Source organism: Paraburkholderia sp. BL27I4N3, assembly GCF_003386115.1.
Taxonomy (GTDB): Bacteria; Pseudomonadota; Gammaproteobacteria; order Burkholderiales; family Burkholderiaceae; genus Paraburkholderia.
In genome coordinates this window covers 1-57,671 of record NZ_QREJ01000001.1, presented here as the reverse complement: position 1 = coordinate 57,671, position 57,671 = coordinate 1, and the positions used below count along the sequence as shown (strand labels likewise).

Sequence of the window (57,671 nt, the reverse complement as noted above, 5' to 3'; positions counted from 1 at the left end):
GACATGTGACCTATCGTGCTTCCGCCGTAGACGGTGCAACGAAAAATCCACTGGCCGGATAAAACAGGGGCCTACACGAGACTCACCCACTCTGGAGTCCGTGAAAATGACCCACTCGCAACACACCGCCAATGTCCTTCAATCCTCGCCGTCCCGCATCGACGCTGATGCCGCAGCCTCCATTCGTCCATTGGAATGCATTGAACTCTTCGCCGGATGCGGCTCAATGGCCCTGGGCCTGCAGCAGGCAGGCATCATTCACCAGTTGATGGTCGACGTCGACACATACGCATCCCGGACGCTATCCGCAAATCGGACCACGTTCGGCAAATCGGACCGCCTGTTAATTTCGCAGGCCGATGTGCGTCATATCGACTGGCACGCATACGCCGGTGTCGACCTCATCGCGGGCGGCCCTCCCTCCCAGCCGTTTTCCGGTGGTGGCCTGGGCGCCGGTCAGCATGACCGCCGGGACCTGTGGCCGGAGGCCATTCGCGCCGTGTCGGAGGCACTGCCGCGAGCGTTTGTGTTCGAGAGCGCACCGGGCCTGCTGCGTCCCTCGTTCAGCCAGTACCTCGACGATCTGGTCGCACGCCTGGAGCGACCCTGTGGCGTTAGAGAGGATGTGCAGTACAAGGTCACCGTCGTGCCGCTGAACGCAGCCGACTACGGCGTCGCCCAGAACCTCCGGCGCGTACTCATCGCCGGCATACGGCAAGACTGCGGCAGCCTGCTGGAATTCGGCCCGAACACACAGTCATGAGCGACTCGTATGGGACAAGTCGGTTTCCGGCGAGTACTGGGAGCGGCATGGATTATTGCGGCCCGAAGCCTCGCTTGTGCCGAAGGAGGAGACATCTATTCACAAACGGCTGCTTAAGGGCAACACTCGCCCCGCCGGAGCGGCGTGGCGCACCTGCCGCGACGCCTTGGCTAACGACGGAACGGTGGCACTCACCGACCGCCTTGAGGATTCTGCAGGTCGCCGGACCGCGCGTCAGTATCCTGGTCATACGGGCAGCCAACTGGATTTGCCATCGAAGGCCCTCAAAGCCGGCGTGCACGGCGTTCCCGGCGGCGAGAACATGTTCGTTGATGACAATGGCGCTTACTGGCAATTCACCGTGCGTGACGCTGCGCGACTACAAGGCCTACCGGACAATTTCGTCGTGGAAGGTTCGTGGTCGCAGGGAATGCGCCAACTCGGTAACGCATTGCCTGTGCCCATCGCCAAGGTGGCGGGACGCTGGCTCACCGATTGCCTCAATCCCGCATCCTAAAAATAAAGATGGTCCGCGCAGGCGGACCATCTCAATCAACGTTACTGGACGCGCTGCGCGTCGCGTACCGGGAGCGCAGGGGGAATGTCCTGGAGCTAGTGGAGTGTCCCTTCTTCACGCAAACTCGCCTCGACGCATTCGAGCATGTGTGTCGGCAGCATCACCGACACACTCAAGTCCCTGACGGGTGGTTGCCCGAGAAGCGCCGGCACCGTGGCAATGGCGCACACTTTGGTGATAATGCCCGACACACCCAGGATGACCTCCTCGCGGTCAACGTCGGAGACGGACTGAACCAGCTTCTCGACCGGTGCAATCATCTCCCACGGGAGGTGTGCGGCAGAAACGGCCGCCGTCTCCTCTCCCGCGTCGCCCATCGCCACCTGCATGGGCGCCATACGCAAAGAGGCGAGGAACTCAGGAACCGGTGGTTCGAACAGCGGAAGCAGAAACCGGTGCTGGAACATGCCAAGCTGCTGGGTGAACACCACGTAGTTGCCGGCCTTATCGCCCGTAAAAGCGGCCACGTTAAGGTCCCGCGAAGCTGACTCTTTGAGCATGGCGGCAAACATGGGCGCGGAAACGTCTCCGCACAAAAACCATCCTTCCAGCCCCGCCCCTTTCCGCTGCCGCCCAGCCATAGCTTCCGTAACGTCCTCCGGCCGCATCACGCGCGCGGGGGTCAGCAGCGCATCTCCACATCTTGTCGGTTTCTCAATCATTGTTCGTGTCCTATGTAGACGCGCCGGAATGGCGCATTACGTATAGGCACCGCAATGAAAGAATACGATTCGCACGCGCGCAACCACCAAAGACTGACGACCCGCGCGCGCACAAGCGTTAACCGAGTTCAGTGCAAGGCGCGGATCGCACGCTCCGCATCAGCGTACGACGCAGACACCGCCGTTCTGCGTGCATGGAAGAAAGTTACCCCCGACTCGCTCGAAGGGTATGCAATCTCGTACCCGAGCCGCTTCAGCGCGCGGTCGACCCTGCGGGTATGGAGCACGCATGAATTTCTGTGAGCCGCAGGCGGTGCATATGGATGGTCGTAATTGTCGAGCATTCCCTGCTTGCAGACCTCAATCGCCTGCGTGGCGAATGTATCTGTCGCTGGCTGGTTGCTCAGATGTCGAAGAAGGTTCACCGGCCCCCCAAGCTTCTGCAGGAGCGGAATGACGAACGTGTGCGTCTCCTCACGACTCAGCGCCACCGGCACGGCGCCCTGACGATTCCAGGTGTCAATCGCCTGCCACACCTCCGGCTCCGTTGGGTCCGCCAGCCAGTTCAGCAACGCATCCTCGATGTAGAGCGCAAACAGAAGCATCGGCATCTGCGGACCGCCAATGACGAACGCATCGAATGTCGCGCGACGGGCATTCGCATACTGGCTTGGGTCGAATTCGACCATCTGTTCAAGGACGGGCCCCTTGAGTCGCGGGCTGGTCCCGCTATATTCGCTCGCGGAGGCAATAAGACCCAACCGGATAGAAGAGTCCTGAGCCGGTTGATAAATATTTGCGCCGTTTTCCATATTAAAAAATCTCCTTTTTTATAAACCCCATACTGGGGACAAAAGAAGATTAATGCTGAATATCGTATAAATCAACGTATAAATTTAATATCGCAACTTCTATATTATACGTTTAAATGTTTATTCAAATTTAAAAATGACATTAGCCCAGATAACCACGCATCGGCACTCCTCCCGGCGGCCCCATGCCGCAATCACGAATACCTCACGGACAACTTACCTGAGCCTCATGGACGTATCGCATCTCCATTAATTCAAAGCACGGCGACGACTTCTTTAATCTAAATAATTAAATCTTAAGAAAATCCTCAAAATCGGATAAAACGCGTTTCTCCACTTGTTTCCTGCAACCACCAATGGAAACAAAATGGAGCAACAAAACAGCACCCTCAACGTCATCGAACTTTTCGCGGGCGTAGGCGGATTCCGTCTCGGCCTCGAATCCGTCCCCGGGCAGCCTTTCCGCGTCACCCTCAGCAACCAGTTCGAACCGTCAAACAAGATTCAGCACGCCAGTCTCGTCTACCACGCACACTGGCCGCACGGGGAACATCTGAATCAGGACATCAACGAGGTATTGGCCTCGCCGGCCGGTCAACGGGCGATACGCGACGCCGCGCCTGATGTGCTTGTTGCCGGCTTCCCATGCCAAGACTACTCTGTCGCCAAACCAACTTCCCAGTCAAAAGGTATCGAGGGCAAGAAAGGCGTCTTGTGGTGGTCGATCGCGGAACTCTTGCAGCAGCGCATCACGGACGGCGCGCCGGTTAAATACCTTGTCCTCGAAAACGTAGACCGCCTGCTGTCGTCGCCAGCATCCGCCAAGGGGAGAGACTTCGCTATCGTGCTGTCTACGTTAAATCGGCTGGGATACGCGGTTGAGTGGCGCGTGATCAACGCCGCCGACTATGGGTTTCCTCAGAAACGCAAGCGCGTGTTCATCGTTGCATATCACAACACGACAGGTCTCTATACAAGCAATGTCGCGACTCACTTCGTGGTCCCTAGTGGGTGGGTCTCAACGGGCGTACTGGGCCGGGCCCTTCCCGCCGTACCTCGCGCCCCGGCGCAGGCAGCACGAGAGTGCTTCAAGGTATCGGCGGACCCGTTCATGGCGCAATCAACGTTCCAGCCGCTGCCGAATGGCAAATCACCATTCGCAAACGCGGGCTTCATGTTCGACGGATACGTATATAGCGCTTCCGTGGATGCCGCAATATTCAGCGACTACACCCAGTTCACCGGGACCCCTGATGCCCTGACGCTGGGAGATGTTGTCAATCTAACGACCGATGTACACGACAACTTTTATATCAGCAACGATGCCGAAGAAGCCTGGCGAATGGCCAAGGGGGCAAAGTGTCTTCCCCGTCAGAAAGATGGATTCAAATACAACTACACCGAAGGTGCGATGGCATTTCCTGACCCGCTCGACAAACCGGCGCGCACCATCATCACTTCGGAAGGCGGAGCATCTGCGTCTCGCACCCGACATGCTGTCCGTGCCACGGATGGACGATTACGCCGACTGGTTCCCGAAGAACTTGAAGGGTTGAATGGGTTTCCGCGTGGGTTCACCCAACACCCCGAGGTCTCGGACTCAATGCGGGCGTTTCTGATGGGCAACGCGCTGGTCACCGGCCTAGTCACGCGCATCGCTACCGCACTTCACGATGCCCACCAACAGGAGACGCGGTCGTCGCTGCATCGCATGGAATTCCACGACTATCATGCGTTCATTGGCGAATACAGCTAGGAGACCAGATTCCGGCGGTCGACTGTTTCTACAGGATACGAAGATGCCGGATACGCCCGACGTTCGGCGACCGCTCCCGGATTAGGTTCGCGATGTACTCCGGCAACAGGGCACGCGGGATCGACGCAGGCACGTCAACCACCATCTGGGATGGAACGTGAACAATGTACTCGTCAAGTGCGGATTTGAGGCTGTGTTCGTAACTGACGCGGTATTCCACGGATCGCCTTGTATGCGGGTATGAAAGGATGGACTGCGATTTTACCCTTCGGGCACCGATGCTACGCTGCCGCCCTTTTGCCGGACGGCACCCGATACAGCCTCTTGGACTGGATCGACAAGCGTCGGGGGCGGTTTTGCGGCAGGTCGCCACACCCTCCACCGACGATGGCAGCGATCCGGGAGCCGCCATTTCCCGAACGGGCGGAACCCGCCACCCTGCTAGCCCTTTTGCACCGCACCATCGACCGTACGCATTGGCTTGCGTTGGCCGTAACCCGCATAACACTACAAACCGCAGTAGCTATCGATTGGCGGACAATTGCCGGCGGACCATCGTGTAAGCGACTACCTAGATTGAATGGGCGCGCCCGTTCCTCACCTTGAAGGTGAGGCAACTTTAAGGCCCATCCGTCCGCATTAGTCAAACGCTAATAAGCCGACCACCGCTTCATTCGCCACCGGCGCCATCCGAGAGTCGGGCCAGCAGTGCCGCGTCCCGCGCTCGCACTGCTGTCGCCGGAGATGACCGACTGGCGGACACTTTTTTGTCCTTGCCCTGCCGTACGAGCGGGCGCCTTTTTGCGGCAGGTTGCAAAGTTTGCGACGCAGCGATCCCGCCCACAGACTGGGAAACTGATATGGGGCCAGTCTGTCCGCATTCGGTCATGTTGTCTACGGGTTCCCTGAGTGCCTGATCCAACCAGGCGAAGAACAAGTCTGGGTGCCAGTAGGCCCGCCGGCCAAGGTGGACTGGGGCGGGCATGCGGCCACCGCGCACATAGTAGTCAATGGTGCGGACGGAAACCGCGAGAATCTGCGCAGCTTGCTCCTTAGTGATGGGGGAGAACGGGGTCGTCAACATGGTGGCTCGCGATAAACGTAATCTACCGTATGGCGACCGGTTTTATCCCTCTCCGCACGACCGGCAGGCGGCCCCCGATCGCCCCCGGCCACACATGGCCTCACATCAACACTACCTGCGTCGCTCAACGCCCGGTTCAGGCCCGGACGCGACAATTTCTGCGCCAATTCTGCGCCACTGAAACCCTAGATGACGCTGCGCATCGTTGCGTGCAGTTGCGCGAAATATGCGCTAACCCATTGATTTAAAAACATTCATGATGTATTCTGCTTCGACCACGTGTAGCCTTGGGCGGCGTTCGGGACGTAGAGGCCGGAGGTTCGAATCCTCTCACCCCGACCAGATTCGCCTTGTTAGTTCAAGGCTCAAGAAACCGCCCAGCTTGCTCGGCGGTTTTTTGTTTTCTTGGGTCACGCGCGGCGTATTCAGCGTGTTATCTCCCTCACGCACCCCGCACCGCCATCGTCGCCCTGTCTTTTGCCGCCAGTACGAACAGTGCGCGCAAGCCCCTCTGCTATATTCTCTTCATCCCTTCCCTATCCTTCACGACGCGTGGAACAACTTCCCTTATGGGCGCAGATTGGCGCCGTCTTTCTGCTGCTTATCTGCTCGAGCTTCTTTTCGATTTCCGAAACGGCGATGATGGCGATCAATCGCCATCGCCTGAAACATCTGGCCAATCAGAACGCGCTCGGCGCAAAGACCACTCAAGGTCTCCTCGCGCAAACGGATCAGCTTTTGAGCGTGGTGCTGATCGGCAACAATCTGTTCAACACCATCATTCCGGTGCTCACCACCTCGATCGCCTTGCACACGTTCGGCCGGAACAACCTCGTGCTGTCGATCGCGACCGGCATCGTCGCGTTTCTGATCATCGTGTTCGCGGAAATCACGCCGAAGATCGTCGGCGCGACGTTCCCTGAAAAAGTCGCGCTGCCGGCCAGCCTGCTGATCGCGCCGATGATGCGCGTCGCCAAACCGCTAGTCTGGTTCGTCAATCTTTTTGCAAACGGCATTCTGCGCGTGCTGCATATCAATACAAAGGGCGCGCACGACCAGCGCCTGTCGACCGAAGAGCTGCGCACCATCGTGCTGGAGTCCGGCAGCTTCATGCCGACCAAGCACCGCAGCATTTTGCTGAACCTGTTCGATCTGGAAAACATCTCCGTCGACGACGTGATGATCCCGCGCCGCCGCATCGAGGCGCTGGATTTCGACGCGCCGTTCGAGCACATCCTGCATCAACTGGAAACCTGCTATCACAACAAACTGATCGTCTATCAAGGCGACATCGATCGCGTGCTCGGTGTGCTGCACGTACGCAAGACACTGGCGGCGCTGCACAACCAGGAGCTGGAGCGCGAGACGCTGCGCGAGTTGCTGGCCGAGCCGTACTTCGTGCCGAGCGGGACGCCCGTGTTCCAGCAATTGCAATTCTTCCAGGAGAGCCGCCACCGCACAGCGTTGGTCGTCAACGAATACGGCGAGTTGCAGGGCCTCGTCACACCGGAAGACATCATCGAGGAACTGATCGGCGAGTTCACTACCTCGATTCCGCGCGGCGCCAACTCGCGCGGCGGCTGGAACGAGAACGGCGAATGCATCGTGGCCGGCAGCATGCCGCTGCGCGAGTTGAACCGCTGGCTGCATCTCACGCTGCCTACCGACGGGCCGAAAACGCTCAATGGTCTAATCCTCGAAATTCTCGAAGACATTCCCGACGGCGACGTGTGCGTGCAGATCGGCGAAGTCAAACTCGAAGTGATGCGCAGCGACGATCAGGCGATTCGTACGGTCAAGCTGTTCAGACCGCCGACGCGCGTGAAAGCCGGCAAGGTATTGCGCGGCTAGGGATTTGCGCAACGCGCAAGTTAGTCGACGTAACTGCGCAACTTCGCAACGCGGCGTGCGACCGCTTGGCACGTCCAGCAACAGCGCGACACGGTTAGGCACCGCAGCCAGGCACAGCAGGCAGCGGCAGAACACGCGCCGAGCACAGCGGCCAAACCGGCACCAGCATCGCACACCGATGCAGCGCGCGCCATTAGCCGAATGGCCGAATAGCGGCGCCCGCCACCTTGCCGGAAGATGAAGCCGTCGTGTTCTACAGGCGGTTCATCACCGGTCTCTCATGCAAGCCTCTTTCCAGCCCACGGCGGCATCGCCGCGCCCCATCGCAAACGCCCACGAAAGCGCCGTCAAAGCGAAACTGAAACCATTCGCACCCGACGTCGGTACAGCAAATCCCGCTGATATCGACAACGCTCCCGCCGTGCGTCTCTTGACCGACACATTGCAGGAAGCAACCCGCCGAAACGCGTCGGACCTTCATATTGAGCCGGCGGAACACGGCTGGCGCGTGCGCTTGCGAATCGACGGCGTGCTGCACGAAATCCCGCCGCCGCCCGCTCATCTGCGCGACGCATTCATCACTCGGGTGAAAGTGCTGGCGCGCATGGATATCGCCGAGCGTCGCGTGCCGCAAGACGGCCGGTTGCGCATTGCCACTTCGCCCGGACGCGTTGAAGACTACCGCGTCAACTCGCTGCCCACGCTATTCGGAGAAAAGCTCGTGCTGCGCAGGCTCGACGCGCTGCCCGCCGATCTTTCACTCGACTCGCTCGGCCTCGACCCGCATCAACGCGAAACCGTGGACGCCGCGATTCGCGCGCCGCACGGCCTCATGCTTGTCACCGGCCCCACCGGCAGCGGCAAGACATTGTCGCTGTACTGTTTCCTGAATCTGCTCAACGGCGAGGCCCGCAATCTCTGTTCAGTGGAAGACCCTGCGGAGATCCAGTTGGCAGGCATCAATCAGGTCAGTGTGCGCGAAAAAGCCGGGCTCACTTTCGCGGTCGCACTGCGTGCATTCCTTCGCCAGGATCCCGACGTGATCATGGTCGGCGAGATTCGCGACGAAGAGACCGCCGACGTCGCCGTAAAAGCCGCGCAAACGGGCCACCTCGTCCTGTCGACCCTGCATACGAACGACGCCCCGGCAGCCATCGCGCGTCTGATCGATATCGGCGTCGAGCCGTATAACCTCGCCGCCGCGTTGCGGATGGTCACCGCGCAACGGCTGGTGCGGCGGCTCTGCATCGCGTGCCGCGTGCCGGCGCCGCAGTCGGTCGCGGCGCTCCGGGCAGCAGGTTTCAGCGAGCAGCAACTCGATGGCTGGCAGCCCTACGCCACCGCCGGGTGCCCCGCGTGTCACGGCATCGGCTATCGCGGCCGCGTCGGCATTCATCAGGTGATGCCCGTATCCGATGCGATGCGCGAACTGATCGTCGCGAGCGCCGGCACGCATGAACTCGCGCGGCTGGCGCAAACCGAACAGGTGGGCACCTTGCGCGACGCCGCGTTGAGACGTGTGCGCGACGGCACCACCAGCCTCGCCGAAGCGCTCGCCGCCACCGAGTCCGCATGAGCACGGCGACGACCCAAGGGCTTCCGGCCTCCGACATGCGTTTCAAATGGCGCGGCGTCGATGCCGACGGCGTGCGGAAAAACGGCGCGCTCATCGCACCGGACGCAGCCATCGCTCGCTCAATACTCAAGCGCGACAATCTGTTCATCCTCGAACTGACGGCGCTCGGACCGGCACCGCGTCCCACCACGCGCGCCGCCGACATCACGCTATTCACGCGCCAGCTCGCCAGCCTGCTGCGCGCGGGTCTCCCACTCGCGCCCGCGCTGGACCTGCTCGCGCAAGCCCAGACTTCGCGCCGCCACGGCATGCCGCGCATTGTCGGCGCGCTTGCGCGCAACATCATCGGCGGCCTGCGTTTTTCCGCGGCGTTGCAGCGGCATCCCGCGCAATTCAACGCGCTGTACTGCCAACTCGTCGAAGTCGGCGAGGCCGCCGGCGCACTCGCGGCGGTCCTCGCCCGCATCGCCGACGACCGCGAACGCGCCGCCGCGCAGCGCGCCAAAGTGCGCGCGGCATTGACCTATCCCGTCGCGATCCTCGTGCTGGCGATGGCAATCACCGCAGCATTGCTCGTGTGGGTCGTGCCGACCTTCAACCAGATCTTCGACGGCTTCGGCGCCAGGCTGCCCGCGCCCACGCAGTTCGTGCTGGCATTGTCGTCCGGTGTGGCGCGATGGAGCATACCGGCATTCGCCATGATCTTCGCGTTCGGATCAGCAACGACGTTTCTGCTGCAACGTTCCGAAGCCGCGCGCATCCGCTTTGCGCGCATATCGCTGACAATTCCGGTCGCCGGTCCGCTGTTGCGCACGTTGTGCGCGGCGCGCTGGAGCCGCGCGCTCGGCACCTTGTTATCAGCCGGCACACCGCTGGCCGACGCGTTCGATTCGCTGACTCACGCCACCGGCAACGCATTCTTCGACCGCGCCACCGTGGAAATCGCCGCGCGTCTGCGGCGCGGCGAGCGGCTCGCCGCTGCGATGCGCGCGGCACGCTGCTTTCCGCCCGAAGTCGTTCAGCCCATCTCGGTTGCCGAGGAGTCCGGAGCACTCGACGCCATGCTGATCGACGTGGCGTCGCTGGCCGATCGTCAGGTAGACGAAAAGATCGGCACGCTGTCGAGTCTATGCGAGCCACTCGTCATCGTCGTGCTCGGCACGCTGGTCGGCGGCCTCGTGATCGCGATGTATCTTCCCATTATTCAACTCGGCAACGTGGTGTAGGATCGCAGCCGAATCCATCCTTAATCTATGCGGGCCACTCTTCCATTCGTGCCAGACACTTCTTCCAGCCTGCTGTCGGGCTTGCTGCCCGACCATTTCGCGACCGGCCTCGGCCAGGTGTTCGGCAGCTTGCCCACAGCACTGCAGATGACGTTCGCCATTGTGTTCGGCCTCGTGATCGGCAGCTTCCTGAACGTCGTCGTGCATCGGCTGCCGATCATGCTCGACCGCGCCTGGCGCGCTGAAGTCAGCGAGGCCGCCGATCAACCACGGCAAGAAGACGGCTTGCCCGCACGCTACAACCTGTGGGTGCCGCGCAGCGCCTGTCCTCACTGCGGCCACGTGTTGAGCGCATGGGAGAACCTGCCGGTACTGAGCTATCTATTGCTACGCGGCCGCTGCTCCGCATGCAAGGCGCACGTGAGCCTGCGCTATCCGCTGCTCGAAATCGCCAGTGCGGCGTTCGCGGCGGGCGCACTCGCATTGTTCGGCCCAACCGTCACGGCGCTCGCCGCCTTTGGTCTTTGCGCCACGTTGCTCGCCATGAGCGCGATCGACATCGACACGCATCTGCTGCCCGACTCCCTGACGCTGCCGTTGTTGTGGGCGGGCATCATCGTCAACTTCAACGGTATGTTTACGAACTTGCACGATGCGGTGCTGGGCGCGATCTTCGGCTATCTGGTGCTGTGGGTCGTGCACTGGCTATTTCTCCTTATCCGCGGCGTCGAAGGTATGGGTTATGGCGATTTCAAACTGCTGGCGGCGCTCGGCGCGTGGCTCGGCTGGGCGGCGCTGCCGCAGATCGTGCTGATCGCGGCGGTGAGCGGCGCGGTCGTCGGCCTGCTGGCAACATGGCGCGGCCGCATGCGCTTCGAGGAGCCGCTGCCCTTCGGGCCGTTCCTTGCGGCGGGCGGCGCGCTGACGCTGTTTCTCGGCACACCGCTTTATCTGGCTTTGGGAGGCTGAAGCATGTTTGCTGTGGGATTGACCGGTGGCATCGGCAGCGGCAAATCGACTGTCGCCGATCTCTTTGCGGCGCACGGCGTGCCGCTCGTCGACACCGACCTGATCGCGCACCGCATCACCGCGCGGCATGGCATCGCCATGCCGCCAATCGCCGCCGAGTTCGGCGAGGAGTTCGTCGCACCTGACGGCTCACTCGACCGCGCCGCCATGCGCGCACTCGTATTCAGCGACGACAGCGCGCGCAAACGCCTCGAAGGCATCACGCATCCATTGATTCGCGCTGAAACCGAACGCGAGCAGCGTGAGGCTCAAGGGCCTTATGTGATCGTCGTGGTGCCGCTGCTGGTCGAATCCGGCAAGTGGAAGGCGCGTGTGAATCGCGTGCTGACGGTGGACTGCAGCATCGAAACGCAGATTTCGCGTGTGATGAGCCGCAATAATTTCAGTCGCGAACAGGTGCTGGCGATCATCGCTCGTCAGGCCACACGCGAAGCGCGCCTCGCCGCGGCCGACGACATAATCGACAACGACAACGCGCCGCTGGACTCGCTCGAGTCGCAAGTCGACGCGCTGCATCGCGTGTATCTGTCGCTCGCCCGCGCATGACGCGGACGTGACAACTCGGGAAATCCCGGTTGAACTTCGCAGCGATGCGCGTGCCAAAAGTGCGTTGAAAACCGCCCGAAACACGTGAAAAAAGTTGCAAATGCGTGCTGAAAAAGTGCGTGATTGCTAGGGTAGTCTCACGGCATTAGAATGTTCTGCATTCCCGTCACCGACCACGCCCGAGGCGAGCCCGCTTGATCCTTTACGAGTATCCCTTCAACGAGCGAATCCGGACGCTATTGCGCCTCGAAGATCTGTTCGAGCGCTTCACGTTCTTTCTGACTCAGGAAGACGCCAGGGAACATCACGTCGCACTGACAACGTTGTTCGAAATCTCAGAGGTTGCGGGCCGCGCGGATCTGAAGTCGGATCTGATGAAAGAACTCGAACGCCAACGGCAAACGCTGGCACCGTTTCGCGGCAATCCGGGAATCGAACAGAATGCGCTTGAAGCCGTACTCGGCGAGATCGAGCAAACACTCGCGGGGCTTTCGCAGATGCAGGGCAAGACCGGCCAACATCTTGCAGACAACGAGTGGCTAGCCAGTATCCGCAGCCGCGCGATCATTCCGGGCGGCACCTGCAAGTTCGATCTGCCGTCCTATTACGCCTGGCAGCAGATTCATCCCGATCAGCGCCGCCAGGACATCGCCAAGTGGGTGACGCCGCTGCTGCCGCTGCGCGACGCGGCCATCATCGTCTTGCGGCTCGCGCGCGAGTCCGGCCAGGCGTCCAAGGTCATGGCCATGCAGGGCAGCTATCAGCAGATGCTGTCCGGCCGTTCGTATCAATTGATGCAAGTGCGGGTGGCACCGGAATTGCGCGTGATCCCCGAAGCCAGCGCGAACAAGTACATGCTGTGGGTGCGCTTCACCGTGCAGGACGGCGATTTGCGTCCGCGTGCAGTGGATGTCGACGTTCCCTTCCAGCTTACGCTTTGCAGCCTGTAGGTCACGCTCGCAAGCCTGTCATGTTCACCTGTTAAATCAGAAACGGTGGGGCACGCCTTTAAAGCGGCGAGAAATGCCCCTATATTCGTTACTTGTTCCGTTTGCGATTGATTGCCTGACCGTATGCCTACTGTCGTCAAATGCCCCACATGCGGAAAGGACGTCCGCTGGACACCTGAAAACCGCTTCCGCCCCTTCTGCTCCGATCGCTGCAAGCAGATCGACCTCGGCGCCTGGGCCGCTGAGAAGTACAAGATCGGCGGGAACGAGCAGGAAGCGTCGTCGGACGAGACGCCCGGCGGGGATTACACCCCGCATTGAGCGCGGCCCGCCGGCCGGGCCATGCCGATCGGCGCTGCGATAGAGCGGCGCCTTACGTCGCGCGCCGTTTTCTTTCCGCTTCAGCTCTTTTCGGCTGCGAGCCATTCCAGCACGGGAATGGTCGCCGGCAACAGCGGCTCGACGTCCGCGGGCAGCGTCTGCCAGACAAAAGCCTGACCTTCGCGGCCGTGCGGCTCGCCGGACCACTGCGTCACCTTGCAGAAAAAGAGCCGCACATACGCGTGCGGGTAATCGTGTTCGAGCGTATGCCAAAGATGGCTTGCCTCGACCGTGATACCCAACTCCTCGTGCAACTCGCGAGCGAGCGCGGCTTCGACTGATTCGCCCGCTTCCAGCTTGCCGCCCGGAAATTCCCAGTAGCCTTCGTACGGCTTGCCGGCCGGGCGCTGCGCCAGCAGATAGCGCCCATCGGGCTGGACCAGCACGCCAACCGCGACTTGCGTCACCTTGCGGCCGGCGGCGTTCTTCTCGACGTCGTCGCTCATGCGCTCACTCATGCCGACGTCTTGCGGCCGGACCAGTCGCGCGCGAACTGCCACGCGACACGTCCCGAACGCGATCCGCGCTCGAGCGCCCACACCAGCGCATCGCCGCGCGCCGCTTCGACTTCGGCGTCGTCGCAACCGAAATGGCGCAGCCAGTGGCTGATGATCGACAGGTAGTCATCCTGCTTGAACGGATAGAAGCTGACCCACAAACCGAAACGCTCAGACAGGGAGATCTTTTCTTCGACCAGCTCACCGGGGTGAATCTCGCCGTCGGACGTGTGCTTGTACGTCTCGTTGTCGCTCATGTATTCGGGCAACAGATGGCGCCGGTTCGACGTCGCATAAATCAGCACGTTGTCCGATTGCGCGGCGATCGAGCCGTCGAGCGCGACCTTCAGCGCCTTGTAGCCCGACTCGCCGTCTTCGAACGAGAGGTCGTCGCAGAACACCACGAAGCGCTCCGGCCGCTGCGCGATCAGGTCGACGATATCGCCGAGGTCGTGCAGATCGTCCTTATCCACTTCGATCAGACGTAGCCCGTCTTTCGCGTACGCGTTCAGACACGCCTTGATCAGCGACGACTTGCCGGTGCCGCGCGCGCCTGTCAGCAACACGTTGTTGGCCGGCTGCTTATGGACGAATTGACGCGTGTTCTGCTCGATCAGGCCTTTCTGGCGATCGATGTTCTGCAGGTCGTCGAGCGTGATCGCCGAGATGGCCGGCACCGGCTGCAGGTAGCCGCGCCCCTGGCGCTTGCGCCAGCGGAAGGCCACTGCCGCCGACCAGTCGATATCGGGCGAAGCGGGCGGAAGCATCGCTTCGAGGCGGACGAGCACGGCTTCGGCCCGGGTCAGAAACTGTTCGAGTTTATCCATGGCTGGGAAATAAGCGGCCTTCAGGCCGCGTAATGAACCTGGTTACGAACGATAGTCGGCGTTGATGCTCACGTAGTCGTGCGACAGATCGCAAGTCCAGATCGTGGCTTGCGCATCGCCGCGGCCCAGTACGACACGTATGCCGATCTCGCTCTTTTTCATGACGCGCTGGCCGTCTTCTTCGCGGTAGGCCGGATTGCGGCCGCCAGCAGTGGCGACCAGCACGTCGTCCAGATACAGATCGATCTTGCCGACGTCGAGATCGTCCACGCCGGCATAGCCGATGGCCGCAAGAATGCGGCCGAGATTTGGATCCGATGCATAGAAGGCCGTTTTCACGAGCGGCGAGTGGCCGATCGCATAGGCGATCTGGCGGCATTCGCCGACGCTCGAGCCGCCTTCCACTTGCACGGTCATGAATTTGGTCGCGCCTTCGCCGTCGCGCACGATCAGCTGCGCGAGGGTCTGGGCGACTTCGGTCACCGCGTCGCGCAGCGCTGCATAAGCGGGCGAATCGGTGGACGTGATCGCCGGCAGGCTCGATTTGCCCGACGCGATCAGAATGAACGAATCGTTGGTCGACGTATCGCCATCGATCGTGATGCAGTTGAACGAGCGGTCCGCCACGTGCTTGACCAGCGCGTCGAGCACCGGCTGCGCGACGGCGGCGTCGAATGCGAGGAAGCCGAGCATGGTCGCCATGTTCGGCTTGATCATGCCGGCGCCCTTGCTGATGCCGGTCAGCGTGACCGTGTGGCCCTCGATCGTCACCTGGCGCGACGTGGCCTTGGGCAGCGTGTCCGTGGTCATGATCGCCTGCGCGGCGTCGTACCAGTTCGCTTCCTTGCGGTTCGCCAGCGCAGCCGGCAAACCCGCTTTCAAACGATCGACCGGCAGCGGTTCCAGAATCACGCCCGTCGAAAACGGCAGCACCTGTTCCGGCGTAATGTCCGCCAGACGCGCGAGTTCGGCACAGGTTTCGCGCGCCGCCACGAGGCCCGGCTCACCCGTGCCCGCATTCGCGTTGCCGGTGTTGATCACCAGCGCGCGAATCGGCTTGCCGCCGGCGCGCACGCGTTCCAGATTCTCACGGCACACCGTGACGGGCGCCGCGCAAAAACGGTTCTGCGTGAACACTCCGCCCACCGTGGCGCCTTCGCCCACGGAAATGACGAGCACGTCCTTGCGGTTCGGCTTGCGGATGTTCGCCTCCGCCCAGCCGAGCGAAACGCCGGCGACGGGATGGAGTTGAGCGGGATCGATCGAGGGGAAATTGACAGCCATGGTCGCGACCTGTCGAAGAAAATGCCGGCAGGCGCCGGCATCGGGGAAACGGAACTGGTGGTCCGGGCTTGTTGCCGGACCACCGCGAAATCAAGGCAACCTACCGCCTGAAACGACGCGGCGCGCCTCTCAGCGCGCCGCCTTCGGCATTACACGATCTTGCCGTGGCACTGCTTGTACTTCTTGCCGCTGCCGCACGGGCACGGGTCGTTACGGCCGACCTTCGGCACGTTGTCCGCGCTCATGTTCGCTGCTGCCGTATGCGACGAACCGTGGCTCATGGCATCGCCGATCATGGCGGCGGTGGCTGCTTCCGCGGCAACAGGCGCTGCGGCGGCCGCTTCGGCGAATTCAGCGTGGCGGAACTCGACGTTTTCGAGGTGGCCGCCCTGCTCTTCGAGCTGTTCGGCAGCCTGTTCCAACTGTTCCGGCGACTGGATCTGCACGTTCATCACCACGCGGGTGACTTCGAGCTTCACGGCGTCGAGCATGGCGGCGAATAGTTCGAACGCCTCACGCTTGTATTCCTGCTTCGGATTCTTCTGCGCATAGCCACGCAGATGGATGCCCTGACGCAAGTGATCGAGCGCGGCCAGATGTTCGCGCCAGCTGCGATCCAGCGTTTGCAGCATGATCGAGCGCTCGAATGCGCTGAACGATTCGCGGCCGACCAGTTCGACCTTCGCTTCGTAGGCTTCGTCTGCGGCGGCTTCGACCGCTTCGAGAATCTCGTCCGCGCTGATGGAGTTCGACTCGTTGATCATTTCCTGGATCGCGAGGTCGAGCTGCCATTCGTTGCGCAGCACTTCTTCCAGTTCGGGCACGTCCCACTGCTCTTCGATGCTGCCCGCCGGCACGAACTGATGAACGATATCGGCGATCACGCTCTGACGCATCGCGCCGATCGTTTCGGTGATGTCGTTCGCTTCGAGCAATTCATTGCGCTGCTGGTAAATCACCTTGCGCTGATCGTTCGACACATCGTCGTATTCGAGCAATTGCTTGCGAACGTCGAAGTTGCGCGCTTCCACCTTGCGCTGCGCCGATTCGATCGAGCGAGAGACGATGCCTGCCTCGATCGCTTCACCTTCGGGCATCTTCAGGCGGTCCATGATCGCGCGCACGCGATCGCCAGCGAAAATGCGCAGCAGCGGATCTTCCAGCGACAAATAGAAGCGCGACGAACCCGGATCGCCCTGACGGCCGGCACGGCCGCGCAGCTGATTGTCGATCCGGCGCGATTCGTGGCGCTCGGTGCCGATAATGTGCAGACCGCCCGCGGCCTTCACCTGATCGTGCAGCGCTTGCCATTCGTCATGCAGCTTCTGGATGCGGCGCTGCTTGTCGTCTTCAGCCAGCGTTTCGTCCAGCTCGAGGAACGATGCCTGCTTTTCCGCGTTGCCGCCGAGCACGATGTCCGTACCGCGACCGGCCATGTTAGTGGCGATCGTGATGCGCTTCGGGCGGCCGGCTTCGGCGACGATCTCGGCTTCACGCGCGTGCTGCTTGGCGTTCAGCACTTCGTGCGGCAGACCGGCCTGCTTCAGCAGATGCGACAGCAACTCGGAGTTTTCGATGGACGTCGTGCCGACCAGCACCGGCTGACCCCGTTCGTAGCAATCGCGAATGTCGCGGATTACCGCGTCGTAGCGTTCCTTGGCCGTCTTGTAGATCTGATCCTGCTTGTCGATCCGCTTGGGCGGACGGTTGGTCGGGATCACGACCGTTTCGAGACCATAGATCTCGTTGAATTCGAATGCTTCCGTATCCGCCGTGCCGGTCATGCCGGACAGCTTCGCGTACATGCGGAAGTAGTTCTGGAACGTGATCGACGCGAGCGTCTGGTTCTCGCTCTGGATCTTGACGTGTTCCTTCGCCTCGACAGCCTGGTGCAGCCCGTCCGACCAGCGGCGGCCCGACATCAGACGGCCGGTGAATTCGTCCACGATCACCACTTCGCCGTTCTGCACCACGTAGTGCTGGTCCTTGAAGAACAGCGTGTGTGCGCGCAGCGCGGCGTACACGTGGTGCATCAGCGTGATGTTCTGCGGCGCGTACAGGCTTTCGCCGTCGCCGATCAGGCCCCACTCGGCGAGCAGACGCTCGGCCTTTTCGTGGCCCGATTCCGTCAGGAACACCTGGCGGCCTTTTTCATCCAGCGTATAGTCGCCCGGCTTTTCGACGCCGGTGCCGTCCGCTTTCTCTTCGCCGATCTGGCGCTCGAGCAGCGGCGGCAGTGCGTTCATGCGCACGTACAGGTCGGTGTGATCTTCTGCCTGGCCGGAGATGATCAGCGGCGTACGGGCTTCGTCGATCAGGATCGAGTCGACCTCGTCGACCACCGCGAAATTCAGGGCTCGCTGCACGCGCGCGTCGGTCTCGTAGACCATGTTGTCGCGCAGGTAGTCGAAGCCGAATTCGTTGTTGGTGCCGTACGTGATGTCCGCCGCGTAGGCTTCCTGCTTCGCGCCGTGATCCATCTGCGACAGATTGATGCCGACCGACAGACCGAGAAAGTTGTACAGGCGCGCCATCCATTCGGCGTCGCGCTGGGCGAGGTAGTCGTTGACCGTGACCACGTGCACGCCGCGGCCGGACAGCGCGTTCAGGTACACCGGCAGCGTGGCGACGAGCGTCTTGCCCTCACCGGTGCGCATTTCGCCGATCTTGCCGTAGTGCAGAACCATGCCGCCGATCAGCTGCACGTCGAAGTGGCGCATTTTCAGCACCCGCTTGCTGGCCTCGCGGCACACCGCGAAGGCTTCCGGCAGGAGCTTGTCGAGCGATTCGCCGCTCGCGACGCGCTGGCGGAATTCACCCGTTTTGGCGCGCAGTTGATCGTCCGTCAATTGCTCGATCTGCGGTTCGAGCGCATTGATCGCCGTGACGGTCTTTTGATATTGCTTGACTAGCCGCTGGTTGCGGCTGCCAAAAATCTTCTGTAGAAAACCGGTGGTCATCGGATCGGTGTCTGCGTCGCGGCTTCGGCTGGGTCGCGGTGTGCAGTTCGTGCACGCGCGCTCCGGGGTCGGAAGGGCCTCGGCGGCTTAGTCCAAGAGTGAATTCGAATCGCGCATTTTAGCACGCGGCCCCGCCCACGCTTATGTCAGCAGCGAGACGGCGGCAGGGCATCGGAAGCCCGCCGCAGCGCGCTCTGGCAGTCCGCATTGAGGCGGGACCGCGTGCGTCCTGCGCGGTACAATCGCGGCGTGAACGCGCATAGGGTGCGGACACGCCGTGACCCATCGAACATGAGCCGTTTTCCTTCCTTTTCAAGGCCGCCGCCCCAGCAGTTCAAGGCGCGCCGCCCGCAGCCGGTCGCCGAGGTGCTCAATCGCACGGACGCGTTCGCGGCCCTGCGCGCGGGCGTCGAGCAGATTGCGGCGTTGGAGAAGGATCTGCGCGCGCTGCTGCCGGACTATCTGGCGACGAGCGTCGAACCCAGCTTTATCAAGGAAGGCGTGCTCGCCCTGTTCGCCGGCCATAACGCGCTGGCGGCGCGGCTGCGGCATCTGGAGCCGCGGCTGCTGGCGGATCTGCAGCAGCGCGGCTGGCCGGTGAATTCGCTGCGGATTCGCGTGCGCCCGCAGGCTGTGAAGGAACCGCCGCCGGTCAAACAGGCGCGCATGACGCCGGCCGGCGCTGATGCGCTCCACGCGCTGAGCGAGTCGCTGGCGCCTTCGCCGCTGCAGGAAGCCTTGGCGAAAATGGCGGCGCGGCATCGGAGAAATCGCTAGGCAAAAGAAAAGCGGCCCGACTGGGCCGCTTACTTTTCATGCGCTGACTTCGGAAATTTCACCCGGAGGCGTCAGGCAAAAGCCGTCTGCGTCTCGTAGGCAAAACCGCGCGGCGCCTTCTGTGTGTCCTCGAACGTCACGATTTCGTACGAATCTTCGTGTGCCAGCAGTTCGCGCAGGAGCGCGTTGTTCAGGCCGTGGCCCGATTTGTATGCGTCATACGCCGCCAGCAACGGATGGCCAACCACATACAGGTCGCCGATCGCGTCGAGCATCTTGTGCTTTACGAACTCGTCGTCGTAGCGCAGGCCGTCGTTATTCAGAATACGGTACTCGTCCAGCACGATCGCGTTGTCCATGCTGCCGCCACGCGCCAGACCCAGTTCGCGCATCATTTCCACTTCATGCGCAAAACCGAAGGTGCGGGCGCGCGCGATTTCGCGCACGTACGACGTATTGGCAAAATCCACTTCCAGCGCCTGGCCGGTTTTATCCACAGCCGGGTGACGGAAATCGATCGTGAACTTGAGCTTGAAACCAAAGTACGGGTCGAGACGCGCGAATTTATCGCCGTCACGAATTTCGACCGGCTTGGTGACCTTGATGAATTTCTTCGCCGCGTTCTGTTCTTCAATACCCGCCGACTGAATCAGAAACACGAATGAACCGGCACTGCCGTCCATGATCGGAATTTCTTCGGCGGTGACGTCGATATAAAGATTGTCGATGCCGAGGCCGGCGCAGGCGGACATCAGATGCTCGATGGTCGAGACGCGCGCGCCGTCCTTCTGCAACACGGAAGCCATACGCGTATCGCCAATCGCCATCGCCGACGCGGGAATGTCCACTGGCGTGGCCAGATCCACGCGCGAAAACACGATGCCCGTGTCCGGCGCGGCCGGACGGAGCGTCAGTTCGACTTTGCGGCCCGAGTGCAGGCCGATGCCGACTGTCTTGACGATTTGTTTGATAGTGCGCTGCTTCAGCATGGTGATCTTCTATTCGATTGAAAATCCCAATCGGGACTTTTTATTCCATAGCGCGAATTATACTCCAATACCCTAAGGAGCGTCTTTCCGCGGAACGTATCAATCTGTTTCGCTGCATTACCCTTGTGCGCCCGTCAGGGAAAGCGTGACGGGCCGATGCCCCGGAACGGAGGCGTTTCCGGTCATCGGCCCGCGTAACGGCCTGTCACAAAAGCGTCTTATCGACCGTTGCCCAAGCACAACGCGCCAACCGCGCGTGCCTGTGGCGAAGGCCACGACGCCAGCGTGCCTAGCTCAACGTAGCGAGAATACTCCCTGCATCGCTGACTTCGAATTTGCCGGCAGCCTCGACGTTCAACGTCTTGACCACGCCGTCGTCGACTACCATCGCGTAGCGCTGGGAACGGATTCCCATGCCGCGCGCCGACAAATCCTGCTCGAGACCGAGCGCTCGCGTGAAAGCCGCACTGCCGTCCGCCATCATGCGCACCTTGCCCGAGGCGTGCTGATCGCGTCCCCACGCGCCCATTACGAACGCGTCGTTGACGGACACGCACCAGATCTCGTCGATGCCAAGAGCGCGCAACTGCTCGGCGTGCTCGACATAACCCGGTACATGTTTGGCCGAACAGGTTGGCGTGAACGCGCCGGGCAATCCAAAGATCACCACACGCTTGCCCGCCGTCTGCTCGCGCACGTCGAAGCTGTTAGGCCCGATCGTGCAGCCCGCCCGCTCGTCTTCGATCAACTCGAAGAGCGTCGCGTCGGGCAGCTTGTCACCTGCCTGAATCATGCTCAGTCCTTTGCATCGATGCGAAGCACGCTCGCACGTCGTCGTGTCGCAGTGAAAAATCCGGCGTGGGCACCAACCACTGCATGCTCCGCCGTCCGGCGACAGTCGCCCAATCCGCTTCGCGAATCCGAAGAGGGCAGTTGTCCTTGTCGCGAATCCTCAACGATACGCGACTTGTTCGCCGTTCACCCGCCACGCTCGTGCATTCGTCCGCCAGCACTGCACTGCTGTCCAAGCAGCGCCGCAACGAAAGCCTGCCCGTGCGCTCAGTCCGCCTGCTTGCGCAGGAATGCCGGAATGTCGTACGTGTCGACGCCCTTTTCCTGCAGCGCCTGCACATGCGAAGCGGCCGTATCGCGCGACGTGCGCCACACTGCCGGCGTGTCCAGCGCGCCGTAATCGGCGGTGCTGGCGTGCGACGACTGCGGTGCGTAAGCCGCGTGTGCACTGATCGGCTGGTTGTCGGTGCCGGTGCGCAGCAGCGTCATCGGTGCCGATTGCTGCTTCTTGGCCGCACGGCCCAGACCCGTTGCCACGACCGTCACGCGCAGCGCGTCGCCCATTGCATCGTCGTACACCGCGCCGAAAATCACGGTCGCGTCTTCTGCCGCGTAGCTCTTGATCGTGTTCATCACTTCGCGCGTTTCCGACAGACGCAGCGAACGGCTCGACGTGATGTTCACCAGCACGCCACGCGCGCCCGACAGATCCACGCCTTCCAGCAGCGGGCTGGCCACAGCCTGCTCAGCAGCAAGGCGCGCGCGATCGACGCCGGCAACCGTCGCCGTGCCCATCATCGCCTTGCCCTGCTCGCCCATCACCGTCTTCACGTCTTCGAAGTCGACGTTCACCAGACCGTCGACGTTGATGATTTCCGCGATGCCGGCAACTGCGTTGTTCAGAACGTCGTCTGCGCACTGGAAGCACTTGTCCATCTCGGCGTCATCGCCCATCACCTCGAACAGCTTGTCGTTCAGAACGACGATCAGCGAGTCGACGTGATCCTCCAGTTGCTGCGAACCGGCTTCTGCCACGCGCATCCGCTTGCCGCCTTCGAATTCGAACGGCTTGCTGACCACGCCAACGGTCAAGATACCCATTTCTTTAGCGATCTGCGCGACCACGGGTGCTGCGCCCGTGCCCGTGCCGCCGCCCATGCCGGCCGTGATGAAGACCATGTGCGCGCCGCGCAGTGCGTCGGCGATGCGCTCACGTGCTTCTTCCGCTGCGGCGCGGCCCATTTCCGGCTTGGCGCCGGCGCCCAGACCCGTGTTGCCGAGCTGGATCACCGCGGTGGCGCGCGAACGCGACAAAGCCTGCGCGTCCGTGTTCATCACGATGAAGTCGACGCCTTGCACGCCTTTGTTGATCATGTGCTGAACAGCATTGCCGCCAGCGCCACCTACTCCGACCACCTTGATGATGGTGCCGTTCGTTTCGGTTTCCAGCATTTGGAAATCCATGATGCCTCCGTCAAGATAAAAATTTACAGCCACTTCGGCCGTTATTCGGCAGGAGATCGGGCAACCCCCTGTCGCGCGCCGGCCGCCGGCACCAGCGCGTATTTTGAAAACCCGTTCGACAACCCGTTCTGTGCAGCGGTGCTACGAATGCTTTAGAAATTGCCGAGGAACCAGTCCTTCATGCGCGTGAACACCTGTCCCATCGAGCCCGACTGCACCGCGACCTTGCGGCCGCGCATGCGCTGCGAGCGTCCTTCGACGAGCAGGCCCATCGCCGTCGAGTAGCGCGGATTGCGCACTACATCAGCGAGACCGCCCGCGTATTCCGGCACGCCGATACGCACCGGCTTCAGGAAAATGTCCTCGCCCAGTTCAACCATGCCGAGCATCATCGACGCGCCGCCGGTCAGCACCACGCCGGAGCTCAGCAGTTCCTCGTAACCCGACTCGCGCACCACCTGCTGCACGAGCGAAAACAGTTCCTCGACACGCGGCTCGACCACCGCCGCCAGCGCCTGGCGCGACAGCGTGCGCGGACCGCGCTCGCCGAGACCCGGCACTTCGATCATTTCGTCCGGATCGGCCAAAGCCTGCTTGGCGATGCCGTAATCCACCTTGATGTCTTCCGCGTCCGGCGTCGGCGTGCGCAGCGCCATCGCGATGTCGCTCGTGATCTGGTCGCCGGCGATCGGAATCACAGCCGTATGACGGATCGCGCCTTCGCTGAAAATCGCAATATCAGTCGTGCCGCCGCCGATATCGACCAGCACCACGCCGAGTTCTTTTTCGTCTTCCGTCAGCACCGCCAGCGACGACGCCAGCGGCTGCAAGATCAGATCGTTCACTTCGAGCCCGCAGCGGCGCACGCACTTGACGATGTTCTGCGCCGCGCTCACCGCACCGGTGACGATATGCACCTTCACTTCCAGGCGAATGCCGCTCATGCCGATCGGCTCGCGCACATCTTCCTGACCGTCGATGATGAATTCCTGCGTCAGGATATGCAGCACTTGCTGATCGGTCGGGATGTTGATCGCCTTCGCCGTTTCGATCACGCGCGCCACATCCGTCTGCGTGACTTCCTTCTCCTTGATCGCCACCATGCCGCTGGAATTGAAGCTGCGGATATGGCTGCCGGCAATCCCGGTAAATACGTTGGTGATCTTGCAGTCGGCCATCAGTTCGGCTTCTTCGAGCGCGCGCTGAATGGACTGCACGGTGGCCTCGATATTCACCACCACGCCTTTCTTGAGCCCCTTTGATTCGCTCTGGCCGAGGCCGATCACCTCGTAGTGACCTTCGCCCTTCAACTCGGCGACGATGGCCACGACCTTCGACGTCCCAATGTCGAGGGCGACCAGCAGATCTTTATAGTCTTTACTCATAGCGTGCTCATTGCGTGTGATGTCCGTTTACTTCTTGCCCTTGTCGGGTTCGGTGATAAAGCGCATCCCTGCCGCGCGAATCGCGAAACCGTTCGGATAGCGCAAGTCCGCATACTCGATATCCTTTCCCCAACGTTGCGTCACCGCGCTCCACGCCGCGCTCAGACGTTTGCTCCGATCGAGCAGCGTGTCCTGATTGCGTTCGCGCCCAAGTTCCACCTGCGTGCCGTTCGAGAGCTTCACTGTCCACGCGTAGCGGGGCGACAGCGTCACTTCTTCAGGCGTCGCGCCCAACGGCGCAAACCATTTCTGGAAGTCGTGATACCGCGCGACCACCTCTTTTGCCGTACCGTCCGGACCGTCGAAGGCGGGCAGATCTTCTTCGAGCTCGCCCTGGTTCGCGGTGAACAGCTCGCCGTCGACGCTCACCAGCTGATCGCTGCCCCACGTTCCCAGCGGTTTGTACTCTTCCAGCGTGACAGCCAGTGCATTCGGCCAGACGCGCCGCACGCTCGCATGACGCACCCACGGCATCTGCTCGAACGCCTGACGCGCCACGTCGAGATCCACCGTAAAAAAGTTGCCCTTCAAGCGGCCAACCACACCCGCGCGCACCGTCGGCGAATTGATGTGCTCGGTATCGCCGTCGATCTGGATTTCGCGCAGCGCGAAATTCGGGCGCTGGATCAGCCAGTAACCGCCTGCCGCCAGCAGCACGAGCACCAGCAACACATGCAATGTGTTGGCGGCAAAATTGAGCTGGCGAACGTTGTTCCACATGGTGTTGCTTTCGGGTCGCCCCGGTTAGTCCTGCAGCGTCAGCGCCAACACGCCGACAACCAGTTCCTGATAGCTAATGCCTACCGCACGCGCCGCTTTCGGCGGCAGCGAGTGATCGGTCATGCCAGGCGCCGTGTTCACTTCGAGGAAATACGGGTTGCCGTCGGCGTCGAGCATGAAATCCGCGCGGCCCCAGTCGGTGCAGCCGAGCACGTCGAAGGCACGGCGCGCCAGCACTTTCAGGCGCGCTTCCTCGTCTGCCGCCAGACCGCACGGGATCAGATACTGCGTGTCGTTCGCGATGTACTTCGCGTGATAGTCGTAGAACTCGCCGGCCGGCACGATGCGAATCACCGGCAAATCCAGATTGCCGGCTATGCACGCGGTGTATTCGCCGCCGCCTTCAATACTCTTTTCGACCACGACGATCTTGTCGTACTTGACCGCTTCGATCAGCGCGGCGGGCAGCGCGTCGGCGCTCTTCACCTTGATCACCGCGACGCTCGAACCTTCGCTCGCCGGCTTCACGAAGAGCGGCAAACCGAGCTTCGCGACGATGTCTTTCGAGCGCGCTTCGTAGTCGTCGCCGCGCAGCACCGCTTCGAACGGCGGCGTCGGAATGCCGAGTTGCTGCCACACGAGCTTGGTGCGGAACTTGTCCAGACCGAGCGCCGAGCCGAGCACGCCACTGCCGGTGTACTTGATGCCGTAAAAGTCGAGCGCGCCCTGAATCTGGCCGTTCTCGCCGTAACCTCCATGCAGCGCGTTGAACGCGCGCACAAAACCTTCTTCCTTCAATGCGGCGAGCGGACGCTCGGCCGGATCGAACGGATGCGCGTCCACGCCGGCGTCGCGCAGACCTTGCAGCACGAGGCGGCCGGAATTGAGCGAGACCTCGCGCTCGGCGGAATTACCACCGAGCAGTACTGCCACTTTGCCGAATTGTTTGGGGTCGATACTGCTCATCTCACACCTTCGTTTCCTGCGCGAGGCGACCCGGCACACCGCCGATCGAACCCGCGCCCATCGTGATCACCACATCGCCGTCGCGCACCACTGCTGAGAGCGCGTCCGGCACTTCATCCACCGTATCGACAAATACCGGCTCGACCTTGCCCGCCACCCGCAGCGCACGCGCCAACGCGCGGCCGTCCGCGGCGACGATCGGCGACTCGCCGGCCGAATAGACTTCGGTCAGCACAAGCGCGTCGACGGTGGACAGCACTTTCACAAAATCCTCGAAGCAATCACGCGTGCGCGTGAAGCGGTGCGGCTGGAACGCCAGTACCAGACGGCGGCCCGGAAATGCGCCGCGCGCCGCCGCCACAGTGGCCGCCATTTCGACCGGGTGATGACCGTAGTCATCCACCAGCGTGTACGCGCCACTCGCTTTCCCTTCGCTGACGACAGGCACTTCGCCGTAACGCTGGAAGCGTCGGCCCACGCCGTTGAAATCCGCCAGCGCTCGCTGGATATCGGCATCTTTCACTTCAAGTTCAGTCGCAATTGCAATCGCGGCCAAAGCATTCTGTACGTTGTGCTCGCCCGGCAGGTTCAAGACGATGTCGATCGGTGCCGCGTCTTCGCGCATGGCCGTGAAATGCATCTTGCCGTCATGCGCTTTTACGTTGACCGCACGCACCTGCGCGTCCGGCGCGAAGCCGTAGCGAATGATCGGCTTCGACACGAACGGCAGGATCTCCTTCACATTCGGATCGTCCACACACAACACCGCGATACCGTAAAACGGCAGCCGGTGCGTGAATTCAATGAACGCTTGCTTGAGCCGCGCGAAGTCGTGGCCGTAGGTGTCCATGTGATCCGCGTCGATGTTCGTGATGACTTCGATCACCGGAAACAGATTCAGGAACGATGCATCCGACTCGTCGGCTTCCGCGACGATGAAGTCACCCGTGCCGAGGCGCGCATTCGCGCCCGCGCTAATCAGCCGGCCGCCGATCACGAAAGTCGGATCGAGACCGCCCGCCGCCAGCACGCTCGCCACCAGCGAGGTGGTCGTGGTCTTGCCGTGCGTACCGGCAATCGCGATGCCCTGCTTCAGGCGCATCAGTTCCGCGAGCATCACCGCGCGCGGCACGATCGGAATGCGGCGATGACGCGCGGCCAGCACTTCCGGGTTGTCGCTGCGCACCGCGGTGGAAACGACCACCGCGTTCGCGCCTTCGATGTTCTCCGCCGCGTGGCCGATCGCGATCCGCGCGCCGAGTGCGGCGAGGCGATCGGTGATCGCGTTGCTCGTGAGATCCGAGCCGCTCACCTGATAGCCGAGGTTGACCAGCACCTCCGCGATGCCGCTCATGCCGACACCACCGATGCCGACAAAGTGAATGTGTTTGACGATGTGTTTCATTGCTTTCCTTCTGGGCTCGCGCCCGAAATCGAACCCGCCACGGTCGCGCAAATCTGCGCGACCTGTTCCGTGGCGTCGGGTTTCGCGAGCGAGCGCGAACGCTCCGCCATCTCCGCGAGGGTTGCTCGCGTCTGGCTGCGCAACCAGTCAGCGAGGGTTTCCGCCGACAGATCGCGTTGCTGCACGACCAGCGCCGCGCCGTTGTCGGCGAGGAACGCTGCATTAGTGGTTTGGTGATCGTCTACTGCATACGGGAACGGCACGAAGAACGCCGCCACGCCTACTGCTGAAATCTCGGATACCGTCATTGCGCCGGACCGGCAAATCACCAGGTCCGCTTTCGCGTAGGCGCTCGTCATGTCGTCGATGAACGGCACGAGTTCGACGTCGGCGCCTGCTTGCAGACCTGCTGCCGCGTAGTTCTCGCGCAGCGCTTCGATATGCTTCGCGCCCGCCTGATGCACGATGCGCGGCCGTTCGTTCGGCGCGAGCAAGGCCACCGCGCGCGGCACGACTTCATTCAACGCCGCGGCGCCCAGACTGCCGCCCACGACGAGCACATTCAACGGACCGCTGCGTTGCGCGTAGCGTGCTTTGGGTGCAATCGCGCGCGCAAGTTCCTCACGAATCGGATTTCCCGTCCATTCGCCGTGCGGCAGTGCATTCGGAAACGCAACCAGCACACGTTTAGCGACTTTCGCGAGCACCTTGTTCGCGAGACCGGCAATCGAATTCTGTTCATGCAGCACCAGCGGACGGCCGCTCAACGCGGTCATCAAACCGGCCGGAAACGTGATGTAACCGCCCATGCCGAGCACGACATCCGGCTTCACGCGACGCAGCACGGAGAGACTTTGCGTGCAGGCACGCAGCAGATTCAGCGGCAGCATCAGCTTGGGTTTCAGACCCTTGCCGCGCACGCCGCCGAAGCGCACGTATTCCATCGGGATGCCGTGCTTCGGCACCAGCGTCGCTTCCATGCCCGCGGGATTGCCGAGCCATACGACCTTCCAGCCCCACGCCTGCATCAGATGCGCGACCGCGAGCCCCGGGAACACGTGTCCCCCGGTGCCGCCGGCCATCACCATCAGCGTGCGTTGCGGCAGAGCGGTCATACCTTCCCTCCGCGCATGAGCACCCGGTTCTCGTAGTCCACACGCATCAACACGGCAACAGCAACGCAGTTCAGCACAATGCCCGAACCGCCATAACTGACTAGCGGCAACGTGAGACCCTTCGTCGGCAGCAAGCCGAGGTTCACGCCCATGTTGATGAAGGTCTGCGCGCCAAACCAGATGCCGATACCTTTCGCGACCAGGCCCGCGAACGTGCGGTCGAGTGCGAGCGCCTGACGGCCGATCTCGAACGAGCGGCGCACGATCCAGTAGAACATCAGGATCACGACCAGCACGCCGACAAAACCCAGTTCCTCGCCGATCACCGCGAGGATGAAGTCGGTATGCGCTTCCGGCAGATAGTTGAGTTTCTCGACGCTGCCGCCGAGACCCACGCCGAACCACTCGCCGCGACCGAACGCGATCAGCGAGTGCGTCAATTGATAAGCCTTGCCCTGCGCGTAACGGTCGTCCCACGGATCGAGGTACGCGAAAATCCGTTCACGACGCCACGGCGACGCCCACACCAGCAAACTGAACGTGCCAACCGCGGTTGCCACCAGGCCGCCGAACAGCTTGCCGTTCACGCCGCCGAGAAACAGCACGCCCATTGCGATCGCCGCGATCACCATGAACGCGCCCATGTCCGGTTCGAGCAGCAGCAACGCGCCGACGAGACCCACGGCGACCGCCATCGGCAAAAAGCCTTTGGCGAAGCTGTGCATGTATTCCTGTTTGCGCACCGTGTAGTTCGCGGCGTAAATCGTCACCGCGAGCTTCATGATTTCCGACGGCTGCATGTTCGTGATGCCGAGCGGAATCCAGCGGCGCGCGCCGTTCACGCCCTTGCCGACGTGCGGGATCAGCACGATCACCAGCGCGAACAGCGAGATCAGAAACAGCTTTGGCGCGTACTTGTCCCATGTCGCGATCGGAATGCGGAACGACACGATGCCGATCACCGAGCCCATCACCACGAAGATGATCTGGCGCACGAGGAACGCGTAATCGCGGTACGACGCGTACTTCGGCGAATCGGGCATGGCGATCGACGCCGAATACACCATCACCACGCCGAGACCGAGCAGCGCGACGACCACCCACAGCAGCGAGTGATCGTAGTCGAGCATGCGCGAGCGCAGCGGACGCACGCCGTTGACGGCGCTCGCGAGACCACTGCCGCCCGTGCGGCCGCCGACGCGAGCCGCGCCGCCCGAACCACCCGCATCGCCGCCAGCGGCCTGGCGCGAACCGAAACGTTCCGACCAGCTCATATCATCGTCCCCCGTTCGGCCGCGATGTCTTCTACCGTGCTGCGGAATACCGCCGCGCGGTGCGCGTAACCCTTGAACATGTCGAAGCTCGCGCAAGCCGGCGAGAGCAGTACGGCATCGCCCGGCTCAGCGAGCGCGGTCGCGGCGCGCGTCGCTTCTTCGAGCGTCGCGTGATCCGTCATGGCGATACCGGTTTCTTCCAGCGCCGCGCGAATCTGCGGCGCGTCGCGGCCGATCAGCATCACGGCGCGGCACCAGCGCGTGACCGGCGCGGCAAGCGGTTCGAAATCCTGACCCTTGCCGTCGCCGCCGGCGATCAACACGATGCGCTGGGCGAGCCCGTCGAGCGCGGCAACCGTCGCGCCGACGTTGGTGCCCTTGCTGTCGTCCACATAGTCGACACCGTCGATCGACGCGATTAATTCCACGCGATGCGGCTCGCCGCGATATTCGCGCAGACCGTGCAACAGCGGCGCGCCCGGCAGGCCGACCGCGCGTGCGAGTGCATAGGCGGCGAGCGCGTTGGCGGCGTTGTGCAGGCCACGAATGCGCAAGGCGTCCGCGGGCATCAGGCGTTTGAGCGCGATGTTCGGCGGCGTGACCACTTCGTTCTTGCGACGGCGCTTCGGCACCGGTTCGTCGCTCGCGTCGCGATCGTGCGCCTCTACGAGCCAGATCATGCCGTTGTCGCGCAGCAGACCGTAGTCGCCGTCGTTCTTCGGCTCGGTGACGCCGAACGTGACCATCTCGGCTTCGCTATCTTCCGCGGGCGCGAGCTTCATGACACGCGAGTCGTCGCGATTCAGCACGCGCACAGTCTGCGCACCGAAGATGCGGCCCTTCGCGGCGGCGTATGCGTCCAAACCGCCATGCCAGTCCAGATGATCCTGCGTGATGTTCAACACGACCGCCGCATCCGGCGAGAACGTGTGCGCCGTTTCCAACTGGAAGCTCGACAGTTCCAGCACCCACACGTCGGGCAACGCGGTGTTGTCGATCGCTTCAGCGAGTTTGTCGAGCAGCGACGGGCTGATGTTGCCCGCCACCGCGACCTTTTTGCCGGCGCGCTCGCACAGCAGGCCGGTCAAGCTCGTCGTCGTGGTCTTGCCGTTGGTGCCCGTAATCGCGATCACCTTCGGCGCATAGCCGCTTTCGCCAAGCGACTTCAGCGCTTGCGAGAACAGTTCGAGTTCGCCCCACACGGGGATACCCTGCTCGCGCGCAGCTTCGATCAGCGGCAACAGATCGGCGGCAAACGGCGACAGGCCGGGGCTGATGGCGACGAGTTCGACACCTTCGAGCAGCACCGGCGAAAACGGGCCGCCGACGAATGCGGCGTCGACGCCATGCGCTTCCAGCGCGGGCAGGTTCGGCGGTACTTCACGCGTGTCGGCCACTCGCAGCCGACAGCCGTGCCGCGCGCACCAGCGCGCCATTGCAAGACCGGATTCACCCAGTCCCAGCACGAGCACCATCGGCTTTTGCCGATCCCGAAACTTCTCGCCGAACATCGCCTGCTTCCTTAAGGACCTGCTGCTTAACGCAGTTTGAGCGTGGACAAACCAAAGAGACACAACATCAACGTGATGATCCAGAAGCGCACGACCACTTGCGTTTCCTTCCAACCCGACAATTCAAAATGGTGATGCAGCGGCGCCATCTTGAAGAGACGCCGCCCTTCGCCGAAGCGGCGCTTGGTGAATTTGAACCACGTCACTTGCAACATCACGGAGAGCGTTTCCGCGACAAAAATGCCGCCCATGATGAAGAGCACGATTTCCTGGCGCACGATCACCGCCACCGTGCCGAGCGCACCACCTAGCGCGAGCGCGCCGACGTCGCCCATGAACATTTGTGCCGGGTGCGTGTTGAACCAGAGAAACGCGAGCCCTGCCCCGCCCATTGCCGAACAGAAGATCAGCAGTTCGCCCGCGCCGGCGATATGCGGAAACAGCAGGTATTTCGAGTAAACCGAGCTGCCCATCACGTAAGCGAACACACCGAGCGATGCGCCGACCAGCACGACCGGCATGATCACGAGACCGTCGAGGCCGTCAGTGAGGTTGACCGCGTTGCTCGCGCCGACGATCACCAGATACGTCAGCACGATGAAGCCCCACACGCCGAGCGGATAGCTGATCGATTTGACGAACGGCAGCATCAGGTCGGCGCGCGCCGGCAAGCCCATCGAGAGGCCGCTGCGCACCCACGCCATGAACAGGTCGAACACGCGCACATTGCTCGCTTCCGACACGCTGAAAGCCAGATAGACCGCCGCGAACAGACCAATTACCGACTGCCAGAAATACTTTTCGCGCGACGACATGCCGCGCGGATCCTTGTAGACCACCTTGCGGTAATCGTCGACCCAGCCGATCACGCCGAAACCGAACGTGACGAGCATCACGATCCAGATGAAGCGATTGGTCAGATCGGCCCACAACAACGTCGCCACGGCGATGCCGAGCAGAATCAGCACGCCGCCCATGGTCGGCGTGCCGGATTTGACGAGGTGAGTTTGCGGGCCATCTTTACGAACAGCCTGACCGACCTTCATGGCGGTCAGCTTGCGAATCACCGCCGGGCCGCAGACGAGCCCGATCAGCAGCGCGGTGATGGTCGCCATCACCGCACGGAAAGTCAGATAACTGAACACGCGCAAGAAGCTTGCGTCATTCTGCAGCCATTGCGCCAGCGCCAGTAGCATGCTTCGGTCCTTCTATTTCAATGTGCGGCGGGCGTACTGCCCGCTGCGTTGGGTTGTGGACTCGTTACGGCGTCCACCACGCGCTCCATCTGCATGAAGCGCGAGCCTTTCACGAGAAGCGTTGCGCCAGGACCGAAACCGGCCTGCTGCAATTGCGCGACCAGCGTGCCGATGTCGGCGACGTGATGCGCGTTCGCGCCATACGCGGTGCAGGCGTCGCGCGAGGCGTCGCCCATTGCGTACAGCGCGTCGATACCGCGTTCCTTGGCGTAAGCGCCGATTTCGCGGTGAAACGCCGGACCGTTGTCACCGACTTCGCCCATGTCGCCCATCACCAGGACGCGCGGCGCGGCGCGCGAGGCGAGCACGTCGATCGCGGCGCGCATGGAATCGGGATTGGCGTTGTAAGTGTCGTCGATGACGGTGGCGCCGGCGAGCGAGCCGAGTACGGCCTGCTTCACCTGCAAGCGGCCCTTCACGGCGCCGAACGATTCGAGGCCGCGCTTGATCGCGTCGAGCGACACGCCCGCGGCCAACGCTGCCGACGTTGCGGCCAAGGCGTTATGCGCGTTGTGGTCGCCCAGCACTTTCAGCGTGACTTCGATTTGGCCTTCCGGCGTGTCGATGCTCAGGACGTTGCCGGCGAACGTGCCTTTTACTGCGGCTTCGGTGGTGCGCTCGGCGGAGTTCAGCGCGAAGTCCATGATGCGATTGCCGGTTGCGGCCACGCGCCAGATGCTCGCGTAGGCGTCGTCGGCAGGGAACACCGCCACGCCCTCCGGCGACAGCGCGTGAATCACGCTTGCATGTTCGAGCGCGACCGCTTCGACCGTCGCCATGAATTCCTGATGCTCGCGCTGCGCGTTGTTCACCACGGCGACCGTCGGCTCAGCGATCTTCGCGAGCTCCGAGGTCTCGCCCGGATGATTCATGCCCAGTTCGACCACTGCCAGTTGGTGCGCTGCGTGCAGACGGAACAGCGTGAGCGGCAAGCCGATGTCGTTGTTGAAGTTGCCCGCGGTCGCGAGACGCGCGTCGGCGCCGACGGCGGCGGCGAAAATCGACGCGATCATTTCCTTGACCGTGGTCTTGCCGTTGCTGCCCGTCACCGCGACGAGCGGCATGCTGAACTGGCGGCGCCAGCCGCGTGCGAGCGCGCCGAGTGCGATGCGCGTGTCCGTGACTTTGAGCGCCGGCACAGTCCAGTCTTGCGGCGTGCGCGTGACGAGAACTGCGCTCACGTTGCGCGCGGCGACGTCCGGCAGAAAGTCGTGGGCGTCGAAGCGATCGCCCTTGATCGCGACGAACAGATCGCCGGGGCCCGCGCTGCGGCTGTCGGTCGAGACGCGTTCGAAGGTAACGCCCTCGTCACCCAGCACGGTTGCGCCCGAGATCAGCGCAGCAGCTTCACGCAGAGAGAACATGTTCATTCGCCACCTCCGCGTGCGTGCGTCGCGCGCGCGGCTAGCGCGAGGCGAGCGTGGTCCTGATCCGAGAAAGCGCGTTTCTTGCCCATGATTTCCTGTGTTGCTTCGTGCCCCTTGCCGGCCAGCACGATGACGTCCTCGCGCGCGGCGCTGCGGATCGCTTGCAGAATCGCGCTCGCGCGGTCCTCGATACGCCGCGCTTTCGACGCGTCTTTCATGCCCGCCGCGATCTGCTCGATGATGGCTTGCGGATCTTCGCTGCGCGGGTTGTCGCTGGTGACCACGACGCCGTCGGCGATTTTCTCGGCGATCGCGCCCATCAGCGGACGCTTGGTGGCGTCGCGGTCACCGCCGCAGCCGAACATACAGATCAGTTCGCCGCCGCGCGCGGTCGCCATCGGGCGCAATGCTTCGAGTGTTTTTTCCAGCGCGTCCGGCGTGTGCGCGTAGTCGATCACGACGAGCGGTTCGTCGTTCTGCAAGCGGCCACCGAGCCGCTGCATGCGGCCGTTCACCGATTCGAGCTTTGCAAGTTCGGCCACGGCGGCGTCGAATGGGACGTCGGCGGCGAGCAGTGCGCCCAGCACACCGAGCAGATTGCTGACGTTGAACGCGCCGAGCGTCTGCACTTCGACTTCGGCATCGCCCCAATCGGAAGTACTCAGATGGAACGCGGTGCCTGTGGCCGTAGCGCGCACATTCGAAGCGAGCAGAAGCGCGTCGGCTTGCGGGGCGTTTTGCAGCGTTTCGTCAAGCCCATAGGCGATGGTGCGTGCACGACCTTGCGTGCTCGCGAGCAAACGGCGGCCGGCTGCATCGTCGCGATTGATCACGGCCGCGCGCAGTTCCGGCCAGGCGAAGAGACGCGCCTTGGCCGCTTCGTAGGCTTCGAACGTATGGTGATAGTCGAGATGGTCCTGCGTGAGATTCGTGAACACGGCGACGTCGAACGCCGTGCCGTTCACGCGCCCCTGATGCAACGCGTGCGACGACACCTCCATGGCCACTGCCTGCGCGCCCGCGTCGCGCAACTGCGCGAGACTGCGCTGCAATTGCGGCGCGTCGGGCGTAGTAAAGCCGGTGTGCACCAGGTGGCCCGGCAAGCCGGTGCCGAGCGTGCCGATGATCGCGCAACGCGTGCCGAGCGCCGTCAGCGCCGCCGAGATCCACTGGCTGCACGAGGTCTTGCCGTTCGTGCCGGTAACGCCGAGCGTCAGCATGCTGTCGCTCGGATCGCTGTACCAGCCGCTCGCGATCGAACCCGCCAGTTCGTTCAACGCCGGCACGGCCAGCGTGTTCGACGGATCGATCGCGCCGCTGAAGCCTTCGGGCTGAACCAGCGCGGCGGCAGCGCCACGTTCGATCGCGCCGTCGATGAACGGGCGGTTGTCCGCGCCATCCACGGCATAGGCGAAAAACGCGTCGCCGGGTGCGAGCGAGCGCGTGTCGGCGTGCAGATGCGCGCCTGGCTGCACGTGAGCATGCAGCCAGGCGAGGGCGTCGGCGATCTGCCGCTGTGCGGGATGCTTCTTCCGCAACATGCTCATCGCACGACTCCCGGATGGCTTTTCGCGTTCGCGGAAATCGTCAACTTCTTCGCGCCGGCGCTGGTGGAGGGCTTCTTGGCCGTGGCCGGCGTGGCGGGCGCGGTCGGTGCGGCCGGTGCCGAATCGTCCGACACCACCATTTGCTTGACCGGCATGTCCGGCGGCACATTCAAGGAGCGCAGCGTGTCGCCGACAATGCTCGAGAACACCGGACCCGACACCTGACCACCGAAGTGACTGCCCGCTGTCGGTTCGTCGACCGAGACGGCGACGACGATGCGCGGGTTCGGCATAGGCGCCATGCCGACGAACGACGCGCGATATTTGGAGTGATCGTAGCCGTGCGCGCCGTGCTTGTACGCCGTGCCGCTCTTGCCGCCGACGCGATAGCCCGGCACCGCCGCATCCGGCGAGGTGCCGCCCGGCGCCGTGACGGTTTCGAGCATGGCGCGCACTTGACGTGCGGTAGTAGGCGCGAAAATCTGCGGGCCGGTGGCCGGCTGATCGCCAGGCGTGCGGAAAATCGACACCGGCATGATCTCGCCGTCGTGCGCGATTGCCGTATAAGCACGGCCCAACTGGAACAGCGACACCGACAGACCGTAACCGTACGACATGGTGGCCTGCTCGATGCGGCGCCAGCTCTTCCACGGACGCAGACGGCCGGCCGCCGCGCCCGGGAAACCGACCTTCGGCGCCTGACCGAGACCGATGCTGGTGTACATGTTCCACATCTCTTCGGGCTTGAGCTGCATGGCGATCTTCGTCGCGCCGATGTTGCTCGACTTCTGGATCACGCCGCCCACCGTCAGCACGCCGAACGCGCTGTCGTCGGTAATCGGCGCGCCGTCGAGCACGAAACGGCCGCCGCCTGTATCAACCAGTGTAGTCGGCGTGACGCGGTGCAGATCGAGCGCGAGCGAAACCGTGAACGGCTTCATGATCGAGCCGGGCTCGAACGTGTCGGTCAGGATGCGGTTGCGCAGCTGATCGCCGGTCAGGTGTGAACGGTCGTTCGGGTTGTAAGTAGGGTAATTGACGAGCGCCAGCACTTCGCCGGTGCGCACGTCGATCACCATGGCCGCGCCGGCCTTGGCCTTGAATTTCTCGACGGCCGCCTTCAGGTTCGTGTAGGCGATGTACTGAATCTTGCTGTCGATCGAGAGATCCACGTCCTGGCCGTTGTGCGGCACGACCTGCTCGTCCACGTCTTCGATGATGTGGCCCATGCGGTCCTTGATCACGCGGCGGCTGCCCGACATGCCGGCGAGCAGCTTCTGGTCGCCGAGCTCGACGCCTTCCTGGCCTTCGTCTTCCACGTTAGTGAAGCCGATCAGGTGGGCCGTGATCTCGCCTTCCGGATAGAAGCGCTTGTACTCGTCGCGCGCGTAAATGCCGGGGATCTCCAGCGCGGCGACTTTAGCGGTGACATCCACCGGCACCTGGCGCTTGACGTAAACAAAGGTCTTGTCTTCCGAGAGCTTGGCGCGCAGTTCCTTATTAGTCATGCCGAGCAGTTTGCCGAGCGACGTGAGCTTGTCCGCGCCAAGGTCGTCCGGCACCGATTCGGGAATCGCCCAGATCGCGCGCACCGGCAGACTCGTGGCCAGCACGAGACCATTGCGGTCGAGAATCTTGCCGCGCGTGGCCGGCAGTTCGAGCCGGCGCTGATAGCGGATTTCACCCTGCTTCTGATAGAACGCGTTGCCCGGACCCTGGATCCAGAAGGCGCGCGCGGTCAGCGCGACGAACGCCATGAACAGCAGGAACACGACGAGTTTCGAGCGCCACATCGGCAGGCGCACCGACAGGATCGGATTGGCCGAGAAAGCCACGCTCTTGCGAGTCGACGATTTTTTCATCGCACGCCTCCGCGACGGGTCGGTGCCGGCGCCGATGCCGGGCCGGAAGTCGGAATCGGTGCGTCTTCGGCTTTCGCCGCGCCCGGATCGAGCGTCAGGTACTGGGTGCGGCCGGTGGCGACCGATTGCATCTTCAGGGAATCAGTGGCGATAGTCTCGATGCGCGACGTTTTCGACAGCGCGCTCTGCTGATATTGAAGTTGCGAATAATCCTGCTGCAGTTGACGCTCCTGCGATTGAGCGCGCTGCAACTGGATAAAGATCTGGCGCTGCTGATTGGTAGCATTGACGACGGACAGAGCGCAGCCCATCACGATGATCAGCAGGAAGATGTTGAGACGATTCATGGTGCGATCCGCTCCGCCACACGCATCACGGCAGAACGGGCGCGCGGATTCGCGGCGACTTCAGCGTCGCTTGCGAATACGCGGCCGATGATTTTGAGCGGAGGGCTCGGCAGATCGACTGCGCGAATCGGCAGACGGCGATCCACCGTCGGCGTACTCGCGTGCGCCTGCATGAATCGCTTGACGATCCGGTCCTCGAGCGAATGAAAGCTGATGACCACCAGCCGCCCCCCTTGCTCCAACAGCGACAACGCTGCTTCTAAAACGACTTGCAGCTCCGCAAGCTCTTGATTGATGTGAATCCGTATAGCTTGAAAGGTGCGGGTTGCCGGATCCTTGCCCTTCTCACGGGTTTTGACGACGTTAGCCACGATTTGGGCAAGCTCGCCCGTGCTGACGAGAGGCCCAAGACGGTCGGACTCTGCCCGGCGAGCAACAAGCGCCTTTGCAATCTGAAAAGCAAACCGTTCTTCCCCATAATCTCGTATCACCTCCGTCAATTCCTGCACCGTGGCCCGCGCAAGCCAATCAGCCGCCGATTCGCCGCGCGTCGGGTCCATCCGCATGTCGAGCGGGCCGTCGGCGCGGAAGCTGAAGCCCCGCTCCGGATCGTCGACTTGCGGCGACGACACGCCCAGATCCAATAAAACGCCCGACACCCGTCCTACGCCGCGCTCCGCAATCGCGGTGCGCAGTGAAGCAAAACTCTCGTGCACGATGCCGAAGCGCGGATCCGCAATCTGCTGCGCCGTGGCGATGGCGAGCGGGTCTTTGTCGAAAGCGATCAGACGCCCCGACTCAGCCAGCTTTTCCAGCACCAGGCGGCTATGCCCTCCGCGCCCGAACGTGCCGTCCACATACACGCCGTCTGCGCGCGTAACCAGCGCCTGGACCGCTTCTTCCAGCAGCACCGTGCGATGCTGCAATTCGTTTCCCATCGCAGGTGCCATATATGTAAACCGCGATCAGAACGTGAAATCTTTTAACGCGTCGGGCATGCCCTCGGCCATTGCCGCCTGTTCCTTCGCGGCGTATGTTTGTGCATCCCACAACTCGAAGTGACGACCCATGCCAAGCAAGGTCACTTCTTTTTCCAATCCACCAGCCGTGCGCAATTCCGGCGATACGAGCACGCGCCCTGCGCCGTCCATTTCAACGTCCATTGCATTGCCGAGAAAAATGCGCTTCCACCAGGTCGCGTTCATAGGCAGCTTGTCGACCTTGTCGCGGAAAATTTCCCACTCCGGGCGCGGAAAGAGCAACAGGCAGCCGTCCGGGTGCTTGGTGATCGTCACCCGGCCCTCTGCCTGTGTCTGCAGCGCATCCCGATATCGAGAGGGAATAGACATCCGCCCTTTCGCATCGAGCGTCAGCGCCGACGCCCCTTGGAACACTTCGCTCTCCCCATTTGGCGCATTGGCGCGCCAGCTGCCCGACCCATGAAAATCTACCCGAAACCGCTTGTGAGATCACACAAAAATACACTTTCTCACACTGTCTCCCACTTTAGAGGAACGCTAAACGGGGGTCAAGGGAGATACGTGCTTTTCCAGCGAATTTTGTTTGTTAGAACAAGGACTTAGCGCGACTCCTTCACGTCGCGCATAAAACGGAAAACCGTTATAAATGAACGAGCTAGTGCAGCTTGTGAAGGTGATACGTGAAAAGTGCTGGGGAAAGGCGCGGAATGAAAGAGATCGTTAAGCGGGATCGGCAAACGTGGGATGGCGTTTCTGGGTGCTTCAGGCGAACGGCGCGAGGCGCCGTCCCACTTTCGAGATGTACGTGAACAGTTGGCTTTGACTTATATGTAATAGGCGGTGCGCGTCATGACTTTCGACACGGCGCGCATCAGCGCGCGCGCGGGCAACGGCAGCTCGAGGCCGCCGGCTTCCATCGCCGCCTTGCCGTGTTCCGCTTCGTCCGCGCGCATCTGCTCGACGATTGCGCGCGACTCGTGATCGGCTGCCGGCAGTTCGTTCAGATGGCCGTCGAGATGCAGTTCCACCTGACGCTCGGTTTCGGCCATGAAGCCGAGGCTAACGCGGTCGCCCATGCGCCCTGCCGCGAGTCCGATTGCCAGCGCGCCTGCATACCAGAGCGGGTTCAGCAGGCTGGGGCGCGAGTCGAGCGCTTCGAGACGTTTGGAAGTCCACGCGAGATGATCTTCTTCCTCGATCGCCGCGCGATTGAACACGGCCCGCAAGGACGGCGATTTGGTCGCGAGTTTCTGGGCCTGATAGAGCGCCTGGGCGCAGACCTCGCCGACGTGATTCACGCGCATCAAGCCGGCCGCATGCGCACGCTCGGCCGGTGAAAGTTCGACCGCCGGTTCGGTCACCGCGGATTCTTGCGGCACCGGCAACGGACGACTCATCCGCGACACGCCGGTCATTGAGCGTAAACCCCGATCAAACTCGCTAATCAACTCGTCCAGAAACATTCAGCACTCCCTCATTCGACAACCGCCTTACCGATCCGCCAGGTCGGCTCGACAAGGCTTTGCGGTGCAAAACCGCCTTCGCAAAAACCTTCAAACCGCATGAATCGGGCGGCCAATTTCTGATTTTAGACCATGTTGCGTAAACGAAACAGGAGCCTTCGCGCCCCGCTCCTTTTTCTTTGTGCCATGTATGCCTTTTGTTACATTACGTGCAACTTCTCGCGAAGTTGGACATGCAAGGCCTCAACGCTAGATAAATATTCTGCCTTGTACAAAAGATTCGTAATCCTTGGAGATCATTCGATGAAAAAGTCGCTTCTCGCTCTCGCAGCACTGGGCGCATTCGCAGGCGTCGCACATGCTCAGAGCAGCGTGACCCTGTACGGTATCATTGACGAAGGCTTCAACATCAACACCAACTCGGGTGGCAAGCACCTGTACAACCTGTCCAGCGGCGTCATGCAAGGCTCGCGTTTCGGCCTGCGCGGCACGGAAGATCTGGGCGGCGGTCTGAAGGCAATCTTCGTGTTGGAAAACGGCTTTGACGTGAACAACGGCAAGCTGGGTCAAGGCGGCCTGATGTTCGGTCGTCAAGCTTACGTTGGCCTGTCGAGCCAGTTCGGTACGGTCACGCTGGGTCGTCAGTACGACTCCGTCGTCGACTACGTCGGTCCGCTGGAAGCCGGCGACCAATGGGGCGGCTACATCGCTGCTCACCCGGGCGACATCGACAACTTCAACAACGCGTACCGCACCAACAACACGGTCAAGTACACGAGCGCTGATTACGGCGGCCTGAAGTTCGGCGGCACGTACAGCTTCGGCGGCGTTGCCGGCAACGTCACGTCGAACCAGATCTGGTCGTTGGGCGCTGGCTACAACAACGGTCCGTTGGTCTTGGGCGTTGGCTATTTGAACGCACGCAGCCCGGCAGCTTCGGGCGGCCTGTTCAACAACGGCGGTACGGCTGCAACACCGGCCGCAGCTGTGACGTCGCCGGTGTACGCTGGCTTCTCGTCGGCTAACACGTATCAAGTGATCGGTGCAGGCGGCGCTTACACGTTCGGCGCAGCAACTATCGGTGCGACGTACTCGAACATCCGCTTCGGCAACCTGGGCGCTTCGTTCGCATCGCCGTTCAAGGGCCAGTCGGCTACGTTCAACAATGCAGAACTGAACTTCAAGTATCAGTTGACCCCGGCATTGCTGGTCGGCGCAGCGTATGACTACACGCGCGGCGCGGAAATCAACGGCAACTCGCGTGCTCAATACCACCAAGGCTCGCTCGGCGTGGATTACTTCCTGTCCAAGCGCACGGACGTGTACGTGATTGGCGTGTACCAACACGCTCTGGGCGATACGATCAACGCAGCGGGTGCTACGGTCAACGCAACGGCAGGCATCAACGGCCTGTCGGGCTCGTCGAACCAGAACCAACTCGCGGCTCGCGTCGGTATCCGCCACAAGTTCTAATAAGTCGTAAAAAAGCAGTCTGCCTCAAAGGCGCCTTCGGGCGCCTTTTTTTATGGCGCGCGCTGCCAACTGGTTTCGCGATGCGATTGCTATGAGAAAGAAAAGGCCCGGCAGACTTGCGTCTGCCGGGCCTTTTTCGCTTACTCGCCGCTTCTTGTCACCATCTTGTCAGCTTCTTGCCGGCTTCGTGCCCGATCAGTGTGCGATTCCGCCTACGCCCGTCCGTCGCGCAACTCACGGCGCAGAATCTTGCCGACATTGCTCTTCGGTAGTTCAGTGCGAAACTCGACGATCTTAGGCCGCTTGTAGCCTGTCAACTGCTGCTTGCAGTACGCGAAGATGTCGGCATCAGTGAGCGCCTGATCCTTTTTCACGACAAACAGTTTCACTGCTTCGCCCGAATGCTGATCCGGCACGCCCACCGCGGCGACTTCGAACACGCCCGGCAGTTTGGCGACCACGTCTTCGATTTCATTCGGATAGACGTTGAAACCGGACACCAGAATCATGTCCTTCTTACGGTCGACGATCTTCACGAAGCCGCCGTCGTTCATCAGGCCGACATCGCCCGATTTGAAGAAGCCGTCCGGCGTCATCACCTTCGCGGTTTCGTCGGGCCGGTTCCAGTAACCCGCCATGACCTGCGGGCCGCGGATGCAGATTTCGCCAGGCTGGCCGAGCGGCACTTCGTTGCCCTCGTCATCACGAATCGAGATTTCGGTCGACGGCAGCGGCAGACCGATCGTTCCGCTGTATTCGGTGACCGTGACCGGATTGCAGGTCACGCACGGCGACGTCTCCGACAAACCGTAGCCTTCGATAATCGGCGTATGAGTCTCTTCGTACCAGCGCTTGGCGACGGCTTCTTGCACCGCCATACCGCCGCCATTCGCGGCGATCAGCTTCGAAAAATCGAGCTTATGGAAATCCGGGCTATTCAACAACGCGTTGTAGAGCGTGTTGACGGCGGGAATCGTCGTGATCGGATAGCCTTCGAGCGCCTTGATCATGCCTGGAATGTCGCGCGGATTCGGAATGAGTACGCCGAGGCCGCCGGTGCGGATCGTCAACAGACCGCACACGGTCAGCGCGAACACGTGGTACAGCGGCAACGCTACGACGGTGACGAACTGACCGATATCCGTGCGATTCGCGCGAACCGGATCGAGCCAGATCTCCGACTGCAGCACATTGGCAATCAGGTTCCGATGCAGCAGGGTCGCGCCCTTGGCCACGCCTGTCGTGCCGCCCGTGTACTGGAGAAACGCGACGTCGTCAGGGCCCTGCTGGACCGCTTTGAAATTCTGGCGCGCGCCTTCCGCGATGGCGGTGTTGAACTTGACGTGGCCCGGCAGACTCCAGGCCGGCACCATCTTCTTCATCTTGCGCACGACGAAGTTCACCAGCGTGCCCTTGATCCCCATCAGGTCGCCCATCGCGGCCACCACGATGTGCTTGATCGACGTGTTGCGCACGATCGCCTGCAGTGTGACCGCAAAATTCTCAAGCAGAATGATCGCTTCCGCGCCGCTGTCCTTGAGCTGATGCTCGAGCTCGCGAGGCGTATAGAGCGGGTTTACGTTCACGACCACATAGCCCGCGCGCAAGATAGCTGCAATGGCCACCGGATATTGCAGCACGTTGGGCATCATGATCGCGATGCGCGCGCCGCGGGCCAGGCCCTTCGACTGAAACCATGCGGCGAGTTTGCGCGAAAGCGCGTCGAGCTCGCCGTAGCTGATCTCCTTACCCATGCAGACGAACGCCGGTTTGGCGCGATGCTCGCGGAAGGCTTCTTCGAGCAGTTCTCCCACCGACGAATAGCGGCTCGGGTCGATCTCTGCGGGAACGCCGGGCGGATAAGATTTCAGCCAGATTTTGTCCATGCAGCGTCTCCTCCTTTATTTTCGAATGGTCGTGCTAAAAACGCATCGTAGCATGGGCACCTCGGTGCTATTCGCGAAAAGCGGCCTGGTTAGACTGCAGCCTCGAACCCGTGCGGGACGCGCGCTGCGGGGTGACTGAGCGGGTTTCAGAGGCGTTCGACTTCGACCAGGCAGTCGTAGAACGTCGCCGAGCCGCCCAGATCGGTGAGCGCCTGGCTGGTGAGTTGATTGGCATTGCGACCGTCGGGCGCGAGCTTTTTCCACCAGATCGACAGGCCGACCACGAGCCCTTTACGGGCTTTATCCGTGACGCGCACGCACGCCTGCATGGAACCGCGATCGTTAAAGATCCGCACCCGAGCGCCATCGACGATCTCCCGCGATTGGGCGTCGGCCGGATGCATGTCGAGGTGCGGCTCGCCCTCCGTCGAACGCAGACTTTCGACGTTCACGAAGGTGCTGTTCAGGAAGTTGCGGGCCGGCGGCGAGATCATCGCAAGCGGGTAGCGGGCGGCTAGCTCCGGTGCGCCGTCGGCGGATTCGTAGGGCGGCAGATAGTCCGGGAGCGGGTCGAGCCCCTGCTGCGCGAGCCGTTCACTATAGAACTCACATTTGCCGGACGGCGTTCGGAAGCCTCCTTCTGCGAAAGGTGCATCGGGCAGGTTCAGCCGGGCCCAGCCGGTTTGCTTCAACGTCTCCCAATCCACGCCTTCGAGCGTTTTGTCCTGCCAGCGGAACGCGTTTTTGGCGACCGTCTCGTCGCTTTCGAATAGCGCCGGCTCGCTTAACCCCATGTGACGCGCGAAGCCGCGGAAAATCTCCGTGTTCGGGAGTGCGCCGCCAACCGGAGCGATTGCCGGCAAGTTGACCATCACGTGCGTGTGGCCGTATGACTTATGGACATCGAAGTGTTCGAGTTGAGTCGTTGCGGGCAGGAGCAGATCGGCGTAGTCGGCGGTGTCGGTCTGGAAATGCTCCAGCACGATGGTGAAGAGATCCTCACGCGCGAAACCCGCTGCCACTCGCTCGGAATCCGGCGCGACGGCCACCGGATTCGAGTTGTAGACGACGATCGCTTCGACTTTAGGGCCGAACGCAGCGTCGCCCTTGTGCAGCAACGCATCGCCGATTGTATTCATATTGATGACGCGGCTGACCTTGGACGGCCAGCCCGGCATCAGGTCCGGACGCTGCAATGCATGCGAGTCGACCGGCGCCCAACCGCCCGAAGACAGCAGCACGCCACCCGCTCTTTCGCGCCACGCGCCCGTCAACGACGGCAGGCAGGCGATAGCGCGCACGGCATTGCCGCCGCCACGCACGCGCTGCAGACCATAATTCATGCGGATCGCGGCCTTTTTAGTACCACCGTAAAGTCGCGCAAGATCGATGATAACGTGTTCATCAACGTCGCAAATTCCAGCAGCACGCGAGGGCGGGTAATTCAGCGCGCGGGCCTTCAGTTCATCAAAGCCTAATGTGTGGGCCTCAATGTAAGCGTGATCGAGCAGATTTTCCGCGATCAACACGTTCATCATGCCGAGCGCCAAGGCACCATCGGTGCCGGGTTTCAGGGCGATATGCTGATGGCACTTTTCGGCGGTCAGCGAGCGGTAAGGATCGATCGCGATCAGCTGTGCGCCGCGGCGTTTGGCCTGTTGAGCGCGGGTCCAGAAATGCAGGCTCGATGCGATGGGGTTGGCCCCCCAGATGAGGATGACCTCGCTCTCGTCGAAAAACTCGGTGAGCATGCCAAGGCTCGCGCCATAGGTGTACTTCAAACCGGCGGCGCCGGCGGACGCGCAGATCGTCCGGTCCAGTTGCGATGCGCCGAGCTTGTGAAAGAATCGTTGCGCGATGCTGTCGCCCTGGACCAAACCCATCGTGCCGGCATAGCTGTAGGGGACAATCGCTTCTGGCGCGCGACGCGCAATCTCCGAGAGACGGCCTGCCGCGAGCTGGAACGCCTCATCCCAACTGATCGGCTCAAAGCGGCCCTCGCCTTTACGGCCGACACGCTTCATCGGCGTCGTCAATCTTTGCGGATGATGCACGCGCTCAGCATAGCGACTGACCTTGGCGCACAGCGCGCCTTGCGTCGGCGGATGTTCGGGATCAGCGACGACCTTGATCGCACGTCCAGCCGCGACCGTCACTCGCATCGCGCAGGTGTCGGGGCAGTCGTGCGGGCATACGGCGCGGGCGAGTTCGGTCGGAGCATTCATCGGCGATCCTTTCAAGAAGGCGGTGAGCGGTGTAGCAATGCCGGATTCTATTACGGCAATTGCTGCGTGGCCTGCGCGCTGCCGCCAAAAAGGCCTTGGGCGTAGAATCGGTTATTACCGTGCCCGGGCCGGTGTGGCCCCGAGCGATTCCACGCAAGCCAAAGCACAGAAGCGTTACCACTCCATCATGAAACTTATCCCCGAAATCCAAGCCGCTCACGGCGAAATTCAGACCCTCCGACGAACAATCCATGCTCATCCGGAACTGCGTTACGAAGAAACGGCGACGGCCGATCTGGTGGCGCGAACGCTCGAGTCCTGGGGCATCGAAACTCATCGAGGGTTGGGCAAGACCGGCGTCGTCGGTGTGCTGAAACGAGGCAATGGTTCACGCTCCATTGGTCTGCGGGCCGATATGGATGCGTTGCCGATACAGGAACTGAACAGCTTCGACCATCGATCGAAAAACGACGGCAAGATGCACGCGTGCGGCCACGACGGACATACCGCGATGCTGCTCGGCGCCGCGCGGCACCTGGTCAAACATGGCGAATTCGACGGCACAATCGTGTTCATTTTCCAGCCTGCCGAAGAAGGCGGCGCAGGTGCGCAGGCCATGATCGACGACGGCCTATTCGCGAAATTTCCGGTCGACGCCGTATTCGGTATTCATAACTGGCCGGGCATGCCGGCGGGGCACTTCGGCGTGACCGAAGGTCCAATCATGGCATCGAGCAACGAATTTCACATTGAAATCAAAGGCGTGGGCTCGCACGCCGCGCTGCCGCACAACGGCCGCGATCCCGTCTTCACTGCCGTCCAGATTGCGAATGGATTGCAGAGCATCATCACGCGGAACAAGAAGCCGCTCGACACCGCCGTGCTGTCGATCACGCAGATTCACGCCGGCGACGCGGTCAACGTCGTCCCGAACAATGCGTGGATCGCAGGCACCGTACGGACGTTTACGACCGAGACGCTAGATCTGATCGAAGCGCGCATGCGCAAGATCGCGGAGAGCACGGCCGAGGCCTACGATTGCTCGGTCGATATTCGTTTTCACCGAAACTACCCGCCGACGATCAACAGCAGCGAGGAGGCCCGCTTTGCAGCGACGGTGATGAAGGAAATTGTCGGTGCGGATAAAGTCGACGACGCGGTCGAACCAACGATGGGGGCGGAGGACTTCTCTTTCATGTTGCTCGCCAAACCGGGCTGTTACGCGTTCCTGGGTAATGGCGATGGCGGGCACCGAGATTCGGGCCATGGCGCGGGTCCGTGCATGCTGCATAACGCGAGCTATGACTTTAACGACGAGTTGTTGCCGATCGGCTCGACGTACTGGGTACGGCTGGCACAGCGGTTTCTGGCGCAGGGCAAATAGAATACTTTAGAGGGGTTGGCGGCGGTGAATGGTTCGCCGCCGAGCCATCCCTCGTTGCGCTATGAATGGTTTCTGTGGATGGGAGTGAGGTGATTTGTATCCGTCAGTGGAACCCGCGTTGACGGTGTCGCGCGGTTAGATGTCGACGATCTTGCGCAACAGAGCGTAAGAGACCCGCCAATGGCCTTCAGAATCATTAACAGCGATGGACGCGGTTTTTGCGTTGAGCCGGACGATGATGCCGACCCGCTCGCTCAGATGTTTGTCGGTGAAGCCGACGGTGTCGCCAATGAAGAATTCCTCTCGCTGAGCTCGCGGTGGCGGCGACGGAGACGCGTGAGTAGGGCCGCTCGCAGTGTCAGGAATAACCGCCGCGTATAGCACCGACCAACGCTGACGGCTCTGGTTGTCCTGGATCACCGCCTGGGTTTGCCGCAACTCCACCACCGTTCCGTGCGAAGGTGGTGCGAGCGGATCGCCCCCGATATAGCTGACCTCCATTCCCAGATGCAAGCGTTGACGTACCTCGAGAATGCGTCGCGGGTCGTCCAGCATTTTGCCGATGGCGAGATAGAGGCGATACAACTCGGCGCTGGGCGCCTGCCGAAGCGAGTCGAGAATGTCCATGAATGTGTAGGCGTTTAACGGGCGAGCGGCAACAGTTCGTGCACGCGGTTGACAGGATACGACGGCAACATCTCAAGTGTGCCCTTGAGCCATGCATAAGGCTCGAAGCCGTTCAGGCGAGCCGTACCGAGCAGTGAATACATCGTGGCTGCGGCTCTTGCGCCTCTCGGCGAGCCTGCGAACATCCAGTTCGCCCTCCCGAGAGCAATCGGTCTGATTTGCCGCTCTAACGCATTGTTGTCCGGCAGCAGGATACCGCTATCGGTGTAGCGAATCAGGGCCTGCCAGTGACGTAACGCATAGCCGAAGGCTTTCGCGAGCGGCGCCTGAGCCGGCAAACCGATGACGTTACCTTCCAGCCATTGCCGGAACTGCATGAGCACCGGCAGCGCCTCGGTTTGCCGCGCCGCGTATTTGATGTTGGGCGTGTGGTCTTTGATCCGCGACTCGATCGCGTACAGGCGGGCAATCCACTGCAGCGCCTGCGCCGCGAGTCCCGGTTTGCTCTGCGCCTTCGCGATTTCAACGAAGCGTCGGCGGCAATGGGCCCAGCATCCGACCTCGACGATGTTTCCGGTTTCGTAAAGTGCGCCATGCCCGCTGTATGCGTCCGCCTGCAGGTAACCTTTGTACTTCTGCAGGTACCGCAGCGGATGCGAACCGGAGCGCGATTCGGCGAACTCGAACACGACCGCCGGCGGGTGGTCGACCCAGACACCATTCTCTTCGCGTTGGCCGGCGCCAAGATAGCCCCATAATCGCGCGGTGCGCGTCGCCGTGCGACCCTTCTCGAGTAACGGCAGCGTCGTGTCATCCACGTGCATGCGGGGGGCCTGCAACTGGTGAGCCCGTAGCGGTGGCAGCAGCACTTCGAGCAGTTCGGCTGCCGCCAGCTTCCATTCGCACAGCGTTGCCCGGGGCAGGTGCACACCGCGTCGTGCATAGCGCATCTCCTGCCGGTTCAAAGGCAGGTGATCGACGTAGGTGTTGACCAGGATGTTAGCCAGCAGGCTCGCGCTCGCATTGCTCTTCGGCAGCGGCGAGGGCTGGGCACTTGCGGTCACGATGGTCGACTCGCCATCCTTCTTCGCCGCGTACTTGAAACGGATATGCTCAATAACGGTGAGCGTGGACGGCTCGTAGTGCAGCGTCTCGCTGCGCTCTTCGCCGATGCGCTCGAGCGTATCGAATGCCGCCTTCTGCTCATCGCTTAGATCATATTCAACGTGCTTGCGCGGCAGGTCCTTCGGCAGGGCCGGACGTCCCTTGCGGGTGTGGCCTGCGACCGGAACCTCGGCGGGCTCGGGCGGAACGGGTAACACCGTGGTGGCATCGAACAGTTCCGCCTGGCCCGCCAGCCGCTCGGAGCTGACCCCGAAGCGGGCACGGTTCGCCTGGGCAATCTGGTGTTGCAGCGCTTCCAGCTGCTCCCACAGCACGCATGCCAGCCGGTTCTGTTCGAGCGCGAAGGCTTGCAGTGCGTCGGGCTCGACCGGCAATTCCGCGACAGTGATAGCGGTGGGCGGCATGGCTAGACAGTGATAGCGGTGGGCGGCATGGCTATCATGATGCCCAACTCGCGCTACGTTTACAAGATCGGGGAGCGTCGTATCTGCGCAGGTGACAGCGTGTTCAGCTCACGCGCGTCACCGCGATGGCGCGATGCGGCTCGCGCGCCGGGATCTCAATGCCTTCGAGCCAGGCGTTGAGTTCGGCGAGCGTGAAGCCGCGTTGCGCGAGCGCCAACGGCGATGGAAAGCGGCCCCGTTCAAGGCGCTTGTACCAGAGTGCGAAGCCGGTGCGATCCCAGTATAGGCATTTGACTTTCGAGCGGTCCCGCCCGACGAACACGAACAGATTGCCCGAGACAGGGTTCTGGGCAAGCAGTGGTTCGACCAGATACGACAGGGCGTCGATGGATTTGCGCATGTCGACCGGCTCACGGCAGATATACGCACGGACCTCCGCTGCGATCAGCACCGGCTACCGCCGAGCTGTCCGAGCACGAAACGCACGATGCGCTCGGCATGAGCACCGGTCAGCTCGATGCGAACACCGGCGAGCGACAACGTCACCCGATCACGCGAAGACGACAAAGCGTCCGCCGTCGACGGTGGAGCAGGTGTGGCTGGCGCGGCGTCCGGATGGGAAACGATAAATGCCGCGTCTGGTGTGAACGCGAGCGGGTGCGCCTCTGCACGTGGCTCGCTCGAGAGCTTCTTGCGCCACAGGCCGAAGGTACTGACGGCGAGCCCCTGCTCACGACAGAAACGTCGAAGGCCCAGTCCGCTTGTGGTCCACGCCATGACCATCTCGCGCCAGAATGCTTCGCCTTGGCGGGGGCGTCGTGCGCCCGTCGGTACGGCGGCCTCTCCCGTTGCGTCGTCCATCGCATTGCTCCTCGTTACGATGGCATCACCTTCGCACCGCGCTTACGTGCATTCAAGACGGGATGCGCTGACGGATACGATGATTTATCCCGTGGCTTTTCTACGTGTATGGGGGCGGGGTAAACGCAGAAACCCCACCTTTTCGGGGTGGGGTTTCTGATTGCTGCTGGGGAGCCTGACGATTACCTACTTTCACACGGGTAATCCGCACTATCATCGGCGTGGAGTCGTTTCACGGTCCTGTTCGGGATGGGAAGGGGTGGGACCGACTCGCTATGGTCATCAGGCATGACTTGTTGCTGCACTGCTCGTGGAGCAATACAGCCAATCTGGAAGAAGTAGCTGAGAGGATGCCTCTCATGTTGCTTTGGGCTGTGTTGTTTCTGGCACAACACGATCACTTAACCTGAGTGTCCTTGCCCCCTTCGGGGGTGGGATGCCCGTCAGTGCTGAAGCACTGACGATCATCGCGAAACACACCTGTTATAGGATCAAGCCTTACGGGCAATTAGTATCAGTTAGCTTAACGCATTACTGCGCTTCCACACCTGACCTATCAACGTCCTGGTCTTGAACGACCCTTCAAGGGGCTCGAAGCCCCGGGGATATCTCATCTTAAGGCGAGTTTCCCGCTTAGATGCTTTCAGCGGTTATCTCTTCCGAACATAGCTACCCGGCGATGCCACTGGCGTGACAACCGGTACACCAGAGGTTCGTCCACTCCGGTCCTCTCGTACTAGGAGCAGCCCCCTTCAAATATCCAGCGCCCACGGCAGATAGGGACCAAACTGTCTCACGACGTTTTAAACCCAGCTCACGTACCTCTTTAAATGGCGAACAGCCATACCCTTGGGACCGGCTACAGCCCCAGGATGAGATGAGCCGACATCGAGGTGCCAAACACCGCCGTCGATATGAACTCTTGGGCGGTATCAGCCTGTTATCCCCAGAGTACCTTTTATCCGTTGAGCGATGGCCCTTCCATACAGAACCACCGGATCACTATGACCTGCTTTCGCACCTGCTCGACTTGTCGGTCTCGCAGTTAAGCACGCTTATGCCATTGCACTATCAGCACGATTTCCGACCGTACCTAGCGTACCTTCGTACTCCTCCGTTACACTTTGGGAGGAGACCGCCCCAGTCAAACTGCCTACCATGCACTGTCCCCGATCCGGATTACGGACCAAGGTTAGAACCTCAAACAAACCAGGGTGGTATTTCAAGGGCGGCTCCACGCAGACTGGCGTCCACGCTTCAAAGCCTCCCACCTATCCTACACAGACCGGTTCAAAGTCCAATGCAAAGCTACAGTAAAGGTTCATGGGGTCTTTCCGTCTAGCCGCGGGGAGATTGCATCATCACAAACACTTCAACTTCGCTGAGTCTCGGGAGGAGACAGTGTGGCCATCGTTACGCCATTCGTGCAGGTCGGAACTTACCCGACAAGGAATTTCGCTACCTTAGGACCGTTATAGTTACGGCCGCCGTTTACCGGGACTTCAATCAAGAGCTTGCACCCCATCATTTAATCTTCCGGCACCGGGCAGGCGTCACACCCTATACGTCCACTTTCGTGTTTGCAGAGTGCTGTGTTTTTATTAAACAGTCGCAGCCACCAGTTTATTGCAACCCCTTCACCCTCTGCGCGCAGGCGCATCAGGCTACAGGGGCGTACCTTATCCCGAAGTTACGGTACCAATTTGCCGAGTTCCTTCTCCCGAGTTCTCTCAAGCGCCTTAGAATACTCATCTCGCCCACCTGTGTCGGTTTGCGGTACGGTCTTGTTAAACTGAAGCTTAGAGGCTTTTCTTGGAACCACTTCCGATTGCTTCTTCACCGAAGTGAATGGCCTCGCACCCTTGAATCCTGCGCCCGGATTTGCCAAAGCGCCTTCTCCAATGCAAGGACCGGGACTTCCAACACCCGGACAACCTTCCGCGATCCGTCCCCCCATCGCATTTAACAATGGTGCAGGAATATTAACCTGCTTCCCATCAGCTACGCATTTCTGCCTCGCCTTAGGGGCCGACTCACCCTACGCCGATGAACGTTGCGTAGGAAACCTTGGGCTTACGGCGAGGGGGCTTTTCACCCCCTTTATCGCTACTCATGTCAGCATTCGCACTTCCGATACCTCCAGCACACTTTCCAGTGCACCTTCGCAGGCTTACGGAACGCTCTCCTACCATGCACATAAATGTGCATCCGCAGCTTCGGTATATTGCTTAGCCCCGTTACATCTTCCGCGCAGGACGACTCGATCAGTGAGCTATTACGCTTTCTTTAAAGGATGGCTGCTTCTAAGCCAACCTCCTGACTGTTTTAGCCTTCCCACTTCGTTTCCCACTTAGCAATATTTGGGGACCTTAGCTGGCGGTCTGGGTTGTTTCCCTCTTGACACCGGACGTTAGCACCCGATGTCTGTCTCCCGTGATTGCACTCTTCGGTATTCGGAGTTTGCTATGGCGTAGTAATCCGCAATGGACCCCACAACCATGACAGTGCTCTACCCCCGAAGGTGATACACGAGGCACTACCTAAATAGTTTTCGGAGAGAACCAGCTATTTCCAGGTTTGTTTAGCCTTTCACCCCTATCCACAGCTCATCCCCTAACTTTTCAACGTTAGTGGGTTCGGACCTCCAGTACGTGTTACCGCACCTTCATCCTGGCCATGGATAGATCACCTGGTTTCGGGTCTACACCCAGCGACTGAATCGCCCTGTTCGGACTCGCTTTCGCTACGCCTGCCCTAATCGGTTAAGCTTGCCACTGAATGTAAGTCGCTGACCCATTATACAAAAGGTACGCCGTCACCCCTTCGCAGAGGCTCCGACTGTTTGTATGCATGCGGTTTCAGGATCTGTTTCACTCCCCTCCCGGGGTTCTTTTCGCCTTTCCCTCACGGTACTGGTTCACTATCGGTCGATCACGAGTATTTAGCCTTGGAGGATGGTCCCCCATCTTCAGACAGGATTTCACGTGTCCCGCCCTACTTGTCGTACACCTAGTTCTTCCTCGCTGTTTTCGTCTACAGGGCTATCACCTGCTATGGCGGCACTTTCCAGAGCCTTCGACTAACAATGAAGATAAAGAGTACAGGCTGGTCCCATTTCGCTCGCCACTACTCTGGGAATCTCGGTTGATTTCTTTTCCTGCGGTTACTTAGATGTTTCAGTTCACCGCGTTCGCTTCACGTAGCCTATGTATTCAGCTACGGATGACCCATACGGGCCGGGTTTCCCCATTCGGATATCGGTGGATCAAAGCTCGTTTGCCAGCTCCCCACCGCTTTTCGCAGGCTACCGCGTCCTTCATCGCCTGTGATCGCCAAGGCATCCACCACATGCACTTGTTCGCTTGACCCTATAACGGGTGTGTCTCCTGCATGATCCACGGGGAATCACACGCTCGCCACCCTCGCTACAGGTTGAGTATTCGTGTTGCGCCGTATTCCAAAAGCGATCTTTCGATCTCTCTTTTCATACATTGATACAATCACAACCCTGATTCACCTACTCAACCACCCATCTCTAAGTGATCTTTCGTGAATCTCTTTACTACTTCTTCCTGATTGTTAAAGAACGACAGCCGATATAAAGCTCTGCTTCATATCACTCTGACTGGCTCAATCGCCAATGCACAACGCTCTGCCTTTTACTGCCCGCAGAACGCTACGCATTGAGGATTGGTGGAGGATGACGGGATCGAACCGACGACCCCCTGCTTGCAAAGCAGGTGCTCTCCCAGCTGAGCTAATCCCCCAGTCATACAGCTACCCCAGAGGTTCAGACGATCAGCACACCAGACAAGACTTTGGTGGGTCTGGATGGATTCGAACCATCGACCCCCGCCTTATCAAGACGGTGCTCTAACCGACTGAGCTACAGACCCCTGAGTCTGTCCTGATTTCACAGCCGATAAGCGTGAGCGCTCAACGCATTGCTTTTACACAACTGACGCGTTTAGCTCGAGAAAGGAGGTGATCCAGCCGCACCTTCCGATACGGCTACCTTGTTACGACTTCACCCCAGTCATGAATCCTACCGTGGTGACCGTCCTCCTTGCGGTTAGACTAGCCACTTCTGGTAAAACCCACTCCCATGGTGTGACGGGCGGTGTGTACAAGACCCGGGAACGTATTCACCGCGGCATGCTGATCCGCGATTACTAGCGATTCCAGCTTCACGCACTCGAGTTGCAGAGTGCGATCCGGACTACGATCGGTTTTCTGGGATTGGCTCCCCCTCGCGGGTTGGCGACCCTCTGTTCCGACCATTGTATGACGTGTGAAGCCCTACCCATAAGGGCCATGAGGACTTGACGTCATCCCCACCTTCCTCCGGTTTGTCACCGGCAGTCTCCCTAGAGTGCTCTTGCGTAGCAACTAGGGACAAGGGTTGCGCTCGTTGCGGGACTTAACCCAACATCTCACGACACGAGCTGACGACAGCCATGCAGCACCTGTGTTATGGCTCCCTTTCGGGCACTCCCACCTCTCAGCAGGATTCCATACATGTCAAGGGTAGGTAAGGTTTTTCGCGTTGCATCGAATTAATCCACATCATCCACCGCTTGTGCGGGTCCCCGTCAATTCCTTTGAGTTTTAATCTTGCGACCGTACTCCCCAGGCGGTCAACTTCACGCGTTAGCTACGTTACCAAGTCAATGAAGACCCGACAACTAGTTGACATCGTTTAGGGCGTGGACTACCAGGGTATCTAATCCTGTTTGCTCCCCACGCTTTCGTGCATGAGCGTCAGTATTGGCCCAGGGGGCTGCCTTCGCCATCGGTATTCCTCCACATCTCTACGCATTTCACTGCTACACGTGGAATTCTACCCCCTCTGCCATACTCTAGCCCGCCAGTCACAAATGCAGTTCCCAGGTTAAGCCCGGGGATTTCACATCTGTCTTAGCGGACCGCCTGCGCACGCTTTACGCCCAGTAATTCCGATTAACGCTTGCACCCTACGTATTACCGCGGCTGCTGGCACGTAGTTAGCCGGTGCTTATTCTTCCGGTACCGTCATCCCCCCACCGTATTAGGGCGGAGGTTTTCTTTCCGGACAAAAGTGCTTTACAACCCGAAGGCCTTCTTCACACACGCGGCATTGCTGGATCAGGCTTGCGCCCATTGTCCAAAATTCCCCACTGCTGCCTCCCGTAGGAGTCTGGGCCGTGTCTCAGTCCCAGTGTGGCTGGTCGTCCTCTCAGACCAGCTACAGATCGTCGCCTTGGTAGGCCTTTACCCCACCAACTAGCTAATCTGCCATCGGCCGCCCCTGTAGCGCGAGGTCCTAAGATCCCCCGCTTTCATCCACAGATCGTATGCGGTATTAATCCGGCTTTCGCCGGGCTATCCCCCACTACAGGACACGTTCCGATGTATTACTCACCCGTTCGCCACTCGCCACCAGGATTGCTCCCGTGCTGCCGTTCGACTTGCATGTGTAAGGCATGCCGCCAGCGTTCAATCTGAGCCAGGATCAAACTCTTCAGTTCAAACCTGTTACTGTTTTTCGGTTCAGTTAAGAACCGGTCGCTCACTCAACGTACTGACGAATGATCTCTCCATCTTTCAATGGAAAAACCTTCCTTTCATTACTGTGTGAGACTTGATACTTTCGCTTCTTCCGGCAGATCCCGAAGGACCCGCCGGCGCGTCGCGCATCAAGCGCCCACACTTATCGGCTGTTAATTTTTAAAGATCGATTACGCATTCACTACCGAACCCGCACCGCCAGTCGTCAACATCACAACCACCCGGCACCACTTCGTTCTGCGTCGCTGCATCAGCAGCAGAGAAACGAGATTATGAAGAACTTCCGCTACGCCGTCAACAGGTTTTTCTAACTTCCTGAACCTGCCCGCTTCGCTGAAAGCCTTGCCACTGCTGGCTCTCCCGCCTCCCGTGCCCCGTTGTCCGAAGCACGAAAGAGCGAGATTCTAGCGAGCCGGACCCCGCCTTGCAAGCGTTATTTTGACAAGCATATTAACGATGCTTGAAAACCGGTTTGCGCTTCTCGACAAATGCGGCCATGCCCTCCTTCTGATCTTCGGTGGCGAAGAGGGAATGGAACAGGCGGCGCTCGAAATGCACGCCTTCTGCGAGTGTCGTTTCATAGGCGCGGTTGACCGATTCTTTCACCATCATCACGGCCGGCAACGGGAATTCAGCGATCGTCGCAGCCGCAGCCACTGCCTCATCAACCAAGGACGCAGTTGGAATCACACGCGACACCAATCCTGCGCGCTCGGCTTCGGCGGCATCCATAAATCGCGCGGTCAGGCAGAGGTCCATCGCCTTTCGCTTTGGACACGGCACGCGGCAGGCGCTGCGTACCGCCTGCGCCAGGCATGATGCCGAGCTTGATTTCCGGCTGGCCGAACTTTGCCGTGTCGGCGGCGAAAATGATGTCGCACATCATCGCCAGTTCGCAGCCGCCACCGAGCGCAAAGCCCGCCACCGCCGCAATAATCGGCTTACGAATGGAGCGAACGGTCTCCCAGTTGCGGGTAATGTAGTCACCCTTGTAGACATCCATATAGGTATAGGTGGACATCATGCCGATGTCAGCACCAGCCGCGAACGCCTTTTCGCTGCCCGTGACCACGATCGCGCCAATCGCGTCGTCGGCATCGAACTCGCGCAACGCCGCCCCAGTTCGTCCATCAATGCGTCATTTAAAGCGTTCAACGCCTTCGGGCGATTCAACGTGACAAGCCGACCCGTCCCCGCGTCTCAACCAGAATGTTCTCGTAAGCCATTGCCGCCTCCTAAGGTTAGAAAAATTGCGCGCGAAAACGCTTCGCGCGGTCATCTTAATAATGCTACCATTCGCCAACCAACCGGTCGGTCAATTATTCGACAGTCTTTTCCCAACGTACAGCCAAGCCCTCTGCCCATGACACATCCGCTATTCACCAAGCACGAAGACACGCTGCAAAAGGCACTCACCGCGGTTGAAACGCGCGGCTACTGGAGCCCGTTCGTCGAAAATGCCCAGTCCGAAAGTGTACGGGGAAACAGCTTAATGCGGACGGCGAAGCCGCATTCAAAGCGCATCTCAACGCAACGTTCCAGCTGGACCAACCCTCGACGGGTGAAACCGTCGCGGCCGAAGTCTCACCGTTCGGATTCCCGCTCGGCGTGCGCTACCCGAAGGCCGACCCCGCCGCACTGATCGCGGCTGCCGCCGCTGCCCAACGCGAGTGGCGCGCAGCAGGCCCGCACGCATGGATCGGTGTCTGCCTCGAAATCCTTGCCCGCGTGAATCGCGCCAGCTTCGAAATTGGCTACAGCGTGATGCACACGACCGGCCAGGCATTCATGATGGCCTTCCAGGCCGGCGGCCCGCACGCACAAGACCGCGCGCTGGAAGCCGTCGTGTATGCGTGGGACCAGTTGCGCCGCATTCCCGGCGACGCCCATTGGGAAAAGCCGCAAGGCAAGAATCCGCCGCTCGCCATGCACAAGCGTTACACCGTCGTGCCGCGCGCGGCACCGGCCTTGTGCTCGGCTGCTGCACCTTCCCGACGTGGAACGGCTATCCGGGCCTCTTCGCCGATCTGGCCACCGGCAACACGGTCATTGTCAAGCCGCATCCGGGCGCAATTCTG

General features: G+C 61.2%; 44 protein-coding genes, 2 tRNA genes, 3 rRNA genes and 2 pseudogenes. 14 read left to right on the top strand and 37 right to left on the bottom strand.

Annotated elements, in window-relative coordinates:
* The first annotated feature begins 106 nt into the window (after positions 1-106).
* Positions 107-763 (top strand): DNA cytosine methyltransferase, encoded by a 657-nt coding sequence (locus B0G71_RS41690; RefSeq protein ID WP_220377311.1) that lies wholly within the window; start codon positions 107-109, stop codon positions 761-763.
* A 184-nt stretch (positions 764-947) separates the two neighbouring features.
* Positions 948-1,280 (top strand): DNA cytosine methyltransferase, encoded by a 333-nt coding sequence (locus tag B0G71_RS41685; protein ID WP_220377310.1) that lies wholly within the window; start codon positions 948-950, stop codon positions 1,278-1,280.
* Between the two features lie 95 nt (positions 1,281-1,375).
* Here the strand turns inward: B0G71_RS41685 and B0G71_RS00250 are convergent, their stop codons facing one another.
* Both B0G71_RS00250 and B0G71_RS00245 read right to left on the bottom strand, forming a co-directional pair.
* Entirely contained in the window at positions 1,376-2,002 is a 627-nt protein-coding gene (locus B0G71_RS00250) for a hypothetical protein (RefSeq protein WP_147308635.1), read from the bottom strand.
* A gap of 128 nt (positions 2,003-2,130) precedes the next feature.
* Positions 2,131-2,814 carry a hypothetical protein gene (locus tag B0G71_RS00245; protein WP_116138969.1) on the bottom strand — a complete coding sequence of 228 codons (684 nt, stop codon included), beginning with the start codon at positions 2,812-2,814 and terminating at the stop codon, positions 2,131-2,133.
* 367 nt (positions 2,815-3,181) lie between these two features.
* Between B0G71_RS00245 and dcm the strand changes: the two genes are divergently transcribed.
* Positions 3,182-4,570, top strand: a complete 1,389-nt coding sequence (dcm, locus tag B0G71_RS00240) for a DNA (cytosine-5-)-methyltransferase (RefSeq protein ID WP_116138967.1) — start codon at positions 3,182-3,184, stop codon at positions 4,568-4,570.
* A 28-nt stretch (positions 4,571-4,598) separates the two neighbouring features.
* Here the strand turns inward: dcm and B0G71_RS41775 are convergent, their stop codons facing one another.
* Positions 4,599-4,790, bottom strand: coding sequence for a hypothetical protein (locus tag B0G71_RS41775; protein WP_116138965.1), 192 nt, complete (start codon positions 4,788-4,790; stop codon positions 4,599-4,601).
* 1,416 nt (positions 4,791-6,206) lie between these two features.
* Here B0G71_RS41775 and B0G71_RS00225 point away from each other — a divergent pair.
* From B0G71_RS00225 to yacG, 7 genes are all read left to right on the top strand, one after another.
* Complete coding sequence (locus B0G71_RS00225; RefSeq protein WP_116118330.1) at positions 6,207-7,505, top strand: HlyC/CorC family transporter; 1,299 nt, start codon at positions 6,207-6,209, stop codon at positions 7,503-7,505.
* A 280-nt stretch (positions 7,506-7,785) separates the two neighbouring features.
* Positions 7,786-9,081 carry a GspE/PulE family protein gene (locus B0G71_RS00220; protein WP_116138960.1) on the top strand — a complete coding sequence of 432 codons (1,296 nt, stop codon included), beginning with the start codon at positions 7,786-7,788 and terminating at the stop codon, positions 9,079-9,081.
* The gene (locus B0G71_RS00215; protein ID WP_116138958.1) at positions 9,078-10,307 is read left to right on the top strand and encodes a type II secretion system F family protein; all 1,230 of its coding nucleotides are present in this window, start codon (positions 9,078-9,080) and stop codon (positions 10,305-10,307) included. Before B0G71_RS00220 ends, B0G71_RS00215 begins: the two co-directional genes overlap by 4 nt.
* Positions 10,308-10,334: 27 nt before the next feature.
* A complete protein-coding gene (locus B0G71_RS00210) occupies positions 10,335-11,276 on the top strand; it encodes an A24 family peptidase (protein ID WP_116138956.1) in 942 nt (313 codons plus the stop codon).
* 3 nt (positions 11,277-11,279) lie between these two features.
* On the top strand, positions 11,280-11,882 hold the full coding sequence (gene coaE, locus B0G71_RS00205; protein WP_116138954.1) for a dephospho-CoA kinase: 603 nt from the start codon (positions 11,280-11,282) through the stop codon (positions 11,880-11,882).
* Positions 11,883-12,076: 194 nt separating this feature from the next.
* Positions 12,077-12,832, top strand: coding sequence for a cell division protein ZapD (zapD, locus tag B0G71_RS00200; RefSeq protein WP_106285174.1), 756 nt, complete (start codon positions 12,077-12,079; stop codon positions 12,830-12,832).
* A gap of 123 nt (positions 12,833-12,955) precedes the next feature.
* Positions 12,956-13,153, top strand: coding sequence for a DNA gyrase inhibitor YacG (yacG, locus tag B0G71_RS00195; protein ID WP_106285173.1), 198 nt, complete (start codon positions 12,956-12,958; stop codon positions 13,151-13,153).
* Positions 13,154-13,233: 80 nt separating this feature from the next.
* Here the strand turns inward: yacG and mutT are convergent, their stop codons facing one another.
* The 4 genes from mutT to secA all read right to left on the bottom strand — a co-directional run bounded on the left by mutT (position 13,234) and on the right by secA (position 18,781).
* A complete protein-coding gene (mutT, locus tag B0G71_RS00190) occupies positions 13,234-13,659 on the bottom strand; it encodes an 8-oxo-dGTP diphosphatase MutT (RefSeq protein ID WP_116138952.1) in 426 nt (141 codons plus the stop codon).
* Between the two features lie 8 nt (positions 13,660-13,667).
* Entirely contained in the window at positions 13,668-14,537 is an 870-nt protein-coding gene (locus B0G71_RS00185; protein ID WP_116118336.1) for an ATP-binding protein, read from the bottom strand.
* Positions 14,538-14,579: 42 nt separating this feature from the next.
* Positions 14,580-15,821: a bifunctional glutamate N-acetyltransferase/amino-acid acetyltransferase ArgJ gene (gene argJ, locus B0G71_RS00180; RefSeq protein WP_116138950.1), complete on the bottom strand. Its 1,242-nt coding sequence runs from the start codon at positions 15,819-15,821 to the stop codon at positions 14,580-14,582.
* Positions 15,822-15,970: 149 nt separating this feature from the next.
* Positions 15,971-18,781 (bottom strand): preprotein translocase subunit SecA, encoded by a 2,811-nt coding sequence (secA, locus tag B0G71_RS00175; protein ID WP_116118338.1) that lies wholly within the window; start codon positions 18,779-18,781, stop codon positions 15,971-15,973.
* A 291-nt stretch (positions 18,782-19,072) separates the two neighbouring features.
* Between secA and B0G71_RS00170 the strand changes: the two genes are divergently transcribed.
* Positions 19,073-19,558 carry a DciA family protein gene (locus tag B0G71_RS00170; RefSeq protein ID WP_041758585.1) on the top strand — a complete coding sequence of 162 codons (486 nt, stop codon included), beginning with the start codon at positions 19,073-19,075 and terminating at the stop codon, positions 19,556-19,558.
* Between the two features lie 71 nt (positions 19,559-19,629).
* On the opposite strand, the gene lpxC is transcribed toward B0G71_RS00170, so the two are convergent.
* The 18 genes from lpxC to coq7 all read right to left on the bottom strand — a co-directional run bounded on the left by lpxC (position 19,630) and on the right by coq7 (position 40,061).
* Complete coding sequence (gene lpxC / locus B0G71_RS00165; protein WP_116138948.1) at positions 19,630-20,547, bottom strand: UDP-3-O-acyl-N-acetylglucosamine deacetylase; 918 nt, start codon at positions 20,545-20,547, stop codon at positions 19,630-19,632.
* A 289-nt stretch (positions 20,548-20,836) separates the two neighbouring features.
* Positions 20,837-21,340, bottom strand: a complete 504-nt coding sequence (locus B0G71_RS00160) for a peroxiredoxin (protein WP_012434415.1) — start codon at positions 21,338-21,340, stop codon at positions 20,837-20,839.
* Positions 21,341-21,606: 266 nt separating this feature from the next.
* Positions 21,607-22,803: a cell division protein FtsZ gene (ftsZ, locus tag B0G71_RS00155; protein WP_012434416.1), complete on the bottom strand. Its 1,197-nt coding sequence runs from the start codon at positions 22,801-22,803 to the stop codon at positions 21,607-21,609.
* A gap of 152 nt (positions 22,804-22,955) precedes the next feature.
* Positions 22,956-24,188 carry a cell division protein FtsA gene (gene ftsA, locus B0G71_RS00150; protein ID WP_007180311.1) on the bottom strand — a complete coding sequence of 411 codons (1,233 nt, stop codon included), beginning with the start codon at positions 24,186-24,188 and terminating at the stop codon, positions 22,956-22,958.
* A 27-nt stretch (positions 24,189-24,215) separates the two neighbouring features.
* Positions 24,216-24,968 (bottom strand): cell division protein FtsQ/DivIB, encoded by a 753-nt coding sequence (locus tag B0G71_RS00145; protein WP_106285166.1) that lies wholly within the window; start codon positions 24,966-24,968, stop codon positions 24,216-24,218.
* Between the two features lie 24 nt (positions 24,969-24,992).
* Positions 24,993-25,934 (bottom strand): D-alanine--D-alanine ligase, encoded by a 942-nt coding sequence (locus tag B0G71_RS00140; protein WP_116138946.1) that lies wholly within the window; start codon positions 25,932-25,934, stop codon positions 24,993-24,995.
* Between the two features lies 1 nt (position 25,935).
* Positions 25,936-27,339, bottom strand: a complete 1,404-nt coding sequence (gene murC / locus B0G71_RS00135; protein WP_012434420.1) for a UDP-N-acetylmuramate--L-alanine ligase — start codon at positions 27,337-27,339, stop codon at positions 25,936-25,938.
* The gene (gene murG / locus B0G71_RS00130; protein WP_116138944.1) at positions 27,336-28,454 is read right to left on the bottom strand and encodes an undecaprenyldiphospho-muramoylpentapeptide beta-N-acetylglucosaminyltransferase; all 1,119 of its coding nucleotides are present in this window, start codon (positions 28,452-28,454) and stop codon (positions 27,336-27,338) included. The genes murC and murG overlap by 4 nt, the downstream gene beginning before the upstream one ends.
* Positions 28,451-29,728, bottom strand: coding sequence for a putative lipid II flippase FtsW (gene ftsW / locus B0G71_RS00125; RefSeq protein WP_116138942.1), 1,278 nt, complete (start codon positions 29,726-29,728; stop codon positions 28,451-28,453). The genes murG and ftsW overlap by 4 nt, the downstream gene beginning before the upstream one ends.
* The gene (gene murD / locus B0G71_RS00120; RefSeq protein ID WP_116138940.1) at positions 29,725-31,239 is read right to left on the bottom strand and encodes a UDP-N-acetylmuramoyl-L-alanine--D-glutamate ligase; all 1,515 of its coding nucleotides are present in this window, start codon (positions 31,237-31,239) and stop codon (positions 29,725-29,727) included. Before murD ends, ftsW begins: the two co-directional genes overlap by 4 nt.
* 26 nt (positions 31,240-31,265) lie before the next feature.
* Entirely contained in the window at positions 31,266-32,435 is a 1,170-nt protein-coding gene (mraY, locus tag B0G71_RS00115; RefSeq protein WP_095418165.1) for a phospho-N-acetylmuramoyl-pentapeptide-transferase, read from the bottom strand.
* A gap of 17 nt (positions 32,436-32,452) precedes the next feature.
* Positions 32,453-33,865 (bottom strand): UDP-N-acetylmuramoyl-tripeptide--D-alanyl-D-alanine ligase, encoded by a 1,413-nt coding sequence (gene murF / locus B0G71_RS00110; RefSeq protein ID WP_116138938.1) that lies wholly within the window; start codon positions 33,863-33,865, stop codon positions 32,453-32,455.
* A complete protein-coding gene (locus B0G71_RS00105) occupies positions 33,862-35,409 on the bottom strand; it encodes a UDP-N-acetylmuramoyl-L-alanyl-D-glutamate--2,6-diaminopimelate ligase (protein ID WP_116138936.1) in 1,548 nt (515 codons plus the stop codon). The genes murF and B0G71_RS00105 overlap by 4 nt, the downstream gene beginning before the upstream one ends.
* A complete protein-coding gene (locus B0G71_RS00100; RefSeq protein WP_116138934.1) occupies positions 35,406-37,271 on the bottom strand; it encodes a penicillin-binding protein 2 in 1,866 nt (621 codons plus the stop codon). Before B0G71_RS00100 ends, B0G71_RS00105 begins: the two co-directional genes overlap by 4 nt.
* Positions 37,268-37,618, bottom strand: a complete 351-nt coding sequence (gene ftsL, locus B0G71_RS00095) for a cell division protein FtsL (RefSeq protein WP_106285157.1) — start codon at positions 37,616-37,618, stop codon at positions 37,268-37,270. The genes B0G71_RS00100 and ftsL overlap by 4 nt, the downstream gene beginning before the upstream one ends.
* Complete coding sequence (gene rsmH, locus B0G71_RS00090) at positions 37,615-38,568, bottom strand: 16S rRNA (cytosine(1402)-N(4))-methyltransferase RsmH (protein WP_106285156.1); 954 nt, start codon at positions 38,566-38,568, stop codon at positions 37,615-37,617. Before rsmH ends, ftsL begins: the two co-directional genes overlap by 4 nt.
* Positions 38,569-38,583: 15 nt before the next feature.
* The gene (gene mraZ / locus B0G71_RS00085) at positions 38,584-39,012 is read right to left on the bottom strand and encodes a division/cell wall cluster transcriptional repressor MraZ (protein ID WP_012434430.1); all 429 of its coding nucleotides are present in this window, start codon (positions 39,010-39,012) and stop codon (positions 38,584-38,586) included.
* Positions 39,013-39,422: 410 nt separating this feature from the next.
* Entirely contained in the window at positions 39,423-40,061 is a 639-nt protein-coding gene (gene coq7 / locus B0G71_RS00080) for a 2-polyprenyl-3-methyl-6-methoxy-1,4-benzoquinone monooxygenase (RefSeq protein WP_116138932.1), read from the bottom strand.
* A 303-nt stretch (positions 40,062-40,364) separates the two neighbouring features.
* Between coq7 and B0G71_RS00075 the strand changes: the two genes are divergently transcribed.
* Positions 40,365-41,534, top strand: a complete 1,170-nt coding sequence (locus tag B0G71_RS00075; protein WP_116138930.1) for a porin — start codon at positions 40,365-40,367, stop codon at positions 41,532-41,534.
* Between the two features lie 212 nt (positions 41,535-41,746).
* Here B0G71_RS00075 and B0G71_RS00070 read toward each other — a convergent pair whose 3' ends face one another.
* Complete coding sequence (locus tag B0G71_RS00070; RefSeq protein ID WP_116138928.1) at positions 41,747-43,420, bottom strand: long-chain fatty acid--CoA ligase; 1,674 nt, start codon at positions 43,418-43,420, stop codon at positions 41,747-41,749.
* A 146-nt stretch (positions 43,421-43,566) separates the two neighbouring features.
* A complete protein-coding gene (locus tag B0G71_RS00065) occupies positions 43,567-45,645 on the bottom strand; it encodes a molybdopterin-dependent oxidoreductase (protein WP_116138926.1) in 2,079 nt (692 codons plus the stop codon).
* A 187-nt stretch (positions 45,646-45,832) separates the two neighbouring features.
* Here B0G71_RS00065 and B0G71_RS00060 point away from each other — a divergent pair, with 187 nt between their 5' ends.
* Positions 45,833-47,029, top strand: coding sequence for a M20 aminoacylase family protein (locus B0G71_RS00060; RefSeq protein WP_116138924.1), 1,197 nt, complete (start codon positions 45,833-45,835; stop codon positions 47,027-47,029).
* 135 nt (positions 47,030-47,164) lie between these two features.
* Here the strand turns inward: B0G71_RS00060 and B0G71_RS00055 are convergent, their stop codons facing one another.
* From B0G71_RS00055 to B0G71_RS00010, 10 genes and pseudogenes are all read right to left on the bottom strand, one after another.
* Complete coding sequence (locus B0G71_RS00055) at positions 47,165-47,656, bottom strand: hypothetical protein (RefSeq protein ID WP_116138922.1); 492 nt, start codon at positions 47,654-47,656, stop codon at positions 47,165-47,167.
* A 14-nt stretch (positions 47,657-47,670) separates the two neighbouring features.
* Positions 47,671-49,185, bottom strand: a complete 1,515-nt coding sequence (gene tnpC, locus B0G71_RS00050) for an IS66 family transposase (protein ID WP_116138920.1) — start codon at positions 49,183-49,185, stop codon at positions 47,671-47,673.
* A gap of 103 nt (positions 49,186-49,288) precedes the next feature.
* A complete protein-coding gene (gene tnpB, locus B0G71_RS00045) occupies positions 49,289-49,636 on the bottom strand; it encodes an IS66 family insertion sequence element accessory protein TnpB (protein ID WP_116138918.1) in 348 nt (115 codons plus the stop codon).
* On the bottom strand, positions 49,630-50,046 hold the full coding sequence (tnpA, locus tag B0G71_RS00040) for an IS66 family insertion sequence element accessory protein TnpA (protein ID WP_116138916.1): 417 nt from the start codon (positions 50,044-50,046) through the stop codon (positions 49,630-49,632). The genes tnpB and tnpA overlap by 7 nt, the downstream gene beginning before the upstream one ends.
* Positions 50,047-50,219: 173 nt before the next feature.
* Positions 50,220-50,333: ribosomal RNA gene (gene rrf, locus B0G71_RS00035) — 5S ribosomal RNA — on the bottom strand.
* A 200-nt stretch (positions 50,334-50,533) separates the two neighbouring features.
* Positions 50,534-53,414, bottom strand: a 23S ribosomal RNA gene (locus B0G71_RS00030).
* 323 nt (positions 53,415-53,737) lie between these two features.
* Positions 53,738-53,813 (bottom strand) — tRNA-Ala (locus B0G71_RS00025).
* 52 nt (positions 53,814-53,865) lie between these two features.
* Positions 53,866-53,942: transfer RNA gene (locus B0G71_RS00020), tRNA-Ile, on the bottom strand.
* 81 nt (positions 53,943-54,023) lie between these two features.
* Positions 54,024-55,553, bottom strand: a 16S ribosomal RNA gene (locus B0G71_RS00015).
* The 16S, 23S and 5S rRNA genes sit together here with 2 tRNA genes alongside, the layout of an rRNA operon.
* Before the next feature lie 490 nt (positions 55,554-56,043).
* Positions 56,044-56,819 (bottom strand): annotated as a pseudogene (locus B0G71_RS00010) (enoyl-CoA hydratase).
* A gap of 137 nt (positions 56,820-56,956) precedes the next feature.
* Between B0G71_RS00010 and B0G71_RS00005 the strand changes: the two are divergent.
* Positions 56,957-57,671 (top strand): annotated as a pseudogene (locus tag B0G71_RS00005) (aldehyde dehydrogenase family protein); the annotation flags it as partial.

What these genes read in the sequence shown, in the direction of transcription:
- B0G71_RS41690 (WP_220377311.1), top strand. Translation starts at nt 107, where the DNA reads ATGACCCACTCGCAACACACCGCCAATGTCCTTCAATCCTCGCCGTCC.
- B0G71_RS00250 (WP_147308635.1), bottom strand. Translation starts at nt 2,002, where the DNA reads ATGATTGAGAAACCGACAAGATGTGGAGATGCGCTGCTGACCCCCGCG.
- B0G71_RS00245 (WP_116138969.1), bottom strand. Translation starts at nt 2,814, where the DNA reads ATGGAAAACGGCGCAAATATTTATCAACCGGCTCAGGACTCTTCTATC.
- dcm (WP_116138967.1), top strand. Translation starts at nt 3,182, where the DNA reads ATGGAGCAACAAAACAGCACCCTCAACGTCATCGAACTTTTCGCGGGC.
- B0G71_RS00220 (WP_116138960.1), top strand. Translation starts at nt 7,786, where the DNA reads ATGCAAGCCTCTTTCCAGCCCACGGCGGCATCGCCGCGCCCCATCGCA.
- B0G71_RS00215 (WP_116138958.1), top strand. Translation starts at nt 9,078, where the DNA reads ATGAGCACGGCGACGACCCAAGGGCTTCCGGCCTCCGACATGCGTTTC.
- B0G71_RS00210 (WP_116138956.1), top strand. Translation starts at nt 10,335, where the DNA reads ATGCGGGCCACTCTTCCATTCGTGCCAGACACTTCTTCCAGCCTGCTG.
- coaE (WP_116138954.1), top strand. Translation starts at nt 11,280, where the DNA reads ATGTTTGCTGTGGGATTGACCGGTGGCATCGGCAGCGGCAAATCGACT.
- yacG (WP_106285173.1), top strand. Translation starts at nt 12,956, where the DNA reads ATGCCTACTGTCGTCAAATGCCCCACATGCGGAAAGGACGTCCGCTGG.
- mutT (WP_116138952.1), bottom strand. Translation starts at nt 13,659, where the DNA reads ATGAGCGACGACGTCGAGAAGAACGCCGCCGGCCGCAAGGTGACGCAA.
- B0G71_RS00185 (WP_116118336.1), bottom strand. Translation starts at nt 14,537, where the DNA reads ATGGATAAACTCGAACAGTTTCTGACCCGGGCCGAAGCCGTGCTCGTC.
- argJ (WP_116138950.1), bottom strand. Translation starts at nt 15,821, where the DNA reads ATGGCTGTCAATTTCCCCTCGATCGATCCCGCTCAACTCCATCCCGTC.
- secA (WP_116118338.1), bottom strand. Translation starts at nt 18,781, where the DNA reads ATGACCACCGGTTTTCTACAGAAGATTTTTGGCAGCCGCAACCAGCGG.
- B0G71_RS00170 (WP_041758585.1), top strand. Translation starts at nt 19,073, where the DNA reads ATGAGCCGTTTTCCTTCCTTTTCAAGGCCGCCGCCCCAGCAGTTCAAG.
- lpxC (WP_116138948.1), bottom strand. Translation starts at nt 20,547, where the DNA reads ATGCTGAAGCAGCGCACTATCAAACAAATCGTCAAGACAGTCGGCATC.
- B0G71_RS00160 (WP_012434415.1), bottom strand. Translation starts at nt 21,340, where the DNA reads ATGATTCAGGCAGGTGACAAGCTGCCCGACGCGACGCTCTTCGAGTTG.
- ftsZ (WP_012434416.1), bottom strand. Translation starts at nt 22,803, where the DNA reads ATGGATTTCCAAATGCTGGAAACCGAAACGAACGGCACCATCATCAAG.
- ftsA (WP_007180311.1), bottom strand. Translation starts at nt 24,188, where the DNA reads ATGAGTAAAGACTATAAAGATCTGCTGGTCGCCCTCGACATTGGGACG.
- B0G71_RS00145 (WP_106285166.1), bottom strand. Translation starts at nt 24,968, where the DNA reads ATGTGGAACAACGTTCGCCAGCTCAATTTTGCCGCCAACACATTGCAT.
- B0G71_RS00140 (WP_116138946.1), bottom strand. Translation starts at nt 25,934, where the DNA reads ATGAGCAGTATCGACCCCAAACAATTCGGCAAAGTGGCAGTACTGCTC.
- murC (WP_012434420.1), bottom strand. Translation starts at nt 27,339, where the DNA reads ATGAAACACATCGTCAAACACATTCACTTTGTCGGCATCGGTGGTGTC.
- murG (WP_116138944.1), bottom strand. Translation starts at nt 28,454, where the DNA reads ATGACCGCTCTGCCGCAACGCACGCTGATGGTGATGGCCGGCGGCACC.
- ftsW (WP_116138942.1), bottom strand. Translation starts at nt 29,728, where the DNA reads ATGAGCTGGTCGGAACGTTTCGGTTCGCGCCAGGCCGCTGGCGGCGAT.
- murD (WP_116138940.1), bottom strand. Translation starts at nt 31,239, where the DNA reads ATGTTCGGCGAGAAGTTTCGGGATCGGCAAAAGCCGATGGTGCTCGTG.
- mraY (WP_095418165.1), bottom strand. Translation starts at nt 32,435, where the DNA reads ATGCTACTGGCGCTGGCGCAATGGCTGCAGAATGACGCAAGCTTCTTG.
- murF (WP_116138938.1), bottom strand. Translation starts at nt 33,865, where the DNA reads ATGAACATGTTCTCTCTGCGTGAAGCTGCTGCGCTGATCTCGGGCGCA.
- B0G71_RS00105 (WP_116138936.1), bottom strand. Translation starts at nt 35,409, where the DNA reads ATGAGCATGTTGCGGAAGAAGCATCCCGCACAGCGGCAGATCGCCGAC.
- B0G71_RS00100 (WP_116138934.1), bottom strand. Translation starts at nt 37,271, where the DNA reads ATGAAAAAATCGTCGACTCGCAAGAGCGTGGCTTTCTCGGCCAATCCG.
- ftsL (WP_106285157.1), bottom strand. Translation starts at nt 37,618, where the DNA reads ATGAATCGTCTCAACATCTTCCTGCTGATCATCGTGATGGGCTGCGCT.
- rsmH (WP_106285156.1), bottom strand. Translation starts at nt 38,568, where the DNA reads ATGGCACCTGCGATGGGAAACGAATTGCAGCATCGCACGGTGCTGCTG.
- coq7 (WP_116138932.1), bottom strand. Translation starts at nt 40,061, where the DNA reads ATGTTTCTGGACGAGTTGATTAGCGAGTTTGATCGGGGTTTACGCTCA.
- B0G71_RS00075 (WP_116138930.1), top strand. Translation starts at nt 40,365, where the DNA reads ATGAAAAAGTCGCTTCTCGCTCTCGCAGCACTGGGCGCATTCGCAGGC.
- B0G71_RS00070 (WP_116138928.1), bottom strand. Translation starts at nt 43,420, where the DNA reads ATGGACAAAATCTGGCTGAAATCTTATCCGCCCGGCGTTCCCGCAGAG.
- B0G71_RS00065 (WP_116138926.1), bottom strand. Translation starts at nt 45,645, where the DNA reads ATGAATGCTCCGACCGAACTCGCCCGCGCCGTATGCCCGCACGACTGC.
- B0G71_RS00060 (WP_116138924.1), top strand. Translation starts at nt 45,833, where the DNA reads ATGAAACTTATCCCCGAAATCCAAGCCGCTCACGGCGAAATTCAGACC.
- B0G71_RS00055 (WP_116138922.1), bottom strand. Translation starts at nt 47,656, where the DNA reads ATGGACATTCTCGACTCGCTTCGGCAGGCGCCCAGCGCCGAGTTGTAT.
- tnpC (WP_116138920.1), bottom strand. Translation starts at nt 49,185, where the DNA reads ATGCCGCCCACCGCTATCACTGTCGCGGAATTGCCGGTCGAGCCCGAC.
- tnpA (WP_116138916.1), bottom strand. Translation starts at nt 50,046, where the DNA reads ATGGACGACGCAACGGGAGAGGCCGCCGTACCGACGGGCGCACGACGC.